This is a genomic window from Gilliamella sp. Pra-s52, from assembly GCF_009795805.1.
Taxonomy (GTDB): Bacteria; Pseudomonadota; Gammaproteobacteria; order Enterobacterales; family Orbaceae; genus Gilliamella.
In genome coordinates this window covers 1-57,671 of the sequence record NZ_WTEY01000001.1, presented here as the reverse complement: position 1 = coordinate 57,671, position 57,671 = coordinate 1, and the positions used below count along the sequence as shown (strand labels likewise).

Here is a 57,671-nt window from a genome sequence, read left to right as displayed (position 1 = left end):
ATGAATTTAAAGAACTTGTCTCTCAAGAATTAACTAAATATGTCAGTGCAATTTTGTTAGATGAAGAGTATGGCTTTAAAGGTATGTCAGCCAAAAATAGTAATTCCGGGTTAATCATGTCATATGAAAAAACAGGATATGATGCCAACACTCCAGGCCGATTACCCGATATTTTACCCGAAGATTCATTACAGCGCCTAATAAAAAAAGGAGCCGATGCTGCAAAAGTCTTGGTTTATTATAATCCCGACGACCCTCAAGATATTTTAGACAAAAAACACGCATTTTTAGAACGTTTAGGCAATGAAGCTAGAGCAGCGGATATTCCTGTTTTTGTTGAACCTATTGTATATGATAACGTGATAACTGATGATAAAAGTCCTGAATTTGCCAAAATAAAACCACAAAAAGTCATTAATACCATTAAAGAATTTACAAAAGAACAATATTACATTGATGTTTTAAAAGTCGAAGTTCCTGTATTGTTCAAAAATGTAGAAGGATTTAACGACAACAATATTGTTGTTTATACTCAAAAACAAGCTGCTGACTATTTTAAACAAGCAAGTGATGCAGCAACTAGACCATTCATTTATTTGAGCGCAGGGGTACCGACAAAAACTTTCCACGAGGAGCTGATTTTTGCAGGTGAAAATGGAGCTAAATACAGTGGTATTTTAGGTGGTCGTGCAACGTGGTTTGAAGGTGTTGCCGCCTATGCAAATGGTGGTACAGAAGGTTTAAAACGTTGGTTAGATCAAACTGGACGAGAAAATGTTGAACACCTAAACAAAATATTAAAACAGTATGCAACACCTTGGTATGATATTTACGGTGGTAAAGATAATATTGAAGTTATTGATATTAAATTAAGCAATTAGCCAAATTACCCTAAATAATCAATAGTAACAAGGTATTGTTAAACAAAAAAGAACAGGATTTACTTTTCCTGTTCTTTTTTATGAAGTTAAATTTTACTGTTCAGGTTTAATATCAAGTAAAACCTAATAATTTTATATTTCTACTCATTCGCTTAAATAGCCTTATCAAAAAACAGATCAACCTTACTAAGGTTTGCCATAGATTGAATATAAGCTTTAATTTTAGGCGGAAATGTTAATTTTTTAACACACGTCAAATTACGTAAAATTGGGAATAAACAGATATCATCAAGAGATAATTGCCCATTACACGCATCAGACGAAACAATCAACGAATCAAGTTTGTACAACACAGCTGAAATCTTTGAAATTAACAAATCACTTTGCAACAAACATTCATCAAAAGAGCCCATTTTTTTAACTTTGCTTGTAACAAAATAATCGATAGCACTTTGTGTTGCAAATTCAGCTAAACCTAGTTTGATATAACGTGGACACACTAATTTATAGTCATATTGTTGTAACTGTTTTATTAATTCTGCAATATTTAACGATTGTGAACCTATTAAAATAGTATTTCCTCCATAGTTATTATCAACATAATTAACAATATCTAAGCTTTCTGGCATATAACTACCATCATCTTTTTGTAGAATTGGTGCCATTTTTTCACCAATCATATGTTCAGGCGTAGCAAAATCATCACTAAGTAATACCTGTTGTTCCACAGGTACATTTTTTAGTCCGAAAATCATTCTCGCTCTAACACAAAAAGGACAATGCTCATAAATATACAGTTTCATTTTTGACTCCTTAAGCAGTCAATTGCCCAACATAAAAAAACTAATCCCAAAAATAATAAAAATACCTTACTAACAGCCAATAGTGCTTTAAAATAACCAATCTGCACAACATTAATAAAAGGATACGGATATAAACTTGTATAATAGCCTCGAACAAAAATATAAATGCCATATCCCATTAATGACAATAACGATCCTACAATGACTTTAATATTGATTTTCCGAAATGGTCCCCAAATAAACCAAGTCAATATTCCCAAAACAGGGATAACAACATGCAAACTTTCATTAGCAATTTTTAATAATATATTAGGTGGTGAATGAATTCCCCTTAATATTATGTTATACACTATTGTAGTTATAATCACACCAACTAATCCATTTAATCGAATAACTTTAAAACTATACCGATGGCAATTAGGATTTATAGTTAGCCAAAAACAACTCAATGCTAACATTAAATTTGATAATACAGTAAAGAAACTATAATAATAAACTAACCGCCCTATTGAAGAGCTAGGCTGCCAAGGACGAAACCGAGTATGCCAATAAATATAGGTTTCCAGAGCAATAATAGAAATAGCAAACAGAGCAATAAAAAGATTAATACTTCGCTTTAACATAAACAATAGTAAAAAATAACAAAAACCTAAGTATATAGTAGTTAATAAAAATAAGTAACAACAGCCATCATAAATACCCATTACCCAAAACTGTAACTTATTAACAGTTCGTATATAATATAACAAACGAATAAATATAATTTAGAGATAATTTTGATGTCTTACCAAGACGCTCCCCCCCAAAACAAAATGTTAATAGCGCATTTCTTAGATTCATTATGGTTAGAAAGAAACCTAGCTGAAAATACCATTGAATCTTATAAACTTGATCTATTAGCGTTAAGCCAATCTTTACAACAGCAAAATACAACATGTTTAACAGCTCAAACGATTAATTTACAAGAATTTTTGATGCAACGGGTAAAAGATGGTTATAAAGCAAGTAGTTCAGCACGCTTACTTAGCGCAATCAAAAGATTTTTTCAGTATTTATATCAAGAAAATTACCGAACTGATGACCCATCAGCGATATTATCATCACCCAAATTACCCAAAAAGTTACCAAAAGATTTAACTGAATCACAAGTTAGTTCTCTACTTGAATCTCCCAGTATAGAAGATCCTATAGAATTAAGAGATAAAGCCATGTTAGAAGTGCTTTATGCTACAGGTCTACGTGTATCAGAGTTAGTAAATTTAGAAATGAGTGATATTAGCTTAAGACAAGGGGTAATAAGAGTTATTGGGAAAGGAAATAAAGAACGTTTAGTACCGCTAGGTGAAGAAGCTGTTTATTGGCTTGAATACTATTTCAAATATGGCCGAAACGATCTTCTAAAAAATGGCACTATTGATGTGCTATTTCCGAGCCGATTAGGTAAAAAAATGACACGACAGACCTTTTGGCATAGAATAAAATACTATGCCATGTTGACGGGCATCAATATCGAAGCGCTTTCACCTCATGTACTTCGGCATGCTTTCGCAACCCATTTACTTAATCACGGAGCGGATTTACGTGTTGTACAAATGTTGCTTGGACACAGTAGTCTGTCAACGACACAAATTTATACACATGTAGCGACTGAAAGATTAAAACAGTTACACAGCAAACATCATCCTCGAGCATAACGCACGAAAAAATAAGGATAATTAAATGAAAAAATTAGTTTTAGGTTTAGCATTAATATCAACTACAGCGTTAGCAAATAATACAGATATTATTAATGCAATGGACAAATTAGGTTATAGTCATAAAAATATTAAAATTGCAAATAGCCCAGTAAATGGCTTAAAAAGAGTCACTACACCTGATGGACTTTTTTATGTTACAGACGATGGTAAATATTTAACCCAAGGCCCTATTTATGATATTCAAGGTGATGAACCAGAAGATATCGCTAATGGTAACAACCTTAGATTAATCAAATCAATTAAAAATGATGCCATTGTTTATAAAGCCAAAAATGAAAAATATATTATTTCAGTCTTTACTGATTACACTTGCCATTACTGCAAACTACTACACGAAAATATCGATAAATATTTAGAAGCCGGTATTTCAGTACATTATTTTGCATTCCCTCGAGCAGGTGCTGATAGTGAGGTGGGTAAAAATATGCAATCCATTTGGAGTATGACTAACCGCAAAGCAGCATTTGAAAATGCTTATAAAGGCAACACTATTTCTCCAGCTAGCAGTATGATTCCTTACGTAACACAACAATTTAATGTTGGTAAAAAACTTGGCATTAGTGGTACACCAGCAATTGTTTTACCTAACGGACAATTGGTTTCTGGCTATTTACCTGCGGATAAATTAATTGAAATTTTAGATAAAAAAGCAACTAAATAAAAATTAACAAGTAATCACTTATTAAAACTTAAAACATAATAACAAAATACATGCTAGCGCCAATACGCTAGCATATAAAATATGAAAAGAAATAAATTAATACATCGCAAATTAATTGAGGTATATCCAGAATTTCCTAATGATATTCCGTTATTATTGCAACGAATTTATGCATCTCGTGGTATTACTCATGCACAAGAGCTTGACTACACCACTCGCAATTTATGTAATTACGACAAACTAAATGGCATTGAAAAAGCCGTCGAAATTCTTTATTTAGCAATGAAGAATAATCAACAAATTATGATTGTTGGTGACTTTGATACAGATGGAGCTACAAGCACCGCTTTAACAATCAAAGCTCTTAAAAATATGGGCTGTCAATTTGTTGATTACATCATTCCAGATCGCTTCAATGATGGATATGGATTGAGTGTATCGGTGGTTAAAAAAGCCATTTTAAAAAAAGCACAACTTATTATTACTGTTGATAACGGAATTTCTGCTATTGAAGCAGTCGATTTTGCCAAACAAGCAAATTTATCAGTCATTATTACTGATCACCATTTATGTCCTGAGCAACTGCCTAATGCTGATGCCATAATCAATCCTAATTTACCTAATTGCGATTTTCCATCTAAGCACTTAGCGGGTGTGGGAGTAGCTTTTTACTTTATGTCAGCCTTACGTGCAAAATTGCGCAAAGAAAACTGGTTCACTGACAATAATTTGACTGAATATAATATAACAAATTTGCTCGACTTAGTGGCACTAGGTACTATTGCTGACGTAGTTCGGCTAGATCACAATAATCGTATTCTAGTTTACCAAGGTGTGAACAGAATCAGGGCCGGTTATTGTAGCGAAGGAATCAAAGCTCTATTACAGATAGCCAAAAAAGATCCTACATCTATTACTTCAACAGATTTAGCTTTTTATATTGCGCCTCGATTAAATGCTGCTGGTAGAATGGATAATATGACATTAGGTGTTGAATTATTACTTTGTGATAATTATGATTTAGCTATCAGCAAGGCGACAGATCTTGATAACCTCAATAGCGATCGAAAATTGATTGAACAAACGATGCATAAAGAAGCTTTATCGTTTATTGAAGAAATTGAAAAACAAAGCACAGCTATTCCTAACTTCCTCGTCTTTTATCATCCCCAGTGGCATCAAGGTATTATTGGCATATTATCGGCTCGCTTGAAAGACAAATATTACCGCCCAGTGATCTCTTTTGCCTCAACCCAAGATGGTTTTTTAAAAGGTTCAGGACGCTCAATTAAAGGATTACATTTAAGGGATTTTATTGATAAATTAAATCAGCAACATCCAGATTTAATCGTTAGTTTTGGAGGACACGCAATGGCTGTTGGATTAACCATTTGTGAAGAAGATTTAGAACGTTTTAAAAGTAGTATTGAAGCTCTTTCAGACAAACAATTACCTCCTAATTTACTAGAACAAATCATTGAAACCGATGGTGAAATAGATAGCCAAGACTTTACTTACGCAATAGCTAAACAAGTAAAAGAATCAGGCCCATGGGGAGAAGGATTTAGTACCCCAATTTTTGATGGCGAATTTATTATTCACCGACAACAATTACTTGCAGAAAAACACCTTAAATTAGTATTAGAGCCTAAAAATGGTGGCCCACTTATTGAAGGAATATTTTTTAATGTAAATAGACAGCAATGGCCTGATCAGTCAATAAAAAATGTAAAGATAGTTTATCATTTAGATGTCAATGAATTTCGAGGTAACCAATCACCAAATTTAATCATAAAACACCTATGCCCTATCGCATAAGCAAGTCGGATCGATTATAATTGTAAAGTTGTGCTGGATTTACACCAGATTGAGGCCAAGTTAACAATGGTTACCCAACATCACTGATATAGAATTAATACAACGTTAAGGATACAAAATGCATATTCATATTCTTGGAATTTGTGGCACATTTATGGCAGGGATTGCACTAATAGCCCGTTCTTTAGGTCATCGAGTAACAGGTTCAGATAAAAATGTTTACCCACCAATGAGTACGCTTTTACAAAAAGAGCGCATTGATATTATTGAAGGATATGATCCATCACAACTAACATCGATACCTGATTTAGTCATTATCGGCAATGCCCTATCAAGAGGGAACCCTTGTGTTGAATACATTTTAAACAATAACATTCCTTATATTTCAGCCCCCCAATGGCTACATGACAATGTACTTCGTGACCGTTGGGTCATTGCTGTTGCAGGAACGCATGGCAAAACCACAACTGCAGGCATGGTCAATTGGATTTTAGAAAAACAAGGTTATAAACAAGGCTTTGTGATTGGAGGAGTCCCCGGTAATTTTGAAGTCTCAGCAAGATTAGGGGAAGGTAACTTTTTTGTTATTGAAGCGGATGAATATGACTGTTCATTCTTCGACAAGCGTTCAAAATTTATGCACTACTACCCAAAGACACTAATCATGAACAATTTAGAATTTGATCATGCAGATATTTTTGACGACCTTAGCTCAATTCAAAAACAATTCCACCATTTAGTACGTTTAGTACCAAGTAAAGGGCTAATCATATCACCACAAGAAGATGTAAATTTAAAACAAGTATTAGCAAAGGGGTGCTGGAGCGAACAAGTATTTACAGAATCAAAAACTGGCTGGTTAGCGCAACGTATCAATAATGATGCAAGTCAGTTTGCTGTTTACTATAAAAATCAAAAAGTAGGTGAAGTAAAATATTCATTAGTAGGTGAGCATAATATGCACAACGCATTGATGGCAATCGCAGCGGCACATAATATAGGAATTGAGCCTGCGGACGCATGTTTAGCATTAGGTACATTTATAAATGCAAAAAGACGTTTGGAACTCTACGGTGAAGTTAATAACATCGAAATTTATGACGATTTTGCTCATCACCCAACGGCAATTTTAGCAACACTGGAAGCCTTGCGTAGCAAAATTGGGGCAAATCGACGAATCTTAGCTGTACTTGAGCCTCGCTCAAACACAATGAAACTGGGTGTTTCCAAAGAAGAGCTTGCTCCATCGCTTGGACGTGCTGACGAAATATTCATCTTTCAACCAGAACAATTACCTTGGTTAGTTGCCGATATCGTTGATGCTTGTATTCAACCAGCTTACTGGACTGGTGACATTGATTTACTGGTTGAAATGATCACAAAATCAGCCCGACCAACAGATGCAATCTTAATTATGAGCAATGGCGGATTTAATAACATTCATAAAAAGCTTTTAGAAAGCCTAGAAAAAATAGTCAAAGATAAAGAAGATCAGCCGTTAATTTAATAACAATATATTAATAGCGATAGAAGATATGCCTATCACATGGCATATCCTACAAAGGATATTTCATGAATGAAAATATCGACATAATTGCTACGTTATGTCGCAGAATAAAAATGGCAAGAATCGTAAAAAACTTATCTCAGCAAGAACTTGCCAAAAAATCTGAAATTGGTATTGCAATAATAAAACGGATTGAACACGGCAAATCGATTACGTTGCAAACGTAATTTCTGTTCTTCGTGGATTAGATGAGCTTGACCAGCTTAACAATTTACTAGCTTATAACGAAGTTATTCACAACAGCTCAATAGAACAACCAAAACGAAAAAGAAAACAAAAAACAATAAAAACAGAAAAAGTAAACGTGCTAACACAGAATGATTTCTTGCGTTCTAAAGTCAACACTATGTGTTGGAAACATTAAATTAAATTAGATTAAATCAAGTACAATTAATTGACGACCACAAACTACACTATTTAAGTATTGGCCGATTTTACAATCGGTCAATACAATACAGCTAATAAAGTAAGCTAATTACAATGAACAGTAATCGCAAGGCCTCCACGAGATGTTTCTCGATATTTTGCATTCATATCTTTACCCGTTTCGTACATCGTTTTAATCACTTTATCTAATGATACTTTGGCTGCCGTAATTCGCCTTAAAGCCATTCTTGTTGCATTGATTGATTTTACTGCAGCAATCGCATTACGCTCAATACAAGGTACCTGCACTTGACCAGCTACAGGATCACAAGTCAATCCTAAGTTATGCTCCATCGCAATTTCAGCTGCCATACAAACTTGCTCAGGATTTCCACCTAAAAGTTCAGCAAGTCCAGCAGCTGCCATAGAACAAGCAACCCCGACTTCGCCTTGACAACCAACTTCTGCACCAGAAATAGATGCATTAATTTGGTAAAGTTGCCCAATTGCACCACATGTCAAAAAGAATCGAATGTAAATATCAGGTGTTACTTCGTTGATAAATTTATCATAATAAGCAAGTACTGCAGGAATAATACCGCACGCTCCATTTGTTGGCGCTGTCACCACTCGTCCACCCGCGGCATTTTCTTCACTTACGGCAAGTGCAAACATATTTACCCAATCAATAATAACCATTGGATCACTAATAATCTTATCTTTGGTGGTAGACAATTGCCGATATAATGAAAACGCACGACGAGGAACTTTAATTGGCCCCGGTAATAACCCTTCAGTATTCATTCCACGCTTAATACACTCCAAAATAGTCTGCCCAACACGAGAAAAGTACGTTTCAATTTCTTCATAAGAGTGCAATTGCAGCTCATTTTTCATCATAATACTAGAAATTGATAATGAGTTATCTTCACAATGTTTTAATAATTGCTCAGCTGAAGCAAATGGATAAGGAAGTTTTACAGAATCTTGCTCTTGTTGACCAAATTTTTCTTCTTCAACAATCTTCCCTCCTCCAACAGAGTAATACGTCTTTTGAAATAATAATGTATTTCCATTATAGGCACTTAGCGTCATACCATTTTCATGTAATGGTAAAAATTTAGAATGAAACACCATACAACTGTCCAAAGGGAAGTCGATTTGGTAACGATTATTATAAATAGGTAAACGGCCAGTTTGGCTCAGCGTTTCGATAAAAACTGGAATAGCATCAATATTAACAGTATCAGGCATTTCACCAGCTAACCCCATAATGATAGCAATATCGGTTTGATGCCCTTTTCCTGTTAACGACAAAGAACCATAAACATCCGCCACAATTTTTGTTACTGATGGCATCATTTCGTTACTAATAAGTTGATCTATAAACGCCTTCCCTGCCCTCATTGGTCCTACTGTATGTGAACTTGAAGGCCCAATACCAATTTTAAATATTTCAAATACCGAACTCATATTTTTCCTTTTTAAGGCAGCACAAATTAATCGTACTAGCCTAGTTATACCTTTGTAAATTTACTTATAAGCTTTTTTATAAATAAAACACCATTCATCGACGCATACTAACGAATTTTACCAATAAAAAACGAATAGATGATCTATAGTCAATTAAACAAATTTTATAGCAAATTATAAATAGCTGCTGAAATCGCAACAATTCCCATCACAACAATAAAAATATTACTTAGTTTGCCACGATATTTTGCCAATACGGGTAATTTATGAATGGCATACATTGGCATCAAAAATAATAAGATCGCTAAAATTGGACCACCAAGTGACTCAATCAGGCCTAAAATACTTGGATTTAATGTTGCAACGCCCCATGCTGTTAAAAACATAAAGGCAATAGCTAATTTATCAAGCTTCTTTTCTGAAATTGTTTTATTACGACTACGCAAGAATTTATTAACAACACCATTAAACCCTTCTTTACCACCAAGGTAGTGACCTAAAAATGATTTAGCCATTGCAATAAATGCAATTGGAGGGCCAATATACTCAATAACAGGTGAATTAAATCGATTAGCCAAATACGATAACGTTGAAATATTTTGAGCTTTTGCATCTAAAAGTTCAGCGGGTGACAAGCAAAGCGCACAACTAAAAACAAAAAACATCACCGTTACAACCATCATAATATTACTTGCTGCAATAATTCTAGTACATTTAGGTTCAGCATAAACATCACCATATTCTTTACGTTTCGCGACCGCTAAAGATGAAATAATCGGTGAATGATTAAACGCAAAAACCATAACAGGAATAACTAGCCAAAGTGTCATTAAAATACTTTGTCCACCATCACTACCACTACTAAACGACCAATTAGCAAAAAGCTCACCATTCCACTCAGGAATTAAAAACAACGCTAAAATCATTAAAACAGCAATAAATGGAAAAACTAATATCGACATAACTTTAACGATAAGATCTTCACCAAATTGAACAATCAACATTAAAAATGCGACTAAAACAAATGAAAGCAATCCCCTTGGAAGCGATGACATGCCAAGTTGATTAACCATAAAACTATCAACAGTGTTAGTAATACCAACACTATATACCAATAATATTGGATAAATGGCAAAAAAATAAAGAACTGTTATCCAGTTCCCTGCTGTGCGTCCAAAAGCCTCTTCGACCACAACAGTAATATCGCCTTCGCGACTTTTACCTGATAAAACAAATCGACATAACGCTTGATGTGCAAAGAAAGTCATAGGAAAGGCAAGAATCAACATCACTAACAGTGGAATTAACCCTCCCACACCAGCGTTAATGGGCAAAAAAAGCACACCTGCGCCAATGGCAGTACCATAAAGGCTTAACATCCATAATGAATCGCTTTTTCGCCATTTAGATAATGCTGAATCATTATTGGCATTTATTTGATTATCCCTTAGCTTACTCATTTTTTTACTACTCCTTAATCTAAAATTTGCCGCATATGATATCAATTTAATATTTTTAACAAAGTGATCAGCATCACATAAAAACAAAAAATTAAATATAATCAACGTTATAATTAATATCCAAATTGATACTTAATAACTTAAAAAAAATTAAAGAATCAATTTTGATTCCAAAAAAAACAGAGCAAGATACTTGCTATAACACAAATTTAACTAAGCTTAAATGAAAGCTGCTAAATTTAATAAACAAGTCAATGGGGGGTTATATAACCAGACGATTAGTATTTGATATTAGTAATTAATCTCTACATTAAGTAATAATGTGCAACCATAATAAAAACATCAACTATAGCCTCAAACACTTATTTTTGCTAAAAAGACAACAGCAGATATATTTAAACAAAATTTTCTCACAAGCACCAAAGGCAATATGCATAGGCATTTATGATAATTTACAGCATAATCAGCAAATAGGTCAGGATTTAAAAGATAGAAAACAAAAGCTTAAGAACAATTTATTAACAATTAAATTACCGTAAAAATCGCATAAAAGGATTTTCTGAAAAATGTCTTAAATGTTTTTAGAAGATTATTTTAACCATGAAGTGTAAACAACGGGGTGTTTTCCTACATATTAAAGATTGTATTTCAATCAAGAACTGAATCATAATAACAAATTATTCCTGTTTCTAAATGCTCAATTTCTAATTCGCCGCCTGTTAGAATTTCACCACCAGAAAAATAACTTGGCTTTGTTTTTAGGATAACTTTTCCCAAAAGCTTATCATTGTAATAAAAATCCCCTTCATTACTAATTTTATAAGGATCACCTGGTCCCATCATTCCTCCACCACAGGGGCAATCTCTACCATCTACCCTATGACCATCTTTAGTTTCACACCCATACCCTCTCCAGTTAAAATCCAAAATTTCATCATAACTTAAATCCATTAAATAATATTTGGTTATTTTCACAGGATAATAAAGTATAGCAAAGACTAATAGCACATAAATAATATGCGATATTTTTAATTGTTTGATTCTCATCATTTTCATAAGCAATTATTTTTTATTATTTATTACTAAATTACTCATATGAATAAAAGCTACAGGTAATGCCTGATTCAAAATCCTTAACGTACAGTTCCCCACCAGTAAATCGCTCTAAAGAAATGTAATCAGGTTTTCTTTTCAAATAAACTTTTTTCATCAGATCATTACCAATAATATAGCCATTCCCCTCTTTGATATAAATACCGTCACTTTTATACGGATTCATTTGTTCACAAATAGAACAATCTTTACCATAATTATATTTGCCGTTGCCCAACTCACTAGGGTAATAACATGTACGATCATCCACCCACATAAAATCCATCATTTCTTCATAACTAAAATCAGTTAAATAATAGCTAATAAATTTAGCTGGTTGGTATAATACCAAAACCACAAATAAGGTAGTCACTAAGCGTGATAAATTTAATTTCTCCATATCAATTTCGTTTAATTACTCATGCTAATAATTTACAATTAATCTTTATTATTCACAATAATTACCAATAAAATTGCTTTAGTGTTGCGCTTGGTACTGTTAAACTAACTCACATTTTTATTATATTTATAACTAAATTATTTTTTCGGGATAAATTTATGCGAACCAGTAAATATCTTCTTTCTACGTTAAAAGAAACCCCTGCTGATGCAGAAGTCATTAGTCATCAATTAATGCTACGCGCCGGTATGATCCGAAAAGTTGCGGCAGGTTTATATACTTGGCTTCCCACTGGTTACCGAGTTCTTAAAAAAGTTGAAAATATTGTCCGTGAAGAAATGAACAAAGCAGGGGCAATTGAAGTGCTCATGCCCGTTGTACAACCAGCAGATATTTGGCAAGAAAGTGGGCGTTGGGAACAGTATGGCCCAGAACTATTACGCATTAAAGATCGAGGCGAACGTGATTTTGTGTTAGGGCCAACCCATGAAGAAGTCATTACAGACTTACTACGTAACGAAGTTAGCTCATATAAACAACTACCGCTTAATGTATATCAAATTCAAACAAAATTCCGTGATGAAGTTCGCCCACGTTTTGGCGTTATGCGCTCACGAGAATTTATCATGAAAGATGCCTACTCATTTCATACAACACAAGAATCGCTACAAGAAACGTACGATGACATGTACAAAGCCTATAGTGCCGTATTTACTCGTGCAGGCTTAAATTTTAGAGCGGTTAGAGCTGACACGGGATCAATTGGCGGTAACTGGTCACACGAATTCCAAGTATTAGCCGACAGTGGTGAAGACGATATTGTATTCTCAACTGAATCAGACTATGCCGCTAATATCGAAATGGCGCAAGCACAAGCACCAACACAAAAACGAGCAGAACCGACTAAAACCATGGAGCTGATCGATACACCTAATGCCAAAACCATTGACGAATTAGTTGAACAGTTCAATGTGCCGATTGAAAAAACGGTTAAAACCTTAATGGTTAAAGCCACAAAAGAAAGCGGACACCAACTTGTTGCACTACTAGTTCGAGGCGACCACACCTTAAACGAAATCAAAGCCGAAAAAATCGATATTGTTGCCTCGCCATTAGAATTTGCAACCGAAGAAGAAATCCGCGCCATTGTCAACGCAGGTCCGGGATCATTAGGGCCAATTAACCTCAATATGCCAATTATTATCGACCGCGATGTCGCGGTTATGAGTGACTTTAGTGCCGGTGCGAATATCGATCATAAGCATTACTTTAATATTAACTGGCAGCGCGACGTTACCCTGCCGCGTATTGAAGACATTCGCAACGTTGTTGAAGGTGACATCAGCCCAGATGGCAAAGGCACATTACAAATTAAACGCGGTATAGAAGTTGGGCATATCTTCCAACTTGGCACTAAATACTCGCAAGCAATGAAAGCCACCGTCCAAGGTGAAGATGGACAAAACCACGTTATGATCATGGGTTGTTACGGCATTGGCGTTAGTCGAATTGTGGCAGCAGCTATTGAACAATGCCATGACGATCGTGGTATTATTTGGCCAGAAGCAATCGCCCCATTCAGTGTTGTCATTATTCCAATGAACATGCATAAATCTGAAAAAGTTCAAGCTACCGCAGAAAAACTTTACGCAGATCTACAAGCTGCTGGCATTGAAGTCTTATTTGATGACCGCAAAGAACGCCCTGGAGTAATGTTTGCTGATGCGGAATTGATTGGTATTCCACACACAATTGTGATTGGCGAACGTAACCTTGAAAACGGTGAAGTAGAATACAAACATCGAGCTGGTGGTGATAAAGAAATGATAAAAGTGGACAATATTATCGACTTTATCAAACATCGCCGTCAATTAGCTTAACTTCTGAAATTAACCTTCAAAACACAACAGTAATAAACCAATTGCTGTTGTGTTTTTATATTAGTTATCCAAAACAACTATCGCCTAAAGATTAAACTCGCTTTAAAAATTCAAAGTGATATTGTGTTTTTTTTCAGCTAAAATAAATCAAAATAATCTTATCTTAATTGGTTGAAATAATGTTAAAAAAAGTCATCGCATTTACACTATCTACCTCGTTACTACTACAAAGCACTCCTATTGTTTATGCTGATAATATCAACCTACCCGATATAGGAACCGCAGCGTCTACAACCCTTAGCATTGGTCAAGAAATGGAAATGGGTGACTATTATATACGCATGTTACGAAACAGCGCCCCAATAATCAATGATCCCGTTCTAAACCAATATATTAATGATCTGGGAAAAAAATTAGTCGCTAAATCAGAATCGGTAAAAACGCCTTTCCATTTTTATATTATGAAAAGTGATGTACTTAATGCCTTTGCCTTTTTTGGTGGAAATGTCATCATTCACTCTAAACTAATATTAGATACCGATAATGAAAGCCAATTAGCCTCGGTTATGGCCCACGAAATTGGTCATGTTACCCAACGCCATTTAGCGCGAGCAATGGAAAACCAAAGCCGCACAAGCCCTTATGTTTGGGGAGCAACATTAGGCTCCATTTTACTAACTCTAGCCAACCCCGAAGCGGGCATGGCAGCAATGACGAGCACTATGGCGGGTTCAGCACAAAACATGATCAGCTTTACACAAAGTAACGAACAAGAAGCTGATCGTGTTGGTCTTAGAACGCTATCAAAAGCAGGATTTGATCCGTATGCCTCATCTGAATTTTTACAAAAACTAGCCGACCAAAGTCGTTTTAGTAGCAAACCACCAGAAATATTACTTACTCACCCATTGCCTAATAGCCGAATAACAGATATTCGCAATCGTTCCTTGCAATACAGTAAAAAGAACATAACACCTTCACTAAACTATTATTTAGCTAAAGCACGTTTAGCAATTTTAATTAATAACAAAAAAAATGCAGGCCAACTATTAATACAATCTTATAAAAAGCTAAATAATGAACAAAGCAATATTGCCGCTATTTATGGTAGTGCTTTAGCTGACAACCTAAACGGTAACAACCAAAAAGCCAAACAACAGTTGCAACCATTGCTAGACAATGACCCGAATAACATATGGTATATTGATTTAATGACTGATATTGATTTAGCGCTCAACAACAGCAGTGCAGCCATTACACGCTTGCAAGCGGCATTAAAAAAAGCACCTGATAGCTCAGCATTACAATTGAATCTAGCAAATGCATATATAAAAAGCAAAAACTACCAACAAGCGATAAGTTTATTACACCGTTATACTTTTGACCATAATGACGATATCAATGGTTGGGATTTACTTGTTACAGCTTATGGCGGAATACGTTCAAGAGCGCAAGAAATGAGTGCACAAGCAGAAATCAGCGCATTAAGAGGCAATTTTAAACAAGCGATCACCATTTTGCAAAATGCGAAAAACCAAACCAAAGGCAATCAAACGATGATGTCGAAAATGGATGCAAGAATCAAACAATTACAACAACTGCAAAAACGCTATACAGCTTATACACGATAACAGAATAAAATTGTAACGCCTCGACTCATGATTAAAATATGCATGAGTCGAGGTATAACCCAAACTCTTATTTGTCGGTCAAATGATCCACATTATTATAGAATTTCACCGTAAATTCGCCTGAAGCTTGATCATCATGCTGCTTATAATTGACCACACTAATGCTAGTATTTAACATCCGAGGAAAATACGCCTCATCACGATGTAAACGCCAATCGCCACCATTTAAAACACAAAGCAATATGCGCAATACCGTGCCATGCGACACAACCAAAATATTTCCTGAATCTTGTGGTGCATTTTGCACAATGGTATTTAACCCTTGCTTCATACGCGTTAAACTATCAAGATAATTTTCGCCTTGATTAACTGACGCATCAAAATTAGCTGGATCGGTTAAATAAACATTAAATTCGGGCACATCTTGTTTTAAAGTAGGCACATGCTTACCTTCCCAAAGGCCAAAATCCATTTCACACAAATCTGCAAGCTCAAAAGTATTAATAGCCATATTATTTTCATTAACGATATAATTACGCGTATCCATAGCACGCTTTTGTGGGCTTGAATAAGCTTGTATAAAAGGAACATCTTTTAAATATTGCCCAGTTAATTTAGCACCTAAAACACCTTGCTCAGTTAAAGGAGAATCTTTTGAACCTTGCATCTGATCTTTAACATTCCACTGCGTTTGACCATGTCTAATTAAATATAAATTTAAATCTTTCATTCATATACCTTTTTTTATTTTAAGATTCTGTGTTCTGATATTTATTTTTCTAAGAATATTTATCTTTTCTAAGATAAGTTAAACAGTTCTGTAAAGCATCATCCATAGGTGCGTTTAATTGCATCTCTTGTTGGCTTTTAGGATGAATAAATTTAACACTTGCGGCATGTAAAAATAACCGACTAAGCTTAGTACCTGCTAACAACGCATCAAATTGCTTATCACCATAACGATCATCAAAAGCAATAGGATGATTAGCATATTGAGTATGAATGCGAATTTGATGCGTACGCCCAGTAACGGGACTAGCTTTAATCAAAGTAGCAAAATCAAAACGTTCTTCAACTTTAAAGCGAGTTTCTGACGGTTTACCCTCTTTATCGACTTTCACCACTCGCTCGCCGTTTTTCAACACATTTTTAAGTAAAGGAGCCTGAATCACCTTACATTCAGAAGGCCAATTCCCCTTAACAAGCGCCAAATAATTTTTTTGCATTTGCTTAAGGCGTAACTGTTCGTGTAACGCTTTTAATGCCGAGCGTTTTTTGGCGATCAGCAACACGCCCGATGTTTCGCGGTCAATACGATGCACTAACTCCAAAAACTTTGCTTCAGGTCTTAGTGCACGCAATCCCTCGATCACCCCAAAGCTCAAACCACTCCCCCCATGAACCGCGATACCCGATGGTTTATTAATCGCTAATAAAACATCATCTTCATAAATAATAGCCCTTTCTAAATCAGCCACCTTATTAAGCTTGGTTGAAATTTCAGATGTGGCTTTTTCAGCGATGCGAATAGGAGGAATACGAATTTCATCACCAATATTTAATTTATACTCAGGCTTAATACGCTTTTTATTAACACGCACTTCGCCCTTTCTTAAAATACGATAAATCATACTTTTTGGTACACCTTTTAAATAGGTGATTAAAAAGTTATCAATACGTTGTGTCACATTTTCCTCTGAGATGGTAACAAATGAGACTTGCAATTTTGTTTGTGGAGCATTTGAGTCCATAAGAAATGATTAATCCGCTATCAATAAATAAAGTCATTTACATTATTCAAAAATAAACTACACTATCGGCATTAAGGAATAACGATAGATGATATTCAATATAATTAAAGTTAAACGATTATAACGGAATATGGGGGAATAAAATAGTATGTTATCACTGCTTAATCAATACTCACAAAGCAGATTTGCTTGGTTCTTATTGTTCTTTTCCACTCTTAGCTTTGAAATAATCGCACTTTATTTTCAATATGGTTTAGGGCTCGCCCCTTGTACGCTTTGTATTTATCAGCGTTGTGCCATATTTGGCATCATGTTAGCTAGCATCGTTGGACTTATTATACCTAAAAACATAATTGCTCGATTAATCGGCATTTTAATTTGGCTTTTTAGTGCTTATAAAGGATTTTCGTTAGCAATATTCCATGCCCACCTACAATTTGAACCAAATTTAAGTGACACTTGCTCAATTAACGTCCAATTTCCAGCTTGGTTACCGCTAGACTTATGGTTCCCTAGCTTGTTTAATGCTTATGGTTCTTGCGCCGATAAAATTTGGACATTTTTAACTATCGAAATGTCACAGTGGATGATTATCATCTTTGCTTGCTATCTTATCGTCAGTTTAGCCATATTAGTATCACAGCTCTTTTCACTTCCTAAGGTCTCAATTTGGGGCAAATAACACTGTTTTATAAAACTGGAGATTTTCGTTGATTTTGTTAGAATGTGTGGCAATTTTATTTTACAAATCACACAAAAATGCTTTTGGAATATCACCCACCTATCGAACCTTGGCTTTCTATTTTATATCAAGACGATCACATTGTTGTTGTCAACAAACAACCGGGGATCTTATCGGTATCAGGAAATAAACCGCAATTTATTGATAGTATTATTCACCGCTTACAACAAAAATATAGCTATGTCGAATCTGTACACCGACTCGACATGGCAACTAGCGGAATTATGGTTGCAGCCTTATCAAAACTTGCCGATCGTGAAATAAAAAAACAGTTCAGAGAACGCATACCCCAAAAAAACTATATCGCTGTTGTTCATGGGCATCTTGAACATGACACAGGTCGTGTTGAATTACCCCTAATTTGTGACTGGCCCAATCGCCCAAGACAAATGGTCGATATTGAAAACGGCAAACACGCACTAACAGAATACCAAGTCATTGCTCGCAACCCTGACAACACCACACGAATACAATTATTCCCATTTACAGGGCGATCACACCAATTACGGGTTCACATGCAAGCGATCGGGCATCCCATTTTAGGCGACAAATTTTATGCACACCCAGAAGCCTTTGCCATGTCAAAGCGACTACTACTCCATGCCCAACTACTAACAATCAACCACCCCAAAACTGGAGAAAGCATGACATTTAGTTGCGAACCAGAGTTTTAAAACAAAAATAATACAAATAAAACAGCTTATGCCAAAAGCTACCCCCCATCAAAATAGAGGAAATTAAAATGCAAAAAATTGTATTAGCAACCAACAACCAAGGCAAAGCCAATGAATTGCAAAAGTTACTTGCTGATGCAGGTTTTGATATTGTTGCACAAAGCCAATTTAACGTTCCCGACGCTGACGAAACAGGCTTAACGTTTATTGAAAATGCCATTTTAAAAGCAAGGCATACCTCAAAATTAACCGGCTTACCCGCCATTGCCGATGACTCAGGCTTAGCTGTCGATGCGCTTGGTGGAGAACCTGGGATATACTCAGCACGTTATGCAGGAGTACATGGTAACGACAAAAGCAACAACGAAAAACTCCTTATCGCATTACAAAATGTTCCCAAAGAAGCTCGCACCGCCTATTTTTATTGCGCACTAGTCTTTATGCGACACGAAACCGACCCGACACCGATCGTCTGTTTAGGAAAGTGGAATGGCATAATCTTAAATGAACAACAAGGCGAAGGTGGATTTGGCTACGATCCGCTTTTTTATATTCCTGAATTAGGTTGCACCGCAGCGCAACTAACCAAAGAACAAAAAAGCCAAATATCACACCGAGGACAAGCACTAAAACAACTGATTGCCCAAATAAAAACAGAATAGTAATGATTGAAATATTATTTATATTCAAAATTGTATATCAAGAAACAAACAGTATATAATTAACGCATTGATGAGATTGGAGTTAATATTGTGATTCTAATGATAGTAAGTGGTCGCTCAGGTTCTGGCAAATCAATAGCTCTACGAGCGTTAGAAGATATGGGGTTTTATTGTGTTGATAACATACCCGTTGCGCTATTACCGCAATTAGCCAACTCATTAAAAGACAACAACACACCAGTGGCAATTAGCATTGATATCCGAAACTTACCTAAAAATTTTGACGTCAATAACGACATTTTTCAACGCTTACCACAATCAGTAACACCAGAAATTATCTTTTTCGATTGCGGCCGCAACACACTAATTCGACGCTATAGCGAAACACGGCGCATACACCCACTAGCTAACCAACAATACGCCCTTGAAGAAGCCATCGACCTTGAAGAAACCTATCTAGAACCACTAAAATCCCACGCAAGCTTAGTTATCAACACCGACAATCTTTCAGTTCACGAACTATCCGATATTTTAAGAGCACGCATTCTAGGCAAAAAAGAGCGTGAATTAACCATTATATTTGAATCATTTGGTTTTAAACATGGATTACCCGTTGATGCTGATTTTGTATTTGATGTCAGGTTTTTACCTAACCCGCATTGGGATGCCAGTTTGCGCCCACTAACAGGGCTTGACCAGCCAGTCAAAGAATACTTACAAAAACACGACGAAGTATCTTACTTTATCTACCAAACTGCCAATTACCTTAATCAATGGCTACCACTACTAGAAAAAAACAACCGCAGTTACTTAACCATCGCCATTGGTTGCACTGGTGGACAGCACCGTTCTGTGTATATTACTGAACAATTAGCCGCATTTTTCAAAGCCCAAAACAAACAAGTACAAATCCGCCACCGAACATTAGAAAAGCGCTAAAAACAGCGCTACTCATCAACTAGCTTAAGGTTTACAATTTTCTCAAAGCGTTGCTTGCATTTTTCAATAATCGCCTTCAACGTTATTTTAGGTTTATGGCTTACAGAATCTGACACAATTAACTGACGAAGTTTAACCAACTCAATATCCTCAGGTAAATTAGCTAGCTTTGTTCGTAACACATTAACTGTCTGTGGATGTGGATGACCAATAGCAATTGCCACACCATTTTTACGGGCCAATTTTACGGCCAAATCAAATTGCTGACTAATTGCACTTTCGGTTTGCTTATCATCCAAAAAAACATCACGTGTCAACACGGGAATATTATAGTCCAGACCCGCTTTCTTAACTTGCGTTTTACCAATTGTCTTACTATCTAAAAAAAACATCGAATAATGACTCAGCGCTTTCATCACATTTGTCATACCGTTTAGATTTGATGTCATTAAACTACCCATATGGTTATTAACCCCAACAGCATAAGGAACCCGAACAACGGCATTATCAACAATGGTTTTAACTTCGCTCTCACTCATTGAAGGGAACAAAGTATCCTTTTCTAACGGTTGTTTATTAATTGGTGCCATCGGCAAATGGATAATCACATCATTACCATGTTCATGAGCCAACGTAGCAATATGTTTAGCATTAGGCGAATGAGGCAACACGGCAATAGTAATATAAGGCGAAAAACCAATAATCTGCTCCTCATTATGTTGGCGATACCCAAAATCATCAATAACCAGCACCAACTGCCCTGCCCACAAAACAGGCGAAGTAACAGCTAGCAAACAACAAAACAACAAACCAATAAAACGACGCATTACTTTAACCACCCACTTGGATCCAGAGCCTTACCATCACGGCGAATTTCAAAATACAAAGCGGGCACATTTTGCCCCCCACTCGAACCAACTAACGCAATGGCTTGTCCGCTCTGAATCTTATCACCCACCTCAACCAACATACGTTGATTATAGCCATACAAACTCATATCCCCCTTGCCATGCTCAAGCGCCACAACAAAACCATAACCTTGCAACCAACTTGCCAATATCACCCGACCATCAGCAACCGCCCGCACCTGAGCACCGTCTTGCGCATTAATCACTATTCCTTTCCAATGCAACTCACCTTGAAGTGACTCACCAAAACGGTGAGCAACACTACCGCTAACAGGCCAACTAAACTGATGTTGCGGCTTACCTATACCACTCACCCGAGCCATCAATGCCCGCTCATCTTGGTTAAGGGTATAACTTGTATTTTTTTGCTTTTCTGCAATGTGTTTTGCCTGTTTTGCTTCTTCTTCGGCTATGCGACGGTTTTCTTTTTCTGCCTGAGCAATTTTGGCTTGTAATTTGGCTTCATTATTACGCAAATCGGCTAATTTTTGCTGATTGGCTTGCATTGACAATTCAAGCGAAGATATCGTCTTTTTTCGATTTTGGCGGTTCTTTTCAAGCCTGGCTTGCTGTTTTTTTTGCTTACTTTGCAAAGTCTGATGGGTTTCTTGTTTTTTTTGCAACTGTTGTTTTTTATCGGCTAATTGAGTTTGCGTATCTTCAAGCTCCGCAATCTGTTGCTGTCGTGCGTTATTAATATAACTAAAATAGGCAATAATACGCTCATTACGCTCACTCTTTTCCCCCGAAAACACAAGCTCAAACCCCGTTGCATTACCAATTTTAAATGCGCTTTCTAATTGTTTTGCCAGCACGATTCGTTGCTGTTTTTGTTTGACGGTTAATAAATCAATTTGTTTAACTAACTTATTGATATCTTGATCAAGTTTTTTGAGTGACAAATCATTTTTTTCAATCGAAGTTAATAGTTTAGCGATTTCAGTTTCTTGTTCTTTAAGATCATTAACCAGTTCAGTGCGTTCTTTTTTTTGCTGCACAAGGCGTTTTTCTTGTTCCTCAATGGAATGACGTAAGGATTGGAGTAACTGATTGTCATCAGCAGCGTATAAAAAGCTAACGTTCATCAATCCAATAAGAACAATAACCTCAATTTTCCGATAAATAGACATGGTGTTATATTTAGAATTTATAACCAAGCAATAATAATGCTGTCACTATACCGATAAATAGACCAAGATGCAAAATGAAAACCACCTATGATGTGAGGGGGGGATTTGTTTTTTTAGGAAAAAGCACCCCAGAAAAAAATAACAATAAAATTAATGATTTTTTAGCGGTTTTTGGTGGCAAATAGCCGTGGTGATCACCTCTGAACAAGTGAGTGAAAGTGAATTCCCTAACTCCTCATACTTTGGCTACAGAATATGACCTTAGGCTACACTATTCTTATCATCCTGATACTCGCTTTTGGAGTCGCCTTCACTTTGCTCAAATGTTTAAATTTGTTCCAGAAAAATGTGTAACTCTAGACAAATCACAATCCACCTCCCCTGTTTGGTATGCGAACCTTACTCTGTTATCGGTACATTATGACGCAGAAATAAAGCAGACGATATACCCTTAAATGTTTTTCTATAAGTTACTTTTTTATTAAAAATTAAGGCAATTATTATTCAAAACCAGTCAGGAAAGGCATTGATTTTATTTAAGTTTTTATTTGGTGTTTTTTTGCAAAAACACATCCATCTATAACTCAACCAACATATTTAGACTCAAAACAATTAGACATTTCACAAGTATTGATAAAAAGTATAATATATAGCACTGTTTAAATTATCGAAAAACCAATTCAACCATAAAGATAACATCATGCAAAAGTTTAATGTCAAAACCTTTCAGGGGTTAATTCTTACGTTACAAGATTATTGGGCTAATCAGGGTTGCAGTGTGATTCAGCCTTTAGATATGGAAGTCGGTGCGGGGACTTCACATCCTATGACATGTTTACGAGCGCTAGGGCCTGAGCCGATTAATGCCGCTTATGTTCAACCATCACGCCGCCCTACCGATGGTCGTTATGGCGAAAACCCAAACAGGTTACAACATTATTATCAATTTCAAGTTATCTTAAAACCTTCGCCTGATAATATCCAAGAACTCTATTTAGGTTCGTTAAAAGAATTAGGGCTTGATCCTACCGTTAACGATATCCGTTTTGTTGAAGACAATTGGGAAAACCCAACCCTTGGTGCATGGGGGCTTGGTTGGGAAGTTTGGTTAAATGGGATGGAAGTGACCCAATTTACTTACTTTCAACAAGTTGGTGGGCTTGAATGTAAGCCTGTCACCGGCGAAATCACTTACGGGCTTGAGCGTTTAGCTATGTATATTCAAGGCGTGGATAGTGTTTATGATTTAGTCTGGAGCGATGGTGCATTCGGTAAGACAACCTATGGTGATGTGTTCCATCAAAACGAGGTTGAGCAGTCAACGTATAATTTTGAATATGCTAATGTTGAGTTTTTATTTTATTGTTTTGAGCAACACGAAAAAGAAGCTAAGTTTTTACTTGAGTTAGAAAAACCACTTCCGTTACCTGCTTATGAACGTATTTTGAAAGCCGCCCACTGTTTTAATTTGCTTGATGCCCGTAAGGCGATTTCGGTTACAGAACGTCAACGTTATATTTTGCGTATTAGGACGTTAACAAAAATGGTGGCCGAGGCATATTATGCATCTCGTGAAGCACTTGGGTTCCCTATGTGTCAAAATTCACGCGCTAACGACAGTGCATCAAAGTAGGAATGAGAAGATTATGCAAAAAACATTTTTAGTGGAAATCGGTACCGAAGAGTTACCACCAAAATCACTCCGCACTTTAGCTGAAAGCTTTGCGGCTAATTTTATTGATCAGCTTGATAATGCTAATTTAGAACACGGCGAGGTGCTTTGGTATGCTTCGCCACGTCGTTTAGCGTTGAAGGTGTTAAATTTGAGCGATACCCAGCCCGATAGTCAAATTGTAAAACGTGGTCCTGCGGTTAGTGCCGCTTTTGATGCCAATGGTAATGCCACTAAAGCCGCCGAAGGGTGGGCTAGGGGTTGTGGTATTACCGTTGATCAGGCCGAGCGTATACAAACCGATAAAGGCGAGTGGCTGTCTTATACTCAAAATCAAAAAGGTCAGCCTGTGGTTAATTTGTTGTGTGATATGGTTAAAACTGCATTGAGTAAGTTGCCAATTCCAAAACCTATGCGCTGGGCGGCACGTCAGGTTGAGTTTATTCGTCCTTGTCATACGGTAACGATGCTTTATGGCGATGCGCTTGTTGCTGGTACGATTTTAGATATTGAGTCAAACCGTATTATTCGTGGCCATCGTTTTATGGGTGAGCAAGAATTTATGATTGATAATGCTGATCAATATCCTGAAATTTTAGAGCAACGTGGTAAGGTGGTGGCTGATTATGATAAGCGTAAGGCAATCATTAAACAGCAAGCCGAAGATGCTGCGGCAAAATTAAATGGTAAAGCCGACTTAGCCGATAGCCTGCTTGAGGAAGTATCTTCATTGGTTGAGTGGCCAGTGGTGTTAACCGCTAAATTTGAAGAACGCTTTTTGGCTGTGCCTGCTGAGTCGTTGGTGTATACAATGAAAGGCGATCAGAAGTATTTTCCTGTTTATGATCATCAAGGCAAATTGTTACCTAATTTTATTTTTGTTGCCAATATTGAGTCGAAAGATCCGCAAGTGGTAATTTCAGGTAATGAAAAGGTGGTTCGCCCTCGTCTTGCTGATGCTGAGTTTTTCTATAAGACCGATTTGAAACAACGTTTAGAAGATCGTTTGCCTCACCTTGATACGGTTTTATTCCAACAACAATTAGGTACGGTTAAGGATAAGTCTCTTCGTATTGAGGCGTTGTCTGGTTTTATTGCTGAAAAAATAGCAGCCAATGTTGAGCAAGCAAAACGAGCAGGTAAGTTGACTAAATGTGATTTAGTGACCAATACCGTTTTTGAGTTCCCTGAAACTCAAGGTATTATGGGGCGTTATTTGGCTTTAAAAGATGGTGAAAGCAGTGAAGTTGCCATCGCAATTGAAGAACAATATAAGCCGCGTTTTGCTGGTGATGAGTTGCCTAGTACCGCAGTATCATGTGCGGTGTCTATCGCTGAAAAGCTTGATACTTTAGCGGGTATTTTTGGTATTGGTCAACATCCTAAAGGCGATAAAGATCCTTTTGCTTTGCGTCGTGCCGCAATTGGTGTTTTGCGTATTATTGTTGAAAAGGCACTACCGTTAGATCTTGTTGAACTGGCAAGTTATGCGGCGTCATTATATGGCGATAAGTTGACCAATAAGAATGTGGTTGATGATATTGTTAATTTTATGCAAGGTCGTTTCCGTGCTTGGTACCAAGAGCAAGGTTTTGCCATTGATACCATTCAGGCTGTTTTAGCGTTGAATCCAACCAAGCCTGCTGATTTTGATGTACGTGTTAAGGCGGTTACTCACTTTAGAACACTGCCTGAAGCCGCTTCTTTGGCTGAAGCCAATAAGCGAGTGTCAAATATTCTATCTAAAGCAAATATCGCAATTCCTGAAAAAATCAATGTCGCTTTATTAGAAGAAGGTGCAGAAGGTGAATTAGCTAAGCAAGTCGCGGTATTAGCCGATAAGCTAGCGCCTTATTTTAGTCATGGACGTTATCAAGATGCGTTAATTGAGCTGTCTGCACTTAAAGCTCCTGTCGATGCTTTTTTTGAGTCGGTAATGGTGATGGTCGATGATGAACAAATTAAGGTGAATCGATTAGCACTTTTAGAAAAACTACAAAATCTATTTTTAAAAGTAGCAGATATTTCATTATTACAAGCCTAGTTTAGAAGTCTTGTTATTTATATTATAAATTGTGGTAACTAAATTTGTTACCACACCTAAGGAACTTATATAGAGATGCAAAAAACAATCCTTTTTTCTTTAGTTTTTACACAAACACTTAATTTTGTTCGTAATCGTATTAAATCAATTGTACTTATAAGTCTATTAGTAGCACTAATTAACACAGCTATAACTTACTACTTTTACCAACCAGAAACGCACACGCAATTAGATTTATCAAAATCTATCACTAGCTATGTGTCAGTTATGATTATAACATTTGCAGTCTCTATCATTATAAAGTCAATTAGTATTGCAACAATTCATAACCTTTATGTGAGTGATAAACTTAACCCCAAACTATTACTATCTAAGGTATTAGAAAGTATATTAAAAATTACTACTTTTTATCTTATTATAATTTTTTCCTTATTTTTTATAGTATTGTTTTTATCGTTAATCCTTATGATTTTAAGTTTGCTATTACCCAAACCATTGATTATTTTATTTATTACTTTAGCGCTAATTCTTCCTTCTGTACTTTTTTTTATTTTTACTAACTTCTTTTTTGGAGCATTGGCTGAATCTAAACAAAAAAGTTTCTTTGAGTTATTTTCGTTAAGTTTTCAATTAACAAAAACACAGTGGCTTCCTTCTTTTCTCATGCTATTAATTAGTATTGCACTTTTAATAATTATTGCTATATTTTCTACAATAACCGATAAAAACAATATGAATATAGCAGTTGAAGCTATTCTTTCGTTCTGTTCTTTCTTTTTTGATATTTTCCTGACTGGCTTTTTCTATCGTCTTTATTCGCTAGCAACTAACCCTACTAATTCAAACCTTCCAACAAAAGATGATCAACAAGAAACTGATAGTTTGATCGTTTAGTTATTATTATCCTCACCAATTTTGATTGGTGAGGGGGAACTAACTTGCTATATCCATTCGCTGTGTATTATATTTGTTCCAATCAAAACTACTTGGATAACAATTATGACACCGGCAATTAATTTACTTAAAAAGTTAAAAATCAAATTTAATACCCATCAGTATAAGCACGATCCAAACCAAACCCGCTATGGGCAAGAAGCTGTCGATAAGCTTGATCCTAGCTTAAATGTTACTGCCGCTCAGGTTTTTAAAACGTTGGTTGTAAGTTTGAATGGTAACCCTAAAACCCTAGGTGTTTGCGTGTTGCCCGTTGATAGCCATTTAGACCTTAAAAAAGCAGCAAAAGCCTTAAACTGTAAAAAAATCGATCTGGCAGATTCAAATTTAGCACAAAAAGTAACTGGATATTTAGTTGGAGGCATCAGCCCTTTAGGTCAAAAACAAACGCTTCCAACACTTATTGATTTAAGTGCCACTCAGTACAACACTATGTTTGTGTCTGGCGGTAAAAGAGGCTTAGAAATCGAAATTTCCCCTCAAGATTTAGCCAATATATTACAAGCTACATTAATTGAAATAACGACTTAAAAATAGTTAATGGTAATCAAACTTGAATATAGCCAATGGGTTAGTAAATTAATATGATAATTAGGTAGGTGTTTATTTTTACAGCGCACATAATTTATGTGCAATGAAAAAGGCATAAGACGTTGTCTTATGCCCTTAAAATGTTCTATCGATAAAATTATTGATAGAAAATAATCGACTTATTTAATTGCTTCTTTTAAGCTTTTACCTGATACGAATGCAGGTACTTTGCTTGCTGCAATTTTGATTTCTTTACCTGTTTTTGGGTTACGACCAGTACGTGCTTTACGATCATTAACTTTGAATGTACCAAAACCAACTAATTGAACTGGTTCACCAGCTTTTAATGATTCAGTAATAGCAGCTAAGGTAGCTTCTAACGCTGTTTTAGCGGCAACTTTAGTAATATCAGCTTTGCTAGCAATAGCGTCAACAAGTTCTGTTTTATTCATGGGTATATCCTTACATATTATTTTATTGTTAAAGTTAACATTATACACGAAGTAAGAATCTAAAATTCTAACTTCGCTACTGTAAACAATGTTTAGATTACATTGCTGTTAAATGTAGTCTATATTTGCTTAATGTTAAAGAAAAATTTAATAAAAACTAAAAAAATTACACTTGAAATGACTTAATTGCTTAAAAAAACACCAATATTGCTTGTTCTAACAGACCTGATTTCATCTTTTAAACCTTTTATTAATTCACTCTGTTCGTTGTTTTCATCACGCAATAATCGAAACAGTTCCCACTGTAAATCAAATTCATCAATTACACTAGGTAAGGTTTGTTGTTCATCTTCCGTTAGCGCAACATTAGTTTTGGTCATTTCAAATTCGGCAACTGTGGTGGCAGATAGGCTGCTTACTTTGGCACTATGTTCAGCAATTTCACCACTTAAATAAGAGTGTAAAACCTCGCTAAGCGCATGACAGGCATCAATAGCTGGGTAGACCATGTAAGGGCTGTCGTCAGTTACTGTAGGAATAATCGCTTCTAATTTTTCAAGCTGTAAATCAAAATTGATTTTGGCATCTTCAACCAGTAGTGATTCCCAAACTAAATCTAGTATTTTTTTGTAACTTTTTGGCGCTTCGTCATTTTGTTGTTGCTGGTAATAAAAAACAAAATTAGGGTACATTCGTTCACATAAACAAGCCATAAATAAACGTTGTTGCCATTGCGGTAGTTTTTCTATTCTTAATTGAACGGGATTTTTAATCATGATGAAACCTTTTTGACTGTTGATGCACTGCCTCAATTAAATATTGTACATGTTCGACAGGAATGTCTTGATGGATACCGTGACCTAGATTAAAGATATGTCCATTATAAGCACCAAATTCATTAAGAACGCCCTCTACATTAGATTCTATTGTTAGTTTGTCTGCATATAAAACCGATGGATCTAAGTTGCCTTGTACGGCAATGTGCCCTTTTTGTGTGATGGTACTTAAATTAACTGTCCAATCAACACCGATTGCATCACAACCCGTATTGACAATGCTATCTAACCATAATCCCCCGCCTTTTGTAAAAAACGTAACAGGTACATATGAAGTGATATCTTGAGTTTTTTGACCACGTTTTAATTTTGATAAGATTAATTGCATATAATGCAGTGAAAATGTTTGATAACTTTGATGGCTTAATACGCCGCCCCAAGTATCAAAAATCATAATGGATTGTGCTCCAGCTTCGATTTGAGCATTTAAGTACAATGCTACGCTGTCTGCGAGCTTTTCCAGTAATCGATGTAACGCTTTAGGATGACTGTAAAGCATTTTTTTTATTTTAGTAAATGCTTTACTGCTTCCCCCTTCGATCATATAGGTGGCTAATGTCCATGGGCTACCTGAAAATCCAATTAATGGTACTTTGCCATTGAGTTCTTTTCGGGTTAAACGAATTGCGTCCATCACATAGCGAAGTGATTGCTCAGGATCTGGTGTCGGTAATTGCTCAATATCGGACATGCAAGTGATCGATTGTGTAAACTTAGGGCCTTCACCTGCTTCAAAATGTAAACCAAGCCCCATAGCATCAGGAATAGTTAAAATATCCGAAAAAATAATAGCCGCATCAAATTCATATCGCGCAATAGGTTGTAAAGTTGCTTCACAAGCAAGTTCTGGGGTTTGACATAATGTCATAAAATCGCCCGCTTTTGCTCTTAATTGACGATATTCAGGTAAATAACGGCCAGCTTGGCGCATCATCCAGATCGGAGTGTAGTCAACAGGTAGACATTGCAAAGCGCGTAAATAGCGATCATTTTTTAATTGGCTCATATCTTCAGCTCTTTAAATAAAGATGTTGGTTTGTCAAAAAGTTTAGAAAAGTATGCGTCTAAGTAAACAAATCACCTAATTTATCTATTACTTGTGATCTTAATCTTGAGGTTGTGATAATGTATTTTTAGCATACTGAATCAAAGTCTCAGAGATATTTTGCATCACACTACTTTCTGGCGCAAAACGGTGCCAATATAGCATTCGCCTTTGATATAGCCCTTCGGTTAAATTAATGAGTTCGCCACTTTTTAATTCTTGTTCAACCTGTAATTTAGGTAACATACAGCAAGCGGAACCTTGTTTAGCTAGTTGTACAAAGGCTTCTGACGAACTGGTAATATGGCAAATGACACTACCAGGAGTGAGGTTAAAGTTTTCTTGCAAAAAGGCCTGATGCATGTCATCTAAATGATCAAATGCAACCGCTGGGGCTTTTAATAATGAGGATCGAGTAACACCATTTGGAAAGTATTTTTTAGCAAAATCAGGCGAAGCAACAAAAATGTAGTCTAATGCACCTAATAAATCAGATAAACACCCCGGTAAAGGATTGGCCTGAATGCTAATTGCCGCAACGACAGTACCTAAGCGCAATAGTTCTAATGTATGTTCTTCATCTTTGACTTGTATATCAAATCGTAAGATATTTTTATCTAAAACTGGTTTTAATGCAGGTAAAAGCCAAGTTGCTAAAGAATCAGCGTTTATCGCAATAGATAATGATAATGGTGTGGTGTTTTGGTCGTTATCACCCAGCCATTGTTGTTCTAATAACTCAACTTGATGCAATAACCCTAGCAGATGTTCGCCTTGCTTAGTTGCTTTAGGTGGTATGGTTCTTACCAACAATTGCTGACCAAAAAAGCTTTCTAATTGCTTAATGCGTTGCGATACCGCAGGCTGTGTAATACACAGTTTATCTGCTGCTCGCTCAAATCCTCGCTCTTTTATCACTGCATCTAACGCTTGTAATGCTCTATAATCTGGACGCTTCATAATCTCTTTACTAATGATTTGATCATTGCTTGAATATTCAAGCTAGTTTGATATCGCAATAAGTTTCACACATATCAAAAAGTTGATATATTTTCTTAAAATCCTGATGATTTTTACTTTTTAATTGGGTACTATGCCATATCTTCAATAATTTTTCTTTCAAAATTTTATTTTTTTAGAAAATTATCCTTAAATTAGGGTGATACTATGACTCAAGACGAATTGAAAAAGGCCGTAGGTTGGTCAGCATTAAAATTTATCAAACCCGATTCTTATGTCGGTGTGGGAACAGGTTCAACGGCATCTCATTTTATTGATGCGTTAGCAACAATTAAAGATCAAATCAAAGGTACGGTTTCAAGCTCAGAAGCATCAACTCAAAAGTTAAAAAGCTATGGTATTAATGTATTAGATTGTAATGAGGTCGATTGTTTAGATGTTTATGTCGATGGTGCAGATGAGATAAATCATCATTTACAAATGATTAAAGGTGGTGGTGCAGCTTTAACGCGTGAAAAAATTGTTTCTGCTATTGCTAAGCAATTTATTTGTATTGTCGATGAATCAAAAGTGGTTGATGTTTTAGGCTCATTTCCATTGCCTGTTGAAGTAATCCCGATGGCGCGATCTTATGTTGCTCGCGAATTATTTAAATTGGGAGGTAAACCAATATATCGTCAAAGCGTCGTTACTGATAATGGTAATGTGATTTTGGATGTTCATGATCTGGTTATTTCAAAGCCAATGGAATTAGAAAATCGAATTAATAGTATTGCTGGTGTGGTCACTGTTGGCTTATTTGCTAATAAAGGGGCTGATATTGCACTAGTTGGCTGTAGCACTGGTGTAAAAGAGCTAAAACTAGATCATTAGAATCAACTTGTCATGTTGTATAACAAGTAATTATCCATTTGCATTTTGAAGGAAAAAGGAAAGAGAGGAAATAATGGTTATTCAGACTTTAACCAAAGATGAAAACAAGTTTTTGTTACTTGAGGGCGTTCATCCTAGCGCAATAGATATATTAAAATCAGCCGGTTTTACTAATATTGAATATCAAAAAAGTGCCCTATCGTCCGAAGAACTAAAACAAGCCTTAAAAGATGTCCGTTTTATTGGTATCCGCTCAAGAACACAATTAACTAAAGATATTATTGACTCAGCGCCCAAACTTGCCGGTATTGGTTGTTTTTGTATTGGTACGAATCAAGTCGATCTTGATGCTGCCACTGTAAAAGGTATTCCTGTATTTAATGCACCATTTTCAAATACACGATCCGTTGCTGAACTTGTTTTAGCAGAAGCTATTTTGCTATTGCGCCGAGTTCCCGAAGCAAACGCTAAAGCACACCAAGGTAAATGGAATAAGATTGCCACCGGTTCGCACGAGGCTCGTGGTAAAAATTTAGGTATCATTGGTTATGGACATATTGGTAGTCAATTGAGTATTTTAGCTGAATCATTAGGGATGAATGTTTATTTTTACGATATTGAAACAAAACTACCTTTAGGTAATGCTAAACAAATTTCAACAATGAAAGAATTACTAGCGATAAGTGATATTGTTTCTATGCATGTGCCAGAAAACGCAACTACCATCAAAATGATCAGTAATAACGAAATCGAGGCTATGAAGTCAGGCGCAATTTTGATTAATGCTTCGCGTGGTAAAGTCATTGATCTCGATGCATTAACCAATGCACTAAACGCAAATAAACTTAGCGGGGCTGCTATTGATGTTTTTCCAACTGAACCTGCTAGTAATAACGATCCATTTGAATCGCCATTATGTCAATTTGATAACGTCATTATTACACCACACATTGGTGGTTCTACTAGCGAAGCACAAGAAAATATCGGTATTGAAGTTGCCACAAAACTCGCTAAATATTCAGATACTGGTGCAACGCTTTCAGCCGTTAACTTTCCTGAGGCTTCTTTACCTATTCCAGCTAAAGGCTCAAGCCGTTTTATTAATATTCACCATAATCAGCCTGGTGTGTTAACAGCAATTAATACGCTATTTGCCGAGCAAGGATTGAATATTTCAGCACAGTATTTGCAAACCGATGCCAAAATTGGTTATGTTGTGATTGACATTGATAGAGTTGAGCAAAGTAAAGCTGAAGAGTTACTTGCAAAACTAAAATGTGTACCGGGCACAATTCGAGCGAGATTGCTGTTTTAACCTAGATTCAGTTAAAAGCCACCAATCTTTTGATAAGTGGCTAATTATTATTTTAATGGGATAGTAGTTGGATCGAATCTGTCATAGTTTGAGCTTAAGGGCTTACACGTACAGTTATTTCCTCATAGTAATAAGTCCCTAGTTTCCATCCGATAATTGTTCTACTGAGTTAATAACAGAATACTTATCGCTCCGTCGTAAACTAATTCTTGTTGCAAAATATTTATTTCTTTTTATTTTATGAAGTAAACAACAAGATCTATTTTATTTGCGCTAATCACATTCCGTTAGTTTTTACTTTAATAACATTAATTCCTTTTTGGGTTAATGCATCATAATATTTATTATCTAAATTATCATCCGTAATAATCGTATCAACAGCACTCAAATCACAAACAACATTAGGACTACGGCGACCAAATTTTGAAGAGTCGGCTAATAAAATTAATTTCGCAGCGGCTTTGCTCATAGCTACACTACCATGATAACTTTCGTTGAAAGTTGTCACACCACCAATTAAATCCACTCCATCGGCTCCCATAAATAACTTATCAAACGTATAAGATTCAAACGCAGCGATAGCTAAAGCATTATTGCTATGAAAAGAAGCTGATTTTCGACGGAATGTACCACCAGTTAAAATAATGGTTTGGTCATTATCATTCGCCACAAGTTCATTAACCATATGTAAACTATTGGTCATAATTGTTAAGTTATTAAACCTTGCTAATATAGGGATCATCTGCGCAACAGTGCTTCCTGCATCAAAAATGATAGAATCTCCCTCATGAATAAGTTTAGCAGCTTCTTCTGCAATGGCCTTTTTTTGTGCCGTATTAATATAGGTTTTATGGTCAATAGCTCTATCTCCAACCTCGCGGTTGAGCATAGCACCGCCATATGTGCGTAAAACTAAACCACTTTCATGTAGTTGTGTTAGATCTTTACGAATTGTTGTACCTGTTGTTTTAAAATGTTCAGCTAACTCTTCAACACTAATTTGCCCATTTTTTTGTAGATACTCCAAAATCGCTGTTTGTCGTTGTTTCACTTTCATTATTAGATCCACCATAACTATTGATATTCATAATAAATTACCTTGCTTTAAAATATATTATTTCATAATGAAAGTGAATCTTTTTCAAAATAAAGGTTTACTAGTTATTATTTTTTAAAGATAAAGCCACAACCAATGCATTTTGACAGGCAGAATCATTAGGAAAAATATTATTAGGAATAATATCAGCAACAGATAGGCCATGCAGTTGAGTAATTGGCTTTGGTAAAGAAAAAACAGTAATACCTTTCATTAATACAGAATCAACAACTACTTGATGTTCATCTAATGAAATTGCAATTAATACTCTTGGTTTAAATCGCATTGTTTTATTACGCCCAATCCCCAAATAAGTTCCTTGTTTCATTGCTAAAAAAGCTCGATTAAAACGATGAATTTGAAGCCAACTAAAAATAATTTGAATGCACCAAGCAATTATAGCAATAACTATTAAAGTAGTCGTCATATGTGTGATTTTTCCAATTAGTTTAAGTTAAAACAAAAAAGTGCGATAAATTTTGGATTAATTTTTCGCACTTTATTTCACCTAAAACATTACTTGTCCGCCTGTAATGTTAATTGATTGCCCTGTGCAATAAGAAGCTTTATCACTTGCATAAAATAGCAATAAATTAAGCACATCTTGATAATCACAACCGCGTTTTAGTGGCACTTTATCAATATAGACTTGTTCAACTTGGCTTTCTGGAATACCAAGTTTTTTTGCATATTGCGGTATTAATGATTGGAACATAGGTGATTTAAGCAAATTACCAAGCATTAACGAGTTAACGGTAATACCATACTCTGCGAGATCTAAGGCTAAAGATTGTGTTAATCCAACACCACCAAATTTGGCAGCACTGTATCCTGAATTATGTTTACTACCAACTTTCCCTGATTTTGAATTAATTTGAATAATTCTACCTTGAGTATTGTATTTGATCATTAATTTAGCAAATTCACGTGCACATAAGAAATAGCCAGTAAGATTAACATTGACGGATAATTGGAAATCACTCAATGCAAAATTGGTTATAGGCGATGCTTTTGCAACGCCGGCACTATACACCATTAAATCGACACGTTTAAATACACTATCAATATCTTGGGTTAATTGAATCACACTTTCTTCGTTTGTAGCATCAACACCAAAACCTTTTGCTGTGCCAATTCCATGTTTTTGATTAATTGCTTCAGCTACTTTATTCGCATTGTCGATATTTAAATCCGCAACAGCAACATAATACCCTGCATCAGCAATACCATTACATAAAAATTCACCTAAGGTTTGCCCCCCACCAATAATTACAGCGACTTGTTTCATTTTTAGACTCCTAATCGATTTAAAATTTTAATTTCATCACCAACAAAAAGTTGATTCGGACATTTCCCATCTAGGTGAACAGTTCCCGGTAACTCAGCCTGATGGTTACCATCAAACTTTAATGTGATGTGTCCTAATTCACGAAAATTAGCATTAGCAACTTCGCCAACTGAAGTAATGAGATAACTTTGATTACCTAATTGAAGTGTTTGTCCAGCCAATAGTTCTAATTGAAAATTATCATGACTATGAATAAAACAATAATCCGCTAAATCTGAGGGAGCACCATCCTTAAATAGGATTAACATACCATCAGCTAAGGCTTCTTGAGCAAACTCTCCAATATGATTGATTCTTGATTGATAAATAGTTTTTAACATTATTTAACCTGCTTAAATATTTATATAGTTTTAAGATATTAGTTCCTAGCAAATAAAAAATAATTATTGATAAATAAAGAATGAAATAGCCCAAGCAAGTAACACTGTGGGTGCACCAGTTAGAAATCGACCAACAAGCACAGAAGGAACTCCAACACGTACCGTATCTTGCTTTGCTTCAGCAAGCGACAAACCAACTGGAATGAAATCGCAAGCAGCTTGAGCATTAATCGCAAAAAGTGCAGGTAATGCTAATTGAGGTGGAATATTACCTAAACCAATTTGTACCCCAACTAATGTACCAATAACTTGTGCGATAACGGCCCCCGGTCCTAAGAATGGTGAAAGTAATGGAAAAGAACAAATTAAGGCTAAGAGAACAAGGCCGATTGGGTTATCTGCTAACGGAACTAAACCGTGAGCTATAAAATTACCCAAACCTGATGCAATAATGATCCCAATAATTGCAGATACAAACGCCATAAATGGCAATATTGTTTTAAGTACAGTATCTATAGTGTCCCGACCCGCCTGAAAAAAGACAGCAACACCAGATCCCATCCCAATACCAATTTTTGCCAATAATCCATCGCTTTGTTCAGTGATTTTTTTGTTAGTATCATATTCTTTATATTCAGATGATGGATTATCTGCTTGTTGTTGTTTATGATCTAATTGAACTTCAGTTATTACATCGTCTTCTTTTTCTATCACTTTAATGTTGTTTGATTTAACAGCAGAAACATAAATGTCTTCAACTATATATTGAGCAAGAGGACCAGATTTACCGGTTGCGTGAATATTGATAGTTGGAATACGATTTTTAGGATAAATACCACATCGTAACGTACCACCACAGTCAATCACAGCAATACCAATTTCATCTTTAGGTGGTTCGCCATCTTTAAAACCGTCAATAGCTTGCCAACCAGTTAGTTCAACTAAGGTATCAACTATTGCAGGACGAGTACCTGCTGCAATATAAACAATCTTTTTTCCTTCAATCACGGGAAGTTCTAATGGACCACCCCAACCTACTTCACCTTTTTCAATTCGAATAAATTTAGCCATTTTTATATTCCTTATTACTGTTATAAATGAACTTTTCTTTCTAATTTAATTCCCATTTTTCTTTCAAAAATAACTGTACAAAAGTCAGTAATCCAACCTCTAAAAAAATTAGTTACTAAACCAACAAGAAAATAGCTCACAGCAAGGGGACCCAGTGGCAAACCTAATTTAGTTAAACCTGCAGCAATACCTAAATACACAAATAGTTCACCGGGGTTAACATGAGGGAATAATCCATTCATTGAATGGCAACTATAAGAAGAAGCAGCATAATAACTTGGTTTGTAAAACTCTGGCATAAAACGCCCTAAACTTAATGTCATTGGATTACAAAAAACAAAAGTACCTATTAATGGCAATAAAAGATATCGAGAAATCGGATTACCTGCACATGCTTGAGCCAAACGCTCAATACGATCTTGCCCAATAAATTTAATTACAGCGTTCATAACAACAAGTAGTGAAATTAACAAAGGCAAAATGCCTGTTACCATCCCAACAAAAACTTTTCCACCTTCTTGAAATAAACCAATAAACCATTCGGCACCAAATGAGATTGCGTCGATCATATTTCCTCCTATTTTGTTAAATTTCGGGGAAATATTATCAATTAAGAAAGAATAAAACTTTTAACCGGATCACAATTCGAAAGTTTTCCTTTTATTATGAAAGAAAATGTTTCAAAAAAACCGACGAGAATAAAAACCATCGGTTACTTAAATAACAATAATAGCCAATAATCATCTATTTTTATTGGACTTTACTATTTAGTTGGCGTAATTTGTATACATAATTACATCGTTATTCTATTTAAGGAGAATATATTATGGCTAAAAGTACTACCTCTACTAAAAGACTACAACAAGCAGCAATTTTATTCCCTACTGACTTAGGTCAAAAAGCATCAAAAGACATTTCTGGCGCAATGAATTCTGTGTTGGCTGATGTATTTGCTTTATATTTAAAAACTAAAAACTTTCATTGGCATGTAAGTGGTCCTCACTTCCGTGATTACCATTTAATGCTAGATGATCATGGTGAAGAGCTATTTGCTATGACAGATCCAATTGCTGAACGTGTGCGTAAATTAGGCGGTACAACATTACGTTCAATTGGTCATATTGCTAAATTACAAAGTATTTCTGATAATGATGCAGATTTTGTCGAACCATCAGATATGCTTGCAGAACTCTGTCAAGATAATGTGAAATTAACAGAACGTATGCGTGTTGCACATGATATTTGTGATAAATATAACGATACAGCAACTGCAAGTTTAATCGAAGAATGGATTGATCAAACAGAAAGACGTGCTTGGTTCTTATTTGAAACTGGACGCAGAATGGACTCATCTGGTCATTAATATTTTCTAATAAAATATTAATAATTACCCATAAGGGGCACATAAGTGCCTCTTATAGTTTAAATATAAGTGAGGATTGAAGATGAGTAAAAAAATTGCAGTATTGGTTGGAAGTTTACGTAAAGATTCTTTTAACTTAAAAGTAGCAAAAGTTTTTCAAAAAATCGCACCACCATCACTTTCATTACAAATAATTCAAATTGGGGATTTACCTTTATATAATGAAGATATTGATACCGATTCCCCTCCACTTTCTTATACTCGTTTTCGCAAAGAAATAGCTGATTGTCAGGGTGTTATTTTTGTTACACCAGAATATAATCGAGGGTTACCTGCAGTCATAAAAAATGCATTAGATGTCGGTTCTCGACCTTACGGTAAGAGTATTTGGTCAAAAAAACCAGCAGCAGTTGTTTCTGTTTCACAAGGTGCAATTGGTGGCTTTGGTGCTAATCATCAATTACGACAGTCTTTAGTTTTCTTAGATATGCCAACACTACAACAACCTGAAGCTTATATTGGTAATGTAAATGCTTCTTTTGATGAGAGCGGTAATATTACAGCCAAAAGTAAAGCGTTTTTAGCCGCTATTATTAATAACTATGCAAGCTGGGTTGAAAAGTTAAGTTAATAACGCTTTATTTTACGATTTACAGTCAATATAATTGGCTGTTTTTTTAACAAGTAAGTTAATTCGTTTTCTCATGCATCTATTTTTACCTAATAGTGAACAAGAATTATTACATCGTGCCCAATTAGTGGCAGGCTATACTTTTGGTGAAATAGCACAATATTTGAATATTCCTATTCCCGCTGATTTAAGCAAACAAAAAGGTTGGGTAGGTAATCTTATCGAAACTTTTTTAGGTGCGAATGCGGGTAGTAAGGCGGAACGTGATTTTGCTAGTTTGGGAATTGAATTAAAAACCATTCCTGTTGATAAGCAAGGTAAGCCATTAGAAACTACTTTTGTGAGTGTTACACCATTAATGGCTAATCATGGCGTTATTTGGGAAACAAGCCACGTTAAATATAAACTATCAAAAGTCCTTTGGATACCCATTGAAGGACAAAGGACGATTCCTTTAATAGAAAGAAAGGTGGGAAATCCTATATTATGGACACCAACCCCAGAACAAGAGCAACAACTTAAGCAAGATTGGCAAGAATTGATGGATATGATAACTCTTGGACAAGTTGAGAAAATTACTGCACGCTACGGTACTTATTTACAAATTAGGCCTAAAGCGGCAAATGGGAAAGCGCTTACTGAGGCAATTGGTGAAAACGGTCAGATTATTTTAACTCGTCCTCGAGGGTTTTATTTAAAAAAAGCATTTACAATGCAAATTTTAAGCTCTGCGGTAAAATATTAATTACTATTTTTTTAGAAATTTAATATTAACTAGCCTGACTTAAATTTAAATCAAAGACTATCAAGCATTAAAATTTTTGAATTCCGTTGATAATTGTAAAGTTGCTTTTTTTTAATTGGTAAGTCTTTGACTTCAGCGGGATTAAAGCCTTTTTCTCTAAACCAATGAATACTTCGTGTTGTTAAAACAAATATTTTTTTAAGCCCGAGTGCTTTTGCTCTTTCAGTTAATTTGTCAATAAGCACATCACCTCGAGATGAGTTGCGATATTCAGGATGAATAGCTACGCAGGCTATTTCACCCATTTGTTCTTCTGAATAAGGGTAAAGAGCGGCACAACCGATTGTCATGTTATCACGTTCAATAATGGTAAATTTATCAATTTCTATTTCTAATTGTTCGCGCGAGCGTTTTACTAAAATACCTTGTTCTTCAAGTGGGCGAATAAGTTCTAAAATTCCCCCGATGTCATTAATCGTCGCAGAACGAATTTGTTCAGAATGTTCCATTGCTACTTGCGTACCAATACCATCTCGTGAAAAGAGTTCTTGTAATAACGAACCATCAACTAAATAACTTACTAAATGACTTCGCCTTACACCGTAGCGGCATACTTTTGATGCTGCACGTAAAAAACGTACTTCACTAGATAAATGTTTACCTTGTTGCTCTTTTTGTTTTACATAATTATCAGCATCTACCGGATAAAGATCGGTAATAACACAACCATGTTCATCTAAAACCCCCTGTTCAGCACAAAAGCCAATTAATTTATCGGCTTTTAAGCGAATAGCAACTTCAGCGGCAACATCTTCTGATATTAAATTAAAACTTTCACCAGTTACAGAAACACCAACAGGGCCTAATAATACAATCGAACCACGATCTAGCTGCTCTGCTATTGCTTCATTGTTTATACGGCGGATTTTTCCTGTATGACAGTAATCAATACCATCATCAACCCCTAAAGGTTGTGCTATAACAAAATTACCGCTGACTACACTAATATGAGCACCTTGTAATGGGGTGTTATTTAAGCACATTGATAAACTTGCAGTAATATTAAGCTGTAATGATCCTGTCACTTGTTTAATTATATCAAGTGTTGTTGCATCAGTAATACGAGTGCTTTTATGGTACCTAGGAGTAATATTATGATTTTTTAAAGACTCGTCGATTTGATTACGAGCGCCATTGACAATAACAAGTTTAATGCCAAGACTATACAGTAAACCGATATCACTAATAATATTTGAATAATTATTACTTTTTAAAACAGCACCCGTAAGTAAAATTACAAATATTTTACCGTGATGTGCATTAATATAAGGAACAGAATGTCTTAAACCATCAACTAACTCAGTTGTACGCTCTTTCATTTTCACAAACACCTTGAGTTGAATATTAATTCATTAATTTCGTATTTTTATTCATTTTAAGCTTTATGGCAAGCTTTTTTTAAAATATCAATAATCTTAATATCCAATATTTGTTAATAGCAAAAACTTAATAGTGATAACAATTTAATTAAAATAATTGGTTTAAAAAAGTTAGAAAACATAATAAAAAAAGAGCATGTTTTTTAACATACTCTTTAATATTAAAGCGTTATTATATTTTTGTTAAATCAATTACCTTTTTAAAACGGTAAAAAACAATTGAACCTAAAATGACACTTGATAAAGCAATAAAAAAATCAAATAAAATAGCGTAACTAACATCTATGATTGCTAGTTTAGGTACAATCTGTGGAATCACAAAAAAGGATAATCCACTTAATGTATACATGCAACCAACTGCAAGTCCTTTGCGAGTTGGAAACATTTGTTGCATGACAACTAATGTTAATTGTAATACTCCACCTGCTGCAAAAAGCCCCATTCCAATTGCCGCAACAAAACACATTGAGGGCGATATATTGAAATAAAAAATAATTAACACTAGTGCAGAAAAAGCAGGAAATATGATGATACAAATTATCGGTTTTAAGAGATGTTTAACAACAAAGGCTGTAATAAATACCGATATGATCGATGCGGCACTATAGTAACTAATCAATTTTCCAGCGTAACTCATACTCATACTAGCGCCTGTCATCGCTATCATAGGGAGCCACTGTAAAATAATGACAAATGTTGCTGTTGTGGTAAACCCCATAATAATCAGTAAAATTCCTTCTAATTCAAATCGAGGTTTATCTTTGAAATAGTTACCAAAACTTTTATTACCTCTAATTACCGTATCTTTATAAGGGAATTTTTGTGGTAATAATAGTAAACCATTAATGGCTAAATAAGCAGTGAAGCCAAGAAATGCCCAACCATACCATATCTCGTTTGTATAAAAGAAAGCAACAATAAAAGGAAGTATTAGTGTACCGATAGAGATAGAAGCTTTGATAAGCACGCTTGCTGAACTTGCAGAGCTAGGAAAGCACTCAGTCAAAGCTGGCATTGACCCTGTATCTAAAAAAGAGTTACCAGCCCCAACAGCAATTGCTAGACAGAAGGCAATATTAATATCAGTACAAAAGGTCATCCCCACAAAGAAAATTGCATAACAGGTCATACCTAGATAAATAAATAACTTTCTCCCGAATTTATCCGATAAAACTCCGCCAAAAAACATTAAACATATTTTACCTATTCCGATACCCGATGCTACATAACCAAGCCCTATTATATCGGTATTTAATTGCTTTGTAAGTGCCAAAGAAAATTGCATAATTACAATTAACGCAATACTTTGAATAATATAGTTTGCATAAATAGAACCAACAATCCTATAACGATTGACCTTTCGATTATCCATTTGTCTTACTCCATATGTAAAACATAATACTTTGTTTTATTAAAAATATAAGTAACAATATTAAATTGTTTTCTAGTGTCAAAAAATACCACTTTTTCAGTGGCGTTTTATAAAAAAATCAAATTAAACTTAAATTATTTCAAGAATTTGAGAAAGAATCAGACTTTCATCTTGGTCAACATTGACTACATGGTGAGCAGCATCATGATACAAAGGTAGTCTTTCAGCCAATACTTTTTCCATCTCATCAATAATTGACAAGCCTGTTAGTGAGGGGCGTTGAGCAACATTAGGGTCTTTCATTAAACGTGCCGCTAAGGTCGCAACAGGTGCCGATAAAAAGATAACTGTACCATTTTGTTTCATAAATTTACGGTTATGCTCAGCTAATACCATTCCGCCACCAGTTGCAATAACACAATTGGGTTTAGTTGTGTCAACAAGCACTTGGCTTTCTCTTGCCCTAAATCCTTCCCAACCTTCTTTTTCAACAATTTCGGCTACTGTTTTTTGAGTTGTTTCAAGTAAGTGCTTGTCAGTATCAATAAAAGAAAACGATAACTTATTAGCTAACATTTTTCCCATCGTTGTTTTACCTGCAGCCCTTGCACCAACCAAAAAAATTGTTTTATTCATATTAGAGGTGTCCTTTCTGATTTACAGAATATGTTAACCATGCTAGTGATTTGTTCTTTTTTTTGCAATATATTTTTCATACATTATTTAATTTGTTGAAAAATAAAATTTTTTATAAAAATGTAATAAAACATATAAAAATATTATCGTAAATATTTATTTACATTAAATTATAGAAAATCCTAAATAACAGTAAAATTAAAACTTTGTTGGTAATGTCAATTAGCAGAGCTTTTCTAAACCACGAAAATAAAGCTCTGTCGCAATCGATTGATGTAATCGCCACTGAATAATATCAAGATCAGTATTTACCTTTTTGAATTCTTCGTATGTCATAAAATAACGAATAGTATTGCTACCAACACGATCATTGATACTATTGATGATAATATTTATCTTTTCGATTCGAAGCTTTTTTAGCTCTTGCATTGCTGTTGCAACAAACTCCGGAATAGATTTAGTGCCGTTTTCCCAATCATGCCAAGTATCAATATCTGTTTTTCCAATATATTTACTGGCTTCTGATACTTTTAACATGAAAAAACGACGGTACGCTTGTAATTCTAAGTTAGTCATAAATATTCCTTATTGTAATTCTCATTGGTTATTCTGTTAATATTGTTAGTTTTTTAGTTCAATTGAATAAAACTCAAATTTAATAATCACAAAATAAATTATCCAAATAACCGAAAATAACTAATTCTAATTTAACTAGCCACAGTTGTTGCCATTGTGGTAATTATTTTTTAGTTAAAGCATCAATTACAGCCTGTTTTGCACGCTCAGAAAGATCCTTTCCAGTCCAAATTTTAAATTGAGCATTGGCTTGACCTATAAACATTTCACGTCCAGAAATAGATTCCCAACCTGCTTGCTCCGCTTCTTGTCTAAAACGTGTATTGTATGGAGTATAAACGATATCATAAGCTACTCCTTTTCCTTTAAACCAAGCTTGGTCGTAAGGAGTTTGATCTTCAAATTTCCCCGTCATGCCTAGTGGTGTTGAGTTAATTATGATTTGAGCTTCAACCTCACTGCGGTCTTCCCATTTAATTATTTTTAAGTTGAATTCATTAGCTAGTATTTGAGCTGACTCATCCACAATATCAGTTACTGTAATATTGGTATAACCAAGATCCTGTAAGCCAACAACGGCTGCACGTGCAGCACCGCCTGCACCAAGTAATAACACTTTGTTATATTCTGCAGGTAGTTTTTTGTTTTTAAGTGGTTCCATAAATCCAACAATATCTGTATTGTCACCACAGAGCTTATCACCACGCCAATACACTAAATTAGCAGCTCCCGCTTTTTTTACATGCTCTGTCACTTCATCTAAATAAGGAATAATCGTTTGCTTATGCGGAATAGTGACACATAAACCTCGAATATTTAATAATCTTACCGATTTAAATAGAGTTGCAATCTCTTGTGGAGGTGTAGCAAAAGGAACTAAAACAGCAGGAATGCCATAGTCTTGGAATGAAGTAGTATGAATGAGAGGGCTCATACTATGTCCTAAAGGATAACCGATAATGCCGTATATACTGTATGGCGTAAATTGGCTCATATAACCTCCATGAAAATTAAAAAATAAAATTTAATAGGTAAAATCTATAATTTAGTATTAAAACATATTTATTATAAAATTAAACCGTTTTTGTATTTAATCAAAATAATTTAAATTAGAAAGTAATTGTTTTAATAATAACAAAATAAAATAAATGTTATCTATTTGTTAATATTCATTTGAGCAATAAAATTATTTTATGCTTAAATAAGATAATGCTTGAGAATTTTCGTATAACAGCGTATACTTCGCTACCTCATTATTGTGGGTGTAATGTGAGAGGTAAACTGCTTCTCAGATAGAACTGCAGTAAACTAAAAGCCTGACGAGGTTAATTCCATTAACATATTACGCCCAGGGCTTAAGCATAGAAATTTCGGAGAATTATTGACATGTCACGAGTATGCCAAGTAACAGGAAAAGGTCCTTTAGTAGGAAATAATCGTTCTCATGCGATGAATGCTACTAAACGTCGTTTTCTACCAAACCTTCAAACTCACCGTTTCTGGATTGAGAGTGAAAAGCGTTTTGTAAAACTACGTGTATCTGCTAAAGGTATGCGTACTATCGATAAAAAGGGTATTGATGCAGTTTTAGCTGAACTTCGTGCCCGTGATGAAAAGTACTAATAAGGAAACCATATCATGGCAAAAGGTGTACGCGAAAAAATTAGATTAGTTTCTTCTGCTGGTACAGGTCATTTTTATACCACTAGCAAAAACAAAAGAACTATGCCTGAAAAAATGGAGATCAAAAAATACGATCCTGTAGTTCGTCAGCATGTAGTTTATAAAGAAGCTAAAATCAAATAGTTTTAAATAAATAAAAAAGCCCAGCTATGCTGGGTTTTTTTATGTTTTTTTAATATGAATATTATTAATTGCTTGCCACAATAACTATTTAAGCAATAAAAAAGCTTCAGTTTTTAGCTGAAGCTTTAGTAAACAAATAATGATTTTATTTTAAATATTGCTGTTCATAAGCTCTTGCTTTATTATCATCAAAAACATGTTCCCAACGAGCAATAACTATTGCAGCTAATGCATTACCTACTACATTAACTACAGTTCTTCCCATATCTAAAATTCGTTCAACCCCCATAATATAACCAATACCTTCAAGAGGAATGCCAACACTACCAAGTGTTGCCGATAGAACTAAAATCGATGCACCAGGAACACCTGCGATACCTTTAGAAGCAATCATCAATGTAATAACAATAATAATTTGATCCAAAATTGTGAGATCAATTTTAAAAAGTTGAGCTAAAAAGATAACAGTTATACTTTGATAAAGTGTCGAACCATCAAGATTAAATGAATATCCCGTTGGAATCACAAAGCTAGTTATTGATTTTGGAGCACCATAAGCTTCCATCTTTTCAATAATCTTCGGTAGCGCTGTTTCTGAACTTGCCGTTGAAAATGCAATGACTAGCTCCTCTTTTAAGATTCTTAGCAATGTAAAAATATTGAAGCGACAAAGTTTGCAAACCAGACCAAGTACCACTAACGTGAAAATGATCATTGCCGAATATACAGTCAAAATTAATTTAAATAAAGGCAATAAAGATTCAAAACCATATTTAGCAACAGTTACAGTGATAAGTGCAAATACACCAATTGGTGCATAACGCATTATCATATTGGTTACTTTAAACATGGTATCTGAAATTACTTTTAAAAAGAAAAGAAACGGTTCACGCTGTTTGTCAGGTAAAGACATTAATCCTAAACCAAAAAAGACACAGAAAAAGATAACTGGTAAAACAGCACCATCCGTCATAGCTTTAAAAATATTTGCAGGAATCATATCGAGAATCATAACAATCAAACCATGTGGTTTTCCGCTTAATTCTTCTGCTGCTTTTGCATATTTACTCACATCAGTTGTTGCAAGTGTAGATGAATCAATACCCGATCCTGGTGAAAAAATATTTCCCCAGCAAAGGCCTAATAAAATAGCAATAGTGGTAATAATCTCAAAATAAAGTATTGTTTTAAAACCTAAAGTTCCCAATCTTTTCGAACCGCCAATACCTGCAATACCTAACGTTAATGTACTGAGTATGATAGGTAATACAATCATTTTAATTAAACGAATAAAAATATCGCCTGCAGGCTGAAAAATATTAACTATCGAAAATTGATAATAAGAATGTAATGGATGAGATGGAACAGAAAGCTCAAATAAATAAGCTCCCATCGCAACACCTAAAACCAAAGCAATTAAAATCTGCCATGCAAGATTTGTTAAAATTTTTTTTGTAAAAAATGCCATCTAATACTATTCCTTTTCGAGGTTATTCTAAATAAAAAAGGATTAGTTAATATCACTAATCCTTTTTTATAATTAAAAATTATTCTTCGGATCCTTGTTCTAAATCACTCCGCTCTTCACTATGAGGTAATAAATCGGATTCACTATCATCCTCTGTTTCAGCTATTCGCTGTAATCCCACAACCTTTTCTGTTTCTGCTGTACGAATAAGCATAACGCCTTGAGTATTACGACCGACAATACTTACTTCTGAAACTCGAGTGCGAACAAGCGTTCCTGCATCTGTAATTAACATGATTTGATCCGTTTCATCAACCTGAACCGCACCAACCACAGCACCATTACGCTCACTTACTTTAATAGAAATAACACCTTTAGTTGCTCGTGATTTTGTTGGATATAATTCTTGCTGTGTACGTTTACCATAACCATTTTGGGTTGCTGTTAATATTGCACCGTTTCCACGAGGTACTATCAGAGATACCACTTTGTCATCACTATCAAGCCTTATACCTCGAACACCCGCAGCAGTTCGTCCCATGCAACGAACTTTATTAGCTGGGAATCGAACAACTTTACCATTTGCTGAGAATAACATAATATCTTCAGTCGTTGAACATTGCGCAACTTCAGCATCTTCAACATCAATGTCTTCGATGACGATATCATCATTCATTTCTTCATCATCAGTCATAGCGGAAGGATCATTACTGGTTAAGTCAACGCCAATTAATTCATCATCATCACGCAAATTAATCGCAATAATGCCACCACTTCGTGGACGACTAAATTCAATTAAAGATGTTTTCTTAACTGTACCTTGTGCTGTTGCCATAAATACACAATGTTCATCATCAAATTCTCGAACTGGTAAAATTGCAGTAATACGTTCGTTTTCTTCTAGTGGTAATAAATTTATTATTGGACGACCACGAGAGCCACGACTAGCTTCAGGTAATTGATAAACTTTCATCCAATATAATCGACCCCGGCTTGAAAAACAAAGAATCGTATCGTGAGTATTAGCCACTAATAATTTTTCAACAAAATCTTCTTCTTTAATTTTAGTTGCAGATTTACCTTTGCCACCACGACGTTGAGCTTCGTAATCAGAAAGAGGCTGATATTTTACATAACCTTGATGAGAAAGAGTAACCACCACATCTTCTTGAGCAATAAGGTCTTCAATATTAATATCTGCACTGCTTGCGGTAATTTCTGTTCGTCTAGCATCTTGGAATTGGTCTCGAACAACCTCAAGCTCTTCACGAATCACTTCCATTAAACGCTCTGAACTTGCCAAAATATGCAATAACTCACCAATTTGAACTAACAACTCTTTGTATTCATCAAGAATTTTTTCATGTTCAAGGCCCGTTAAGCGGTGTAAGCGAAGATCTAAAATCGCTTGAGCTTGTGCTTCTGATAAATAATAATGTCCATCATGAATACCAAACTCTGGCGCTAAATCTTCTGGTCTAGCTGCATCATTACCTGCTTTTTCTAACATAGCTGCAACATTCCCAAGTTGCCAAGCTTGACTCAATAATTTAGTTTTTGCTTCACTAGGCGTTGCTGCAGCACGAATTAGTTCAATGATAGGATCGATATTAGCTAGTGCAATTGCCAAACCTTCTAATACATGAGCACGTTCGCGTGCTTTGCGTAGTTCATAAATAGTTCGACGAGTTACTACTTCACGGCGATGAAGAACAAATGCTTCAATCATCTCACGCAAATTTAACAGTTTAGGTTGACCTTTATGCAAAGCCACCATATTAATGCCAAATGAAACTTGTAATTGAGTTAAAGAAAAAAGGTTATTTAAAACAACTTCACCAACCGCATCGCGTTTTATTTCAATAACAATACGCATACCATCTTTATCAGATTCATCACGTAATGCTGAAATACCTTCCACTTTTTTATCTTTAACTAATTCAGCAATTTTTTCGATTAATTTTTTCTTATTAACTTGATATGGAATTTCGTTAACGATAATCGTTTCACGACCACTATGATCGTCAACTTCAATTGTTGCTCTAGATCGAATATAGATAATACCACGACCAGTGCGATAAGCATTTTCGATGCCCTTTCTACCATTGATTAATGCTGCTGTTGGAAAATCTGGACCGTGAATATATTCCATTAAACCATCAATCGAGATATTTTCATCTGCAATGAAGGCCAAACAACCATTAATAACTTCAGATAGATTATGAGGAGGAATGTTAGTTGCCATACCAACAGCAATTCCTGATGAACCATTGATCAATAAGTTAGGAATTCGCGTTGGTAACACATCAGGAATCATTTCAGATCCATCATAGTTTGGCGAAAAGTCAACAGTTTGTTTATCAAGATCTGTAAGCAATGCTCCTGCAAATTTTTGCATCCGAATTTCGGTATACCGCATTGCGGCTGCCGAGTCACCATCAACAGAGCCAAAATTACCTTGCCCATCAACTAGCATATAACGCAATGAAAATGGTTGAGCCATACGCACAATTGTGTCATAAACAGCAGAATCACCATGCGGATGGTATTTACCAATTACATCCCCAACAACACGTGCCGATTTTCGATAAGGTTTATTCCAATCATACCCTGCTTCATGCATTGCAAATAAAACACGCCTATGCACAGGCTTTAAACCATCTCGCACATCAGGTAATGCTCGACCTACAATGACTGACATTGCATAATCAAGATATGAAGACTTTAGTTCATCTTCAATATTAACGGGAGTTATTTCTTTGGCTAGTTCGGTCATAACACCATGTTCTCTTATTAATTTAAATCATCAAACAGTTCATAATTGTAGCATAAAATAGCTATTAATGCAGAACTAAACTACTTTTATTTCAACTTATTCATTATGGATAAACAATGTATTTTCAATTAATTGGCATAGACAATTTAAAATCATGGCATGCATTTCATAAGCCATCACTTTTTTATAAGATGGGATTCTAATTTCAATATCATTTTGACCTAATAAACCAATTACTTCACCACCATCAAAAGCTGTTAATGCAACAATTTTCATATCTTTAATTACTGCTTCTTGGACGGCTCGAATGATCGAGCGACTATTTCCTTGACACGTAGCTATAATTAAAACATCGCTTTGTTGCCCTAATGCTTGAATTTGACGAGCATAAACTTCTTCATGATTGGCTATCGCACTTAATAAAACATTGTCCGATACTAAAGCTATTGCTGGAATACTTGGTCTTTCGATGTTAATACTAGTGATTAAACGTGAAGTAAAGCTTTGTACATTGGCCGCCGATGAGCCATTACCACAACTCACAATCTTATTGCCATTAAGCAAACTCTCGACAATGATATTTGCGGCCTTTTCGATAGAATAACCAAGTGATTCTGCCATCACGATTTGAGTCTGAATACTTTCAGTAAAATAGTTTTTAATTAAATCTTGCACGTTTTCACCTAAAAATTAAAATGCATTGATAATCCACTTTTGCCTTTTACCTGTAATAGCAAAAACATCAAATCTAAACTCTGTATCTTCAATGTTTAAATTTTGCTCTATCATCCATAGCTGAGCAGCCTGTTTTATCTTATTTTGTTTATTTAATGTTACGGTCATTTCGGCATCACCAAAATTCGCATTTTTTCGATAACGTACTTCAATAAAAACAATACAATCATTATCTAACATAATTAAATCAAGCTCACCAAAGCGAAATTGGCTATTATGAGCAAGAAGTTTGAGACCTTGCTTTAGTAGATATTGGCAAGCAATATTTTCATAATGCTCACCAATTTGTTTTTTATTCGCTCTTAGAATCTGATTTAGCATCACCATAGATATATTGTTGCCAAGAGAGTGAGCGAGTCACTTCACATTGTTCTGTTGAGGATAGTTTACCAGTCATTCCATCTAAAAAATTAGGTTGATATGAATTAAGCTGGTTAAACCGATTAGCAAGTCTCCATGCGTCAATTCCCATTGCATATAGACGCATTAATGAATAATCTTTTTGAACATTACTCGGTATATTTGTATTTACATTATCCTTTTGATTCACAATCATAGGAATTTCTGCATATTCAGTTTTATTCATATCATAGTTAAAATCTTTAGAAGCATTAGCAACATGACTTTTTGAACTTGAATAAAGAATGATAGTTGATGAATTGCCAATAGTTTTATTTGCGCCCATATCAAGCATTGGTTTTATCAATGTCAATTCATCATATGAAGAGTAAACATAAATAGCATCAAACCCAGTAGATAACATTCCCTCTGATAAGCCTTCATTATTCAAAATAGGATTTCCTGTAAGGCTAATACCTACATTCCGATTCATATTGGCGCTTAACGTTGTAGTATTGCCAAAATATTGTACATAAGCTTGTGAATTATTTGCCGATAATTGTGACCACTGTGCAGCAAAACTTTGTGCAACTCGTCTTCCCAAATCTGTTTGGGGGACTAATAGTAGTGGTTTTACTTTATTTTGAGAATAAATATGGTCTGCAGCATCTTTTGCTTCATCCTCAGGAGATAAAGCAAAAAAACACATTTTATTAGCAGAAGCAGCCGTGTTATCAATCTTATTTAAGGCTAAAACAGGAATAGGTGGCGCTAGTTCTTTTATTTTTGCAACTTCATTTTTTAATAAAGGTCCTACAATTAAGTCAACATTCTGTTCCTGTGCTTGTTGAATTAAAGTATCTATAGGCGCACTGGTTGTATCCAATACAATCACATTTTGTTGGGGTTCTTGTGGGAAAAAATTTATAGCATTGATGTAACCTTGGCGAATAGTTTCACCAAATATACGAGAAGAACCGTTTAATGGTAATAATAAAGCAACATTTTTTGCATTAGCATCAACAGAAAGTGTTTTTCCACCAGTTAATATGGAAATAATATCGTTAGCAGGGTGATCTGGATATTGCGTAGCCCAACTGTTGATAGCTTGATTCAATAATTTTTTTTGATTTTCAGATTTTGCAGCAATTGTTTCTGGAGTATCTTCATCTTGTGAAGCGAGTGTTTTAGTATTATTTTGATAAATATAAGCTAATTCAACCCAACCTCTTAATACTATGTCATTTTCATCAACAAAAATTTTACCAAGTTTATCAGATTTCAATTTATGGAAAAAATTCCATATATTGTTTAATAATTGTCTTTTTTGAGCTTCTGATACATATTTTTCTAATTGAAGATAATCATGAGCTTGGGCATTAATATCTTTACTATTTATATCTAGCCCTAATTTTATAGTGTAATAACGGTATAACTGTGAATTAGTAAATTTTTCGAGAGCAAATTGATTAAGGTCAAACTTTTTTCTCTTTTTTACAGCAATTTCTCCCTCTGATAATAACTTCTCTATCTGTTGTTCAGCATCAAGATTAAGAGGCAAATTTGATAATAATACGTTTGCTTGCGAAAATTTATTTTCTTTTATTAAAGCGCGAATAGCTAATAGTTGCCAATTAACTTTAATAGAACCAGTGCTATTATCCGCTTGTGACAAATAATAGTTAGAGTTTTGATGATCATCAAAGACAAGGGACTTGTTTGATTTAAGACTACATCCCACTAAAAATACAAATAATGACATTATTAACACAACACAAAAGGAGCGTTTCAGATTCATACCTATTCCCTTATAAGTTTCTATCCCCAAATTCGTTGTACATGAACGGTGACTTCTTCTCGATCATGATAAAGCTGTTTAGCCTGAATTTGTACATTAATTTTCTTATTATTTAATTCGTTGCTTAGTAATTGTAAACTTTGTTTTACTTCTTCATAACGCTTTTTCATTGGTAATTTAAGATTAAAAATAGTCTCTCTACACCAACCATTAATTAGCCATTTAGCTATTAATTCGGTAACTTTAGTTGGTTTTTCAACCATATCACAAACTAACCAATAAATATTATGCTTTTTAGGAATAAATTTAAAACCATCTTCTCTATAATGTTTGACTTGACCAGTTTCCATTAATTTTTCATTCATCGATCCATTATCAATGGCATAAACCATCATACTTCTTTTTACTAGTTGATAAGTCCATCCCCCTGGACAAGCTCCTAAATCAACAGCATTCAACCCGCCTTTTAATCGCTCATCCCACTCTTCATAAGGGATAAAGATATGAAAAGCTTCTTCTAATTTTAACGTAGAGCGACTCGGAGCATCAAAAGGGAATTTTAGTCGTGGAATTCCCATATAAAAAGGGGAATTATTTTGACTAAATGAATAACCAACATAACAACTATTATTATTGATAAAAAATAAATGAATAACAGGACGAGAAGGATTTTCAATTTTCAATAAAATACGTTTATTTCGTAATGCCTGACGAAGAGGAACCGTAAATTTACGACAGAAACCTGAAAGTGCTTTACCTTCATTAGTATCAGCAACTTCAACTCGTAAATCACCCGCTTTATCTATACATCCAGATAATGCATTAGTAATAGGAGATATACGATCATTTGTTGGTAAATTAACTAATAAGTCACCAGAAACAAACATTTGTCGTGCAAAAATAAGTGTCCGAAAAGACAAATCCTTTATTAGTAATTGAGCATCATCATCTTGATAACATTCAAAAATAACATAACTGCTGTGTTCTTTTACTTTAGCAAAACCATATATTTCTTTTTTCGCAGCTCTATCTGTAATTTCCGCCGCACACTCTTTTTCAAATCCAGGACGACAATATAAAATAATTTTATTTAGTTTTTGCATATTGTAATTTTTTGCTCTTTTAACTGATATTATAAAAAACCGTATTAATCAGATTGTACACTATCAGAATATAAAGGGGCATCTCCTTTCGGGCGAGTTTTGAATCGACGATGTAACCACATATATTGTTCAGGTGCTTTTAAAATTTCTTGTTCAATGATTTTATTCATGAACGTTGCCGCTAAAACATCATCTTCTACAGGAAACCCTTCAACTCTAGGAGAAATATAAACAATATAGCGGCCACTTTTTTCCCGTTTAGGTGTAAATGGGATAATAGCAGGATGACCTAACTTAACTAATATACGCGTACCTACTGTTGTCGCAGCTTTTTCGACTGAAAATAGTGGAGCAAAAACACTATTTTTATGACCATAATCATGATCGGGGGCATACCAAAGCAATTCACCATTTTTTAATGCTCGAATCATACCTTTTGTGTTATGACGTTCCAACATATATTTGTTTGATTTTAAACGACCTTTAAGTTGAATATAATCCATAACAGGATTATCATTCGGTCTATACACCCCCACACCAGGATGACTCATTCCCAAAATACGTGCGCCTAATTCTAATGTTAAAAAATGGATACCGATAAGTAAAACACCTTGACCTGACTGTTGCGCCTTTGTTATATAATTATCACCAATAATAGATGTATGACGCGCTAAACGTTTATCTGACCAAAACCAAGCCATACCAGTTTCAAAAATAGCTAACCCAGTAGAAATAAAATTCTCACGTAACATCTGATCACGTTCTTGTTGTGTTTTTTCAGGGAAACAGAGTTTAAGATTTTGTCTCGCTGTCTCTTTACGTTTACCAATTAACTTCATCGAGAGTAATCCTAACCCTCTTCCCAATTGATAAATAATTGGGTATGGCAATAAAACAATTAAATATAAAACACCAATACCAAGCCACGTTAACCAATAACGGGGATATAATAAATTTTTAGTAAAAATAGGGCGAATTTCTTGATTTTGACTCATATTAAGATCAAATATTATTAATAATACAGTTATTTATTATATACTATATCTTGTTTTTCGGGAGCATAAAAATAAACAAAGCTTAAGGCGTCATATCATTATTCAGTTGTAATATTTGTTATCAAATTATACTTAAGTTAAGTCATCGTTAATAATTAAAACTATTAGCTATGTTCAATTTTCAAAATTACCTATTTTTATGCTGAGACAAATATTTTTCTGAAACTTTTTGACAAAAAATCAAACAGCAACAGGCGCCTTGATTGCGGGATGGGGATCATAACCAACAATTTCAAAATCCTCAAACCTATAATCAAAAATTGTTAGAGGTTTACGTTTAATAGTTAATTTTGGCAAAACTCTTGGTGCACGACTTAATTGCAAATGGGCTTGTTCTATATGATTAGAATAAAGGTGTGTATCACCACCAGTCCACACAAAATCACCTACATCCAGTTCACATTGTTGTGCAACCATATGAACTAACAATGAATAGCTGGCGATATTAAATGGTAGCCCTAAAAACACGTCACAAGAACGCTGATAAAGCTGACAAGAAAGTTTACCGTTTGCAACATAAAATTGGAAAAAAGCATGGCATGGTGCTAATGCCATTTGTTCTAATTCTCCAACATTCCAAGCAGAAACAATCATACGTCTAGAATCAGGATCATTTTTAATTTGATCAATTAATTGTGAAATTTGATCTATTTGACGACCATCGGTAGTCCCCCATGTACGCCATTGTTTCCCATAAATAGGCCCTAAGTCACCGTTGGCATCAGCCCATTCATCCCAAATTGTTACTTTGTTATCTTTTAAATACTGGATATTAGTATCGCCTTTTAGAAACCAAAGTAACTCATGGATAATTGAACGTAAATGACATTTTTTAGTTGTGACAAGAGGAAAACCTTCTTGTAAATTAAATCTCATTTGATGCCCAAAAATAGATAGCGTTCCAGTACCCGTTCTATCTGACTTAGGCACGCCTTCATCTAAAATTTTTTGCATTAACGCTAAATATTGTTTCATCGTATTTTCGCCTTATTATTAAATCTATACGCAAACAAAATAATTAAAATACCACCAATAATCATTGGCAGACATAATATTTGCCCCATACTAATAACATTTAAAAATAAACCTAACTGTTCATCTGGTTGTCTAAAAAACTCTATAACAAATCTAAATAAACCATAACAAAGCAAAAATAATCCAGATACTGAGCCAGTAGGTCTTGGTTTTCGGATAAAAATATTCAAAATAATAAATAGTACAATTCCTTCAAACATCATTTCATAAAGCTGTGAAGGATGTCGTGGCAAAATGCCATTGAGCTGAGAGTAAAGTGAAAACCATTCAGGATGAGATTGAACAAACATAAAATCGGCATGTGATGATGTTGGAAATAGCATACCAATAGGCAAATTAGTTACTCTTCCCCAAAGTTCTCCATTAATAAAATTACCAAGTCGTCCAAACATTAAGCCAATTGGAACGAGTGAAGCAACAAAATCACCTACTTGCATAAAAGTTTTCTTTGTCTTTTTGGCAAAAATAGCAATAACAAAAATAGAGCCAATCAAGCCTCCATGGAAAGACATGCCACCTTCCCAAACTTTAAATAAAATTACAGGATCTTTTATAAATGAATCAAAATTATAGAAGAAAACGTAACCTAACCTACCTCCAATAAAAAGGCCTAAAAATCCCCAAAATAACAAATTTTCAACCTGTTGTAATGTCCACTTGCTATTTGGTTTATTTGCCCGGCGTTTAGCCAAATAAAGGGCTCCAAGTACACCAAATAAATACATTGCACCATACCAATGGAGCGATATAGGGCCAATAGAAAAAGCTATTGGATCGATTTGAGGAAATTGCAAATATTGATTCATTTTTTTATACGCTTTTTATTTTTACGTTTATGAGCAAAGAAATTAAATCGTTTCTTTTTAGGAATATTGGTAATAGGTACATCTATTTCAATTTGAATTGAAAAAACAATACAAGAGAACTCCTTCATTGCTTTCCTATATACATCTCTTTTAAAAGAAATAACTTGCCGAATAGGATACCAATAGTTAACCCACTTCCAATCATCAAACTCAGGAGTTGACGACATATTAAGATTAATTACAGATACATCAGATATTAATTCTAATAAGAACCACTTTTGTTTTTGCCCAATACAAACAGGTTGATTTTCCCAACGAATCATTCTTTTCGGTAATTTGTATCGTAACCAACCATTAGTAACAGATAAAATTTTTACATCTTTTGATGATAAACCTACTTCTTCGTTTAATTCGCGAAACATTGCCTGCTCAGGCGTTTCGTTTTGTTTTATTCCGCCCTGAGGAAATTGCCAAGAATTTTGCCCATAACGACGAGCCCAAAGTACCTGACCATACCTGTTACAAATAACTATTCCTACATTTGGACGGTAGCCATCATTGTCAATCACTGACTACCTCAAAAATTTATTTTTATATAGCTAAATTGTTTCATACATAAAGCAATAAATAAATAAAAAAATAGTACTAATAGAATAAATACGCCTTTTCTGTGTATTTTTCACACTAATCAATATTTATCATAATATTAATCATCATAGCTTACTTCTTCGTTATTTCTCTAAATAAAAATCCCAAAAGCAAAAAAGCCCAGCATTACTGCTGGGCTCATCTATTTAAAAGTCTGGCGGCACCCTACTCTCACATGGGTAATACCCACACTACCATCGGCACTACGGCGTTTCACTTCTGAGTTCG

At 34.9% G+C, this 57,671-nt stretch carries 58 protein-coding genes (1 of these 58 running past the window's edge); 23 read left to right on the top strand and 35 right to left on the bottom strand.

All coding sequences use genetic code 11. The features are described 5' to 3' along the window. Nucleotides 1-881, top strand: the 3' portion of a protein-coding gene (locus tag GQ594_RS00290) for a tagatose 1,6-diphosphate aldolase (protein WP_160412296.1). It extends 160 nt beyond the left edge of the window; the window shows 881 of its 1,041 coding nt (coding positions 161-1,041); its start codon lies off the left edge, out of view; it ends in the stop codon at nt 879-881. Between the two features lie 152 nt (nt 882-1,033). Here GQ594_RS00290 and grxB read toward each other — a convergent pair whose 3' ends face one another. Then, complete coding sequence (gene grxB, locus GQ594_RS00285) at nt 1,034-1,684, bottom strand: glutaredoxin 2 (protein WP_160412294.1); 651 nt, start codon at nt 1,682-1,684, stop codon at nt 1,034-1,036. Further along, nucleotides 1,681-2,307 (bottom strand): Pr6Pr family membrane protein, encoded by a 627-nt coding sequence (locus tag GQ594_RS00280; RefSeq protein WP_160412292.1) that lies wholly within the window; start codon nt 2,305-2,307, stop codon nt 1,681-1,683. The genes grxB and GQ594_RS00280 overlap by 4 nt, the downstream gene beginning before the upstream one ends. Nucleotides 2,308-2,463: 156 nt before the next feature. On the opposite strand from GQ594_RS00280, the gene xerD reads away from it, so the two are divergent. The 5 genes from xerD to GQ594_RS00255 all read left to right on the top strand — a co-directional run bounded on the left by xerD (nt 2,464) and on the right by GQ594_RS00255 (nt 7,654). After that, nucleotides 2,464-3,378, top strand: coding sequence for a site-specific tyrosine recombinase XerD (xerD, locus tag GQ594_RS00275; protein WP_160401055.1), 915 nt, complete (start codon nt 2,464-2,466; stop codon nt 3,376-3,378). 25 nt (nt 3,379-3,403) lie between these two features. Then, the gene (gene dsbC / locus GQ594_RS00270; RefSeq protein ID WP_160401054.1) at nt 3,404-4,102 is read left to right on the top strand and encodes a bifunctional protein-disulfide isomerase/oxidoreductase DsbC; all 699 of its coding nucleotides are present in this window, start codon (nt 3,404-3,406) and stop codon (nt 4,100-4,102) included. Between the two features lie 81 nt (nt 4,103-4,183). Then, entirely contained in the window at nt 4,184-5,920 is a 1,737-nt protein-coding gene (recJ, locus tag GQ594_RS00265) for a single-stranded-DNA-specific exonuclease RecJ (protein WP_160412290.1), read from the top strand. Between the two features lie 118 nt (nt 5,921-6,038). Then, nucleotides 6,039-7,427: a UDP-N-acetylmuramate:L-alanyl-gamma-D-glutamyl-meso-diaminopimelate ligase gene (mpl, locus tag GQ594_RS00260; RefSeq protein ID WP_160412289.1), complete on the top strand. Its 1,389-nt coding sequence runs from the start codon at nt 6,039-6,041 to the stop codon at nt 7,425-7,427. Nucleotides 7,428-7,492: 65 nt separating this feature from the next. After that, nucleotides 7,493-7,654, top strand: coding sequence for a helix-turn-helix domain-containing protein (locus tag GQ594_RS00255; RefSeq protein WP_160412287.1), 162 nt, complete (start codon nt 7,493-7,495; stop codon nt 7,652-7,654). 304 nt (nt 7,655-7,958) lie between these two features. Here the strand turns inward: GQ594_RS00255 and GQ594_RS00250 are convergent, their stop codons facing one another. The 4 genes from GQ594_RS00250 to GQ594_RS00235 all read right to left on the bottom strand — a co-directional run bounded on the left by GQ594_RS00250 (nt 7,959) and on the right by GQ594_RS00235 (nt 12,278). After that, nucleotides 7,959-9,326 (bottom strand): L-serine ammonia-lyase, encoded by a 1,368-nt coding sequence (locus GQ594_RS00250; RefSeq protein ID WP_160412285.1) that lies wholly within the window; start codon nt 9,324-9,326, stop codon nt 7,959-7,961. A 164-nt stretch (nt 9,327-9,490) separates the two neighbouring features. Continuing rightward, nucleotides 9,491-10,786, bottom strand: coding sequence for a serine/threonine transporter (locus tag GQ594_RS00245; RefSeq protein ID WP_160412283.1), 1,296 nt, complete (start codon nt 10,784-10,786; stop codon nt 9,491-9,493). 648 nt (nt 10,787-11,434) lie between these two features. After that, on the bottom strand, nt 11,435-11,836 hold the full coding sequence (locus GQ594_RS00240) for a hypothetical protein (protein WP_160412281.1): 402 nt from the start codon (nt 11,834-11,836) through the stop codon (nt 11,435-11,437). A gap of 37 nt (nt 11,837-11,873) precedes the next feature. Continuing rightward, nucleotides 11,874-12,278 (bottom strand): hypothetical protein, encoded by a 405-nt coding sequence (locus tag GQ594_RS00235; protein ID WP_160412279.1) that lies wholly within the window; start codon nt 12,276-12,278, stop codon nt 11,874-11,876. 158 nt (nt 12,279-12,436) lie between these two features. Between GQ594_RS00235 and proS the strand changes: the two genes are divergently transcribed. Both proS and GQ594_RS00225 read left to right on the top strand, forming a co-directional pair. Beyond that, nucleotides 12,437-14,158, top strand: a complete 1,722-nt coding sequence (gene proS / locus GQ594_RS00230) for a proline--tRNA ligase (RefSeq protein WP_160401046.1) — start codon at nt 12,437-12,439, stop codon at nt 14,156-14,158. 179 nt (nt 14,159-14,337) lie between these two features. After that, complete coding sequence (locus GQ594_RS00225; RefSeq protein ID WP_160412277.1) at nt 14,338-15,789, top strand: beta-barrel assembly-enhancing protease; 1,452 nt, start codon at nt 14,338-14,340, stop codon at nt 15,787-15,789. A 67-nt stretch (nt 15,790-15,856) separates the two neighbouring features. On the opposite strand, the gene GQ594_RS00220 is transcribed toward GQ594_RS00225, so the two are convergent. Both GQ594_RS00220 and rluC read right to left on the bottom strand, forming a co-directional pair. After that, nucleotides 15,857-16,519, bottom strand: a complete 663-nt coding sequence (locus GQ594_RS00220) for a histidine phosphatase family protein (protein WP_160412275.1) — start codon at nt 16,517-16,519, stop codon at nt 15,857-15,859. Between the two features lie 49 nt (nt 16,520-16,568). After that, nucleotides 16,569-17,540, bottom strand: a complete 972-nt coding sequence (gene rluC, locus GQ594_RS00215; protein WP_160412274.1) for a 23S rRNA pseudouridine(955/2504/2580) synthase RluC — start codon at nt 17,538-17,540, stop codon at nt 16,569-16,571. A gap of 148 nt (nt 17,541-17,688) precedes the next feature. On the opposite strand from rluC, the gene dsbB reads away from it, so the two are divergent. The 4 genes from dsbB to rapZ all read left to right on the top strand — a co-directional run bounded on the left by dsbB (nt 17,689) and on the right by rapZ (nt 20,557). Continuing rightward, the gene (dsbB, locus tag GQ594_RS00210) at nt 17,689-18,222 is read left to right on the top strand and encodes a disulfide bond formation protein DsbB (protein WP_160412272.1); all 534 of its coding nucleotides are present in this window, start codon (nt 17,689-17,691) and stop codon (nt 18,220-18,222) included. A 77-nt stretch (nt 18,223-18,299) separates the two neighbouring features. Further along, nucleotides 18,300-18,956, top strand: a complete 657-nt coding sequence (rluA, locus tag GQ594_RS00205; RefSeq protein ID WP_160412270.1) for a bifunctional tRNA pseudouridine(32) synthase/23S rRNA pseudouridine(746) synthase RluA — start codon at nt 18,300-18,302, stop codon at nt 18,954-18,956. A gap of 68 nt (nt 18,957-19,024) precedes the next feature. Further along, nucleotides 19,025-19,618, top strand: a complete 594-nt coding sequence (locus GQ594_RS00200; protein ID WP_160412268.1) for an XTP/dITP diphosphatase — start codon at nt 19,025-19,027, stop codon at nt 19,616-19,618. A gap of 90 nt (nt 19,619-19,708) precedes the next feature. Continuing rightward, on the top strand, nt 19,709-20,557 hold the full coding sequence (gene rapZ / locus GQ594_RS00195) for an RNase adapter RapZ (protein WP_160401039.1): 849 nt from the start codon (nt 19,709-19,711) through the stop codon (nt 20,555-20,557). An 8-nt stretch (nt 20,558-20,565) separates the two neighbouring features. Here rapZ and GQ594_RS00190 read toward each other — a convergent pair whose 3' ends face one another. Both GQ594_RS00190 and envC read right to left on the bottom strand, forming a co-directional pair. Next, nucleotides 20,566-21,384 (bottom strand): divergent polysaccharide deacetylase family protein, encoded by an 819-nt coding sequence (locus GQ594_RS00190; protein WP_160412267.1) that lies wholly within the window; start codon nt 21,382-21,384, stop codon nt 20,566-20,568. Then, nucleotides 21,384-22,595, bottom strand: coding sequence for a murein hydrolase activator EnvC (gene envC / locus GQ594_RS00185; protein ID WP_160412265.1), 1,212 nt, complete (start codon nt 22,593-22,595; stop codon nt 21,384-21,386). The genes GQ594_RS00190 and envC overlap by 1 nt, the downstream gene beginning before the upstream one ends. 700 nt (nt 22,596-23,295) lie before the next feature. Between envC and glyQ the strand changes: the two genes are divergently transcribed. The 4 genes from glyQ (at nt 23,296) to ybaK (ending at nt 27,796) form a co-directional block, all read left to right on the top strand. After that, nucleotides 23,296-24,228 (top strand): glycine--tRNA ligase subunit alpha, encoded by a 933-nt coding sequence (glyQ, locus tag GQ594_RS00180; RefSeq protein ID WP_160400496.1) that lies wholly within the window; start codon nt 23,296-23,298, stop codon nt 24,226-24,228. Between the two features lie 10 nt (nt 24,229-24,238). Beyond that, nucleotides 24,239-26,311 (top strand): glycine--tRNA ligase subunit beta, encoded by a 2,073-nt coding sequence (gene glyS / locus GQ594_RS00175; RefSeq protein WP_160412317.1) that lies wholly within the window; start codon nt 24,239-24,241, stop codon nt 26,309-26,311. A gap of 75 nt (nt 26,312-26,386) precedes the next feature. Then, nucleotides 26,387-27,205 (top strand): hypothetical protein, encoded by an 819-nt coding sequence (locus GQ594_RS00170; RefSeq protein WP_160412263.1) that lies wholly within the window; start codon nt 26,387-26,389, stop codon nt 27,203-27,205. 105 nt (nt 27,206-27,310) lie between these two features. Further along, the gene (ybaK, locus tag GQ594_RS00165; RefSeq protein WP_160412261.1) at nt 27,311-27,796 is read left to right on the top strand and encodes a Cys-tRNA(Pro) deacylase; all 486 of its coding nucleotides are present in this window, start codon (nt 27,311-27,313) and stop codon (nt 27,794-27,796) included. A gap of 179 nt (nt 27,797-27,975) precedes the next feature. Here the strand turns inward: ybaK and GQ594_RS00160 are convergent, their stop codons facing one another. From GQ594_RS00160 to GQ594_RS00145, 4 genes are all read right to left on the bottom strand, one after another. Continuing rightward, nucleotides 27,976-28,248 carry an HU family DNA-binding protein gene (locus tag GQ594_RS00160; protein ID WP_110434661.1) on the bottom strand — a complete coding sequence of 91 codons (273 nt, stop codon included), beginning with the start codon at nt 28,246-28,248 and terminating at the stop codon, nt 27,976-27,978. A gap of 182 nt (nt 28,249-28,430) precedes the next feature. Beyond that, nucleotides 28,431-29,024, bottom strand: coding sequence for a YjaG family protein (locus GQ594_RS00155; RefSeq protein WP_160412259.1), 594 nt, complete (start codon nt 29,022-29,024; stop codon nt 28,431-28,433). After that, a complete protein-coding gene (hemE, locus tag GQ594_RS00150; protein ID WP_160412257.1) occupies nt 29,017-30,090 on the bottom strand; it encodes a uroporphyrinogen decarboxylase in 1,074 nt (357 codons plus the stop codon). Before hemE ends, GQ594_RS00155 begins: the two co-directional genes overlap by 8 nt. Nucleotides 30,091-30,189: 99 nt before the next feature. Continuing rightward, entirely contained in the window at nt 30,190-31,089 is a 900-nt protein-coding gene (locus tag GQ594_RS00145) for a LysR family transcriptional regulator ArgP (protein WP_160400491.1), read from the bottom strand. 207 nt (nt 31,090-31,296) lie between these two features. Here GQ594_RS00145 and rpiA point away from each other — a divergent pair, with 207 nt between their 5' ends. Both rpiA and serA read left to right on the top strand, forming a co-directional pair. Continuing rightward, a complete protein-coding gene (gene rpiA / locus GQ594_RS00140; protein WP_160412255.1) occupies nt 31,297-31,962 on the top strand; it encodes a ribose-5-phosphate isomerase RpiA in 666 nt (221 codons plus the stop codon). Nucleotides 31,963-32,035: 73 nt separating this feature from the next. Further along, complete coding sequence (gene serA, locus GQ594_RS00135) at nt 32,036-33,277, top strand: phosphoglycerate dehydrogenase (RefSeq protein ID WP_160412253.1); 1,242 nt, start codon at nt 32,036-32,038, stop codon at nt 33,275-33,277. A 277-nt stretch (nt 33,278-33,554) separates the two neighbouring features. Here serA and srlR read toward each other — a convergent pair whose 3' ends face one another. From srlR to srlA, 6 genes are all read right to left on the bottom strand, one after another. After that, the gene (srlR, locus tag GQ594_RS00130) at nt 33,555-34,334 is read right to left on the bottom strand and encodes a glucitol operon DNA-binding transcriptional repressor SrlR (RefSeq protein ID WP_160412252.1); all 780 of its coding nucleotides are present in this window, start codon (nt 34,332-34,334) and stop codon (nt 33,555-33,557) included. A 100-nt stretch (nt 34,335-34,434) separates the two neighbouring features. Further along, entirely contained in the window at nt 34,435-34,800 is a 366-nt protein-coding gene (gutM, locus tag GQ594_RS00125) for a transcriptional regulator GutM (protein ID WP_160412250.1), read from the bottom strand. An 81-nt stretch (nt 34,801-34,881) separates the two neighbouring features. After that, nucleotides 34,882-35,661 carry a sorbitol-6-phosphate dehydrogenase gene (gene srlD, locus GQ594_RS00120; protein WP_160412248.1) on the bottom strand — a complete coding sequence of 260 codons (780 nt, stop codon included), beginning with the start codon at nt 35,659-35,661 and terminating at the stop codon, nt 34,882-34,884. Between the two features lie 2 nt (nt 35,662-35,663). Next, on the bottom strand, nt 35,664-36,041 hold the full coding sequence (locus GQ594_RS00115; RefSeq protein ID WP_160412246.1) for a PTS glucitol/sorbitol transporter subunit IIA: 378 nt from the start codon (nt 36,039-36,041) through the stop codon (nt 35,664-35,666). Between the two features lie 63 nt (nt 36,042-36,104). Further along, on the bottom strand, nt 36,105-37,112 hold the full coding sequence (srlE, locus tag GQ594_RS00110) for a PTS glucitol/sorbitol transporter subunit IIB (RefSeq protein WP_160412244.1): 1,008 nt from the start codon (nt 37,110-37,112) through the stop codon (nt 36,105-36,107). Between the two features lie 20 nt (nt 37,113-37,132). Next, nucleotides 37,133-37,681 carry a PTS glucitol/sorbitol transporter subunit IIC gene (srlA, locus tag GQ594_RS00105; protein WP_160412243.1) on the bottom strand — a complete coding sequence of 183 codons (549 nt, stop codon included), beginning with the start codon at nt 37,679-37,681 and terminating at the stop codon, nt 37,133-37,135. A gap of 257 nt (nt 37,682-37,938) precedes the next feature. On the opposite strand from srlA, the gene GQ594_RS00100 reads away from it, so the two are divergent. From GQ594_RS00100 to mutH, 3 genes are all read left to right on the top strand, one after another. Next, on the top strand, nt 37,939-38,475 hold the full coding sequence (locus GQ594_RS00100) for a Dps family protein (RefSeq protein WP_160400488.1): 537 nt from the start codon (nt 37,939-37,941) through the stop codon (nt 38,473-38,475). 82 nt (nt 38,476-38,557) lie between these two features. After that, on the top strand, nt 38,558-39,106 hold the full coding sequence (locus GQ594_RS00095; RefSeq protein ID WP_160400487.1) for an NADPH-dependent FMN reductase: 549 nt from the start codon (nt 38,558-38,560) through the stop codon (nt 39,104-39,106). Nucleotides 39,107-39,179: 73 nt separating this feature from the next. Continuing rightward, nucleotides 39,180-39,851: a DNA mismatch repair endonuclease MutH gene (gene mutH, locus GQ594_RS00090; RefSeq protein WP_160400486.1), complete on the top strand. Its 672-nt coding sequence runs from the start codon at nt 39,180-39,182 to the stop codon at nt 39,849-39,851. 50 nt (nt 39,852-39,901) lie between these two features. Here the strand turns inward: mutH and argA are convergent, their stop codons facing one another. From argA to aroE, 5 genes are all read right to left on the bottom strand, one after another. Continuing rightward, on the bottom strand, nt 39,902-41,230 hold the full coding sequence (gene argA / locus GQ594_RS00085) for an amino-acid N-acetyltransferase (RefSeq protein ID WP_160400485.1): 1,329 nt from the start codon (nt 41,228-41,230) through the stop codon (nt 39,902-39,904). Nucleotides 41,231-41,462: 232 nt separating this feature from the next. Further along, nucleotides 41,463-42,662 (bottom strand): MFS transporter, encoded by a 1,200-nt coding sequence (locus GQ594_RS00080; protein WP_160412242.1) that lies wholly within the window; start codon nt 42,660-42,662, stop codon nt 41,463-41,465. Nucleotides 42,663-42,791: 129 nt separating this feature from the next. Continuing rightward, nucleotides 42,792-43,298, bottom strand: a complete 507-nt coding sequence (gene aroL, locus GQ594_RS00075) for a shikimate kinase AroL (RefSeq protein ID WP_160400483.1) — start codon at nt 43,296-43,298, stop codon at nt 42,792-42,794. 222 nt (nt 43,299-43,520) lie between these two features. Next, entirely contained in the window at nt 43,521-43,874 is a 354-nt protein-coding gene (locus GQ594_RS00070) for an Aca2/YdiL-like domain-containing protein (protein ID WP_160400482.1), read from the bottom strand. A gap of 163 nt (nt 43,875-44,037) precedes the next feature. Next, nucleotides 44,038-44,868 (bottom strand): shikimate dehydrogenase, encoded by an 831-nt coding sequence (aroE, locus tag GQ594_RS00065; protein ID WP_160400481.1) that lies wholly within the window; start codon nt 44,866-44,868, stop codon nt 44,038-44,040. Nucleotides 44,869-45,260: 392 nt separating this feature from the next. On the opposite strand from aroE, the gene rpmB reads away from it, so the two are divergent. Next, nucleotides 45,261-45,497: a 50S ribosomal protein L28 gene (gene rpmB, locus GQ594_RS00060; protein WP_160412240.1), complete on the top strand. Its 237-nt coding sequence runs from the start codon at nt 45,261-45,263 to the stop codon at nt 45,495-45,497. 15 nt (nt 45,498-45,512) lie between these two features. Continuing rightward, nucleotides 45,513-45,680: a 50S ribosomal protein L33 gene (gene rpmG / locus GQ594_RS00055; protein WP_034884348.1), complete on the top strand. Its 168-nt coding sequence runs from the start codon at nt 45,513-45,515 to the stop codon at nt 45,678-45,680. 145 nt (nt 45,681-45,825) lie between these two features. Here the strand turns inward: rpmG and gltP are convergent, their stop codons facing one another. From gltP to rppH, 10 genes are all read right to left on the bottom strand, one after another. Continuing rightward, nucleotides 45,826-47,148 carry a glutamate/aspartate:proton symporter GltP gene (gene gltP / locus GQ594_RS00050; RefSeq protein ID WP_160400480.1) on the bottom strand — a complete coding sequence of 441 codons (1,323 nt, stop codon included), beginning with the start codon at nt 47,146-47,148 and terminating at the stop codon, nt 45,826-45,828. Between the two features lie 79 nt (nt 47,149-47,227). Further along, on the bottom strand, nt 47,228-49,924 hold the full coding sequence (gene gyrA / locus GQ594_RS00045) for a DNA topoisomerase (ATP-hydrolyzing) subunit A (RefSeq protein ID WP_160412238.1): 2,697 nt from the start codon (nt 49,922-49,924) through the stop codon (nt 47,228-47,230). Between the two features lie 96 nt (nt 49,925-50,020). Next, on the bottom strand, nt 50,021-50,599 hold the full coding sequence (locus GQ594_RS00040) for an SIS domain-containing protein (RefSeq protein WP_160400478.1): 579 nt from the start codon (nt 50,597-50,599) through the stop codon (nt 50,021-50,023). A 15-nt stretch (nt 50,600-50,614) separates the two neighbouring features. Beyond that, nucleotides 50,615-50,980: a YraN family protein gene (locus GQ594_RS00035; protein WP_160400477.1), complete on the bottom strand. Its 366-nt coding sequence runs from the start codon at nt 50,978-50,980 to the stop codon at nt 50,615-50,617. Further along, the gene (locus GQ594_RS00030) at nt 50,952-52,796 is read right to left on the bottom strand and encodes a penicillin-binding protein activator (protein ID WP_160412236.1); all 1,845 of its coding nucleotides are present in this window, start codon (nt 52,794-52,796) and stop codon (nt 50,952-50,954) included. The genes GQ594_RS00035 and GQ594_RS00030 overlap by 29 nt, the downstream gene beginning before the upstream one ends. Before the next feature lie 20 nt (nt 52,797-52,816). After that, nucleotides 52,817-53,899 (bottom strand): 23S rRNA (cytidine(2498)-2'-O)-methyltransferase RlmM, encoded by a 1,083-nt coding sequence (rlmM, locus tag GQ594_RS00025; RefSeq protein ID WP_160412234.1) that lies wholly within the window; start codon nt 53,897-53,899, stop codon nt 52,817-52,819. A gap of 44 nt (nt 53,900-53,943) precedes the next feature. Further along, nucleotides 53,944-54,894, bottom strand: a complete 951-nt coding sequence (lpxL, locus tag GQ594_RS00020) for an LpxL/LpxP family Kdo(2)-lipid IV(A) lauroyl/palmitoleoyl acyltransferase (RefSeq protein ID WP_160412233.1) — start codon at nt 54,892-54,894, stop codon at nt 53,944-53,946. A gap of 240 nt (nt 54,895-55,134) precedes the next feature. Then, the gene (gene thyA, locus GQ594_RS00015; RefSeq protein WP_160400473.1) at nt 55,135-55,929 is read right to left on the bottom strand and encodes a thymidylate synthase; all 795 of its coding nucleotides are present in this window, start codon (nt 55,927-55,929) and stop codon (nt 55,135-55,137) included. Continuing rightward, nucleotides 55,926-56,795, bottom strand: coding sequence for a prolipoprotein diacylglyceryl transferase (gene lgt / locus GQ594_RS00010; protein WP_160412231.1), 870 nt, complete (start codon nt 56,793-56,795; stop codon nt 55,926-55,928). The genes thyA and lgt overlap by 4 nt, the downstream gene beginning before the upstream one ends. Further along, nucleotides 56,792-57,364 carry an RNA pyrophosphohydrolase gene (gene rppH, locus GQ594_RS00005; protein ID WP_160400471.1) on the bottom strand — a complete coding sequence of 191 codons (573 nt, stop codon included), beginning with the start codon at nt 57,362-57,364 and terminating at the stop codon, nt 56,792-56,794. The genes lgt and rppH overlap by 4 nt, the downstream gene beginning before the upstream one ends. Nucleotides 57,365-57,671: the final 307 nt, after the last annotated feature.

Excerpts from the sequence above, each read along its gene's own strand:
- grxB (WP_160412294.1), bottom strand. The coding sequence starts at position 1,684 with ATGAAACTGTATATTTATGAGCATTGTCCTTTTTGTGTTAGAGCGAGA.
- GQ594_RS00280 (WP_160412292.1), bottom strand. The coding sequence starts at position 2,307 with ATGTTAAAGCGAAGTATTAATCTTTTTATTGCTCTGTTTGCTATTTCT.
- xerD (WP_160401055.1), top strand. The coding sequence starts at position 2,464 with ATGTCTTACCAAGACGCTCCCCCCCAAAACAAAATGTTAATAGCGCAT.
- dsbC (WP_160401054.1), top strand. The coding sequence starts at position 3,404 with ATGAAAAAATTAGTTTTAGGTTTAGCATTAATATCAACTACAGCGTTA.
- recJ (WP_160412290.1), top strand. The coding sequence starts at position 4,184 with ATGAAAAGAAATAAATTAATACATCGCAAATTAATTGAGGTATATCCA.
- mpl (WP_160412289.1), top strand. The coding sequence starts at position 6,039 with ATGCATATTCATATTCTTGGAATTTGTGGCACATTTATGGCAGGGATT.
- GQ594_RS00255 (WP_160412287.1), top strand. The coding sequence starts at position 7,493 with ATGAATGAAAATATCGACATAATTGCTACGTTATGTCGCAGAATAAAA.
- GQ594_RS00250 (WP_160412285.1), bottom strand. The coding sequence starts at position 9,326 with ATGAGTTCGGTATTTGAAATATTTAAAATTGGTATTGGGCCTTCAAGT.
- GQ594_RS00245 (WP_160412283.1), bottom strand. The coding sequence starts at position 10,786 with ATGAGTAAGCTAAGGGATAATCAAATAAATGCCAATAATGATTCAGCA.
- GQ594_RS00240 (WP_160412281.1), bottom strand. The coding sequence starts at position 11,836 with ATGATGAGAATCAAACAATTAAAAATATCGCATATTATTTATGTGCTA.
- GQ594_RS00235 (WP_160412279.1), bottom strand. The coding sequence starts at position 12,278 with ATGGAGAAATTAAATTTATCACGCTTAGTGACTACCTTATTTGTGGTT.
- proS (WP_160401046.1), top strand. The coding sequence starts at position 12,437 with ATGCGAACCAGTAAATATCTTCTTTCTACGTTAAAAGAAACCCCTGCT.
- GQ594_RS00225 (WP_160412277.1), top strand. The coding sequence starts at position 14,338 with ATGTTAAAAAAAGTCATCGCATTTACACTATCTACCTCGTTACTACTA.
- GQ594_RS00220 (WP_160412275.1), bottom strand. The coding sequence starts at position 16,519 with ATGAAAGATTTAAATTTATATTTAATTAGACATGGTCAAACGCAGTGG.
- rluC (WP_160412274.1), bottom strand. The coding sequence starts at position 17,540 with ATGGACTCAAATGCTCCACAAACAAAATTGCAAGTCTCATTTGTTACC.
- dsbB (WP_160412272.1), top strand. The coding sequence starts at position 17,689 with ATGTTATCACTGCTTAATCAATACTCACAAAGCAGATTTGCTTGGTTC.
- rluA (WP_160412270.1), top strand. The coding sequence starts at position 18,300 with ATGCTTTTGGAATATCACCCACCTATCGAACCTTGGCTTTCTATTTTA.
- GQ594_RS00200 (WP_160412268.1), top strand. The coding sequence starts at position 19,025 with ATGCAAAAAATTGTATTAGCAACCAACAACCAAGGCAAAGCCAATGAA.
- GQ594_RS00190 (WP_160412267.1), bottom strand. The coding sequence starts at position 21,384 with ATGCGTCGTTTTATTGGTTTGTTGTTTTGTTGTTTGCTAGCTGTTACT.
- envC (WP_160412265.1), bottom strand. The coding sequence starts at position 22,595 with ATGTCTATTTATCGGAAAATTGAGGTTATTGTTCTTATTGGATTGATG.
- glyQ (WP_160400496.1), top strand. The coding sequence starts at position 23,296 with ATGCAAAAGTTTAATGTCAAAACCTTTCAGGGGTTAATTCTTACGTTA.
- GQ594_RS00170 (WP_160412263.1), top strand. The coding sequence starts at position 26,387 with ATGCAAAAAACAATCCTTTTTTCTTTAGTTTTTACACAAACACTTAAT.
- ybaK (WP_160412261.1), top strand. The coding sequence starts at position 27,311 with ATGACACCGGCAATTAATTTACTTAAAAAGTTAAAAATCAAATTTAAT.
- GQ594_RS00160 (WP_110434661.1), bottom strand. The coding sequence starts at position 28,248 with ATGAATAAAACAGAACTTGTTGACGCTATTGCTAGCAAAGCTGATATT.
- GQ594_RS00155 (WP_160412259.1), bottom strand. The coding sequence starts at position 29,024 with ATGATTAAAAATCCCGTTCAATTAAGAATAGAAAAACTACCGCAATGG.
- hemE (WP_160412257.1), bottom strand. The coding sequence starts at position 30,090 with ATGAGCCAATTAAAAAATGATCGCTATTTACGCGCTTTGCAATGTCTA.
- GQ594_RS00145 (WP_160400491.1), bottom strand. The coding sequence starts at position 31,089 with ATGAAGCGTCCAGATTATAGAGCATTACAAGCGTTAGATGCAGTGATA.
- rpiA (WP_160412255.1), top strand. The coding sequence starts at position 31,297 with ATGACTCAAGACGAATTGAAAAAGGCCGTAGGTTGGTCAGCATTAAAA.
- serA (WP_160412253.1), top strand. The coding sequence starts at position 32,036 with ATGGTTATTCAGACTTTAACCAAAGATGAAAACAAGTTTTTGTTACTT.
- srlR (WP_160412252.1), bottom strand. The coding sequence starts at position 34,334 with ATGAAAGTGAAACAACGACAAACAGCGATTTTGGAGTATCTACAAAAA.
- gutM (WP_160412250.1), bottom strand. The coding sequence starts at position 34,800 with ATGACGACTACTTTAATAGTTATTGCTATAATTGCTTGGTGCATTCAA.
- srlD (WP_160412248.1), bottom strand. The coding sequence starts at position 35,661 with ATGAAACAAGTCGCTGTAATTATTGGTGGGGGGCAAACCTTAGGTGAA.
- GQ594_RS00115 (WP_160412246.1), bottom strand. The coding sequence starts at position 36,041 with ATGTTAAAAACTATTTATCAATCAAGAATCAATCATATTGGAGAGTTT.
- srlE (WP_160412244.1), bottom strand. The coding sequence starts at position 37,112 with ATGGCTAAATTTATTCGAATTGAAAAAGGTGAAGTAGGTTGGGGTGGT.
- srlA (WP_160412243.1), bottom strand. The coding sequence starts at position 37,681 with ATGATCGACGCAATCTCATTTGGTGCCGAATGGTTTATTGGTTTATTT.
- GQ594_RS00100 (WP_160400488.1), top strand. The coding sequence starts at position 37,939 with ATGGCTAAAAGTACTACCTCTACTAAAAGACTACAACAAGCAGCAATT.
- GQ594_RS00095 (WP_160400487.1), top strand. The coding sequence starts at position 38,558 with ATGAGTAAAAAAATTGCAGTATTGGTTGGAAGTTTACGTAAAGATTCT.
- mutH (WP_160400486.1), top strand. The coding sequence starts at position 39,180 with ATGCATCTATTTTTACCTAATAGTGAACAAGAATTATTACATCGTGCC.
- argA (WP_160400485.1), bottom strand. The coding sequence starts at position 41,230 with ATGAAAGAGCGTACAACTGAGTTAGTTGATGGTTTAAGACATTCTGTT.
- GQ594_RS00080 (WP_160412242.1), bottom strand. The coding sequence starts at position 42,662 with ATGGATAATCGAAAGGTCAATCGTTATAGGATTGTTGGTTCTATTTAT.
- aroL (WP_160400483.1), bottom strand. The coding sequence starts at position 43,298 with ATGAATAAAACAATTTTTTTGGTTGGTGCAAGGGCTGCAGGTAAAACA.
- GQ594_RS00070 (WP_160400482.1), bottom strand. The coding sequence starts at position 43,874 with ATGACTAACTTAGAATTACAAGCGTACCGTCGTTTTTTCATGTTAAAA.
- aroE (WP_160400481.1), bottom strand. The coding sequence starts at position 44,868 with ATGAGCCAATTTACGCCATACAGTATATACGGCATTATCGGTTATCCT.
- rpmB (WP_160412240.1), top strand. The coding sequence starts at position 45,261 with ATGTCACGAGTATGCCAAGTAACAGGAAAAGGTCCTTTAGTAGGAAAT.
- rpmG (WP_034884348.1), top strand. The coding sequence starts at position 45,513 with ATGGCAAAAGGTGTACGCGAAAAAATTAGATTAGTTTCTTCTGCTGGT.
- gltP (WP_160400480.1), bottom strand. The coding sequence starts at position 47,148 with ATGGCATTTTTTACAAAAAAAATTTTAACAAATCTTGCATGGCAGATT.
- gyrA (WP_160412238.1), bottom strand. The coding sequence starts at position 49,924 with ATGACCGAACTAGCCAAAGAAATAACTCCCGTTAATATTGAAGATGAA.
- GQ594_RS00035 (WP_160400477.1), bottom strand. The coding sequence starts at position 50,980 with ATGCTAAATCAGATTCTAAGAGCGAATAAAAAACAAATTGGTGAGCAT.
- GQ594_RS00030 (WP_160412236.1), bottom strand. The coding sequence starts at position 52,796 with ATGAATCTGAAACGCTCCTTTTGTGTTGTGTTAATAATGTCATTATTT.
- rlmM (WP_160412234.1), bottom strand. The coding sequence starts at position 53,899 with ATGCAAAAACTAAATAAAATTATTTTATATTGTCGTCCTGGATTTGAA.
- lpxL (WP_160412233.1), bottom strand. The coding sequence starts at position 54,894 with ATGAGTCAAAATCAAGAAATTCGCCCTATTTTTACTAAAAATTTATTA.
- thyA (WP_160400473.1), bottom strand. The coding sequence starts at position 55,929 with ATGAAACAATATTTAGCGTTAATGCAAAAAATTTTAGATGAAGGCGTG.
- lgt (WP_160412231.1), bottom strand. The coding sequence starts at position 56,795 with ATGAATCAATATTTGCAATTTCCTCAAATCGATCCAATAGCTTTTTCT.